Genomic DNA, 57,671 nt, shown 5'->3' with positions numbered 1-57,671 from the left:
GGCCAGGGTCAGGGCCAGGGCGACTCCGGCGCCTTTGAGGGGGCCCACCAGGAGGGCCGCCAGGCCCATGTTTACGGCGAAGGAGATGATCCCCGCCAGGGTGGGGGATTTGGAATCGCTCTGGGCGTAGAAGGCCGGCGCCAGGATGCGGTTCAGGGCGATAAAGAAAAGGCCGGGCATGTGGAAACGAAAGGCGGACAGGGTGAGGGCCACGGATCGCTCATCAAAACTGCGGCTTTGGAAGAGGAGCCGTATCATGGTTTCCCCCTGGGAGAGGGAAAAGAAGGTGATAGGGATGGAGATCAGGGCGATGATATCCATGGCGGATACCAGCCGGCCATTGTAGAGTTCCCAGCGGGAGGATTTGGCGTACTCCGACAGATCCGGCAGTAATACTGTGCCGATGGATACGGCGAAGACCCCCAGGATCAGTTCCTGGAGCCGCAGAGAATACTGGAGGCTTGAAACTACCCCTTCCCCGGCATTACCCGCCAGGGCGGTGGATACCAGATCGTTGAGCTGGTAGGCCGCCATACCGACGATGGTGGGCCCGATAAGCCGCAGTACCTTTCGGGTACCGGGGTGTTTGATCGCCCGTTTCAGGCCGGTAAAAAAGAACGGGAAGCCCCGCTTAAGGACGAAGGGGAGCTGGATGGCGGCTTCCAAAAAGCCCCCGATGATGACGCCCATAGCCATGGCCCGGGCGGGGTTTGCGGTAAGGCCGCCGAGGCCGTAGGCGCAGAGTATGATTACCAGGTTGAGCAGTATCGGCGCCAACCCCGATGGGGCGAAAACCCGGACGCTGTTCAGGATACCCTGAAAAAGGGCGGCTATGGAGATAAAGCCCAGGAAGGGGAACATCAGCCGGGTTAGAAAGACTGTTTCGTCAAATTCCTCCATGCCGAAGACGGACACCACCCAAGGGGTTACCAGGATGCCGGCGATCACCGCCAGGGTTACGAAGAATGTTAAAAAGGTAAAAATACAGGAAAGGAAGTCCCGGATTTTTTCTCGATTGTCCTCCAGGAGATATTCTTTGAAGGTAGGGATAAAGGCCACCGCGATGGAACCTTCCGCAAAGAGCCGCCGGAAGAGGTTGGGGATCATGAAGGCCACCGAGAAGGCGTCGGACAAGGCGCTGGTCCCCAAGAGGCTTGCCTTGGTCATTTCCCGGAGCAGCCCCAGAATACGGGAACCCAGGGTGAGGATGGACAGGGCCGAACCGTGGCGTAAAAGCGCCCGGGACTCCCCCTCTTTCGTTTTTTGCAGCGAATCTTTCTGCGCACCGGGCTGTTTCATGGCAGAAGGTCCTTCATATCCTGGGGCCGGTTCGTAATAATCCCTTGGCAGCCCAGGTTCAGCAGATGCCCGGCGAGGGCGGGATCGTCTATGGTCCAGGGTACAATAGGCAGGCCTTCCAGTTTATCCATTTGGAAATAGCGCAGGGGGTTAACCTGGGTGTGAACCGGTTTAACATAGTCGCAGTGGGCAAAGAAACGTCCCAAGCCATGGCGCAGTATAAGTGGTACCTCGAAACTGGCGCTCCAGATGAGGGCGGTGGGGAATTGGGGACAGAGCCGTTTGAAGGCGGCAAGGCAGAAGGGGTTAAAGGACGACAGGGTTACTGCGCCCTTGACCCGGTCCCCAAGGGATTTGAGTTTTGCCGCTACCAGACCGGGAAGCAGATCGTTCCGGGTTCTCCGGCTCTTGAGTTCTATATCGATATACATATCGGGGCAAAATTCTTCCAGCACTTCCTCTAAAAGGGGCGGGTGTTCCCCCGAAAAAGCGGGGTCGAAGAAGGACCCCACATCGATACGGCGAATCTCTGCCAGGGTAAGCGCTTCGATATCCTTGCCCTCGCCGTTATGCTCCGGGGAGGCGGTTCGTTCAAAGGTATCATCGTGGGCCACCACCAATTCGCCAAAGGAGCTTACTCCGGAGCTTCCCGCGCCGCAGGCATGGACATCCAGTTCCAAGCCCGGCGCGCCCAGCTCACGGGCCTTTCGGAAGGAGGCCATGGTATTTTCCGGCGCCAGGGAAGAACAGCCGCGGTGGGCAAAGACCAGGGGACGCGGCCTTTCGGGAAGCAGGGGGACGCGGCGTCCGGCGCTCATGGCTGCCCTTCGCCGTTCATCTTAGCTTTCAGGGCTTCCAGGGCGGCGTCGGCTTCCGCTATCTGAAATTGGCGTTCCGTATCCGGCTTGATTTCTTCCCCCGGTGTCCCGCCCAGGGCAATCAGCAATTCCTGTTCAAGGAGATCCGGGTCGATACTCCGCTCCCGGGCCGCTAATCCGGGAAGCTGCTCCCGCATACGCCCTATTTGGCTCCTTAGGTCCGTAATTTCCGCTTCTATGGCGGATAGTTCTTCCTGCGCCTTGTCCGCTTCAGTCTGAGCCGCCAGGATTAGATCCTCTGCGCCCCTGGATTGGGCCAAGCTAAGGCGGGACAGCCATTTTTCATGCTCCCCCTTCAATTCCGCATGTTTTTTTTCGGTAAGTTTTAGTGTGGTTATATAATGGAAGATATATTCTTTGGCGTCCGCGGCTCCCATGCCGCTTAGATCTTCGCTTGGTTTCTCCATAAAAATCATTGTATCCCTGCCCGGTTCCGGTTTCAATGTTCCGGAGACGGTTTTTCTCTAAAAGTCGTTATTTTTACCGGTAAAATTGCCGTGATTATACGTATGAGGAAAATAGAGCCCAGGGATTATATATTGTTGATGACCCTCCTTCTCATTCCTCTCCTGCCTGTCTCCCCGCAGGAGGCCGGCGCTGCGGTGCGGCTGTCCCAGGGAACCCAGGGTCCCTATTCCATTGTTGAACGATCCGATTGGTCCCGTTACGACAATGGAAAATATATCGGCCATGTATACCGGGAAGTCCGGGCCTCTATTATTCCCCAGAATCGGGGCGGAACGGGATATCAATACCGGGGTAACTTTTTTGTTATGGAGGAAACCCTCCGGGATATGCGTCAGAGCGCCCGGGCGGTGGATGATGTAATCCCCGTTAGTTTTCGTGTTGAGGGTGAAAAGGGGCTTGTTATTGATAATGACCGGGGCTTCCCGGCGTTCCGGAATTTCCCGGCCTTTCCCCCGGACGCGATACGCCCCGGCGAAAAATGGGTTGCCCGGGGCAAACGGGCGGTGGACCCCCTGAACGAAGGAAAGCCTGTGGTGGTGCCCCTGATTGCGGAGTATGAGTACCGGGGAATCGAAGACTACCGGAATATCCCGGTACACCGGATCTTTGCAAAATATGCTTCCCGTTATGAAGGATCGAATTCCTTCGAGGGATCATCTCAAACCCAGGATTTTCGGCTTGAAGGTACCCATAATGTGGATATCCTGCTCCGGGTTTCCGATGGTATCCCCCTGATGATGCGGGACAACCTGGACGAGACCTATTCCTGGCCGAGGGGTTCCGCCCGGGGCGGAGACTCCGGTTCCACCATCCGTTTCCGGGGCTTTACCCTGACCTTTGGCGATGGGCTTGTCCCCCTGGACCGGGAAGCCCTGATTACCGCCGTGACCGCCAAAGAACGAGCCCGGCCTGCCGATTCGGGTGGTGACAGGACTGTCGCTCCGGGTGATAATAGGACCACCGATTCGGGTACTAATAAGACCACTGATTCAGGTGGTGGTAGAACCACCGATTCAGGCGGTGATCGGATCACCGAATCGGGCATCGATATGGCCGCCGTCCCCGAAGGGGTTAAGCTAACGATTAAGGATATCCGCTTTCAACCGGATTCGGACGAAATGCTTCCCGCCGAACGTCCCCGGCTGGACATGATAGCCCGGGTATTAAAAGAAACCCCGGACCGGATGTTCCTGGTGGAAGGACATACCGCCGCAATAGGAAGGCCCACCGGCGAAATGGAACTTTCGGTCCAGCGGGCCAGGCGTATGGTGAACGAACTAACCAGCCGGGGAATCCCTGCGGAACGGTTTATCTATAAAGGCTGGGGCGGTACAAAGCCTATCGGGGATAACTCAAACGACGAAGGCCGCAGACTCAACCGCCGGGTCGAAATCACTATCCTCGAATGAAAAACCCCGCCGCAAACAGCGTCGGGGTATCTTCGTTCTGAGCTTTTCTGAAAATTATTCTTTAAATTCGCCAATCACCCTGAACTTCTGGTACCGCTTTTCCAACAGGGTAGGGGTATCCAGAGCGGCATACTTCTTCACCGCTTCCAGCAGATAATCGGCAATATTTTTCGCCGTAAGCTTAATATCGCTCCGGGCGCCATCGGCGGGTTCGGCGATCACCCTATCACAAATGCCGAAGGAGTGAAGATCCTCAGCGCAGATCTTCATCAGTTCCGCCGCTTCTTTTTCCCGCTCACCGTCCTTCCACAGTATTGATGCGAACCCCCGTGGGGAGATGACCGAGTAGAGGGAGTTTTCCAGCATGGCCAGATCGTCGCAGACCCCCAATGCCAGGGCGCCGCCGGAACCGCCTTCTCCCAGGACCACCGCGATGATCGGGGTTTTGGTTCCCATAAATTCCTGAAGGTTTCGGGCTATGGCTTCACCCTGTCCCCGTTCCTCCGCGCCGATGCCGCAGAAGGCGCCGGGGGTATCAATAAAGGTGATTACCGGACGGTGGAATTTTTCCGCCTGCTTTACCAGGCGCAGGGCCTTGCGGTAACCCTCGGGATGGGGCATGGAAAAGTTTACCCGTTTGAATTCTTCGATATCCCGGGCCCGGACCTGGCCGATAACCGTTACCGGTTTTCCGTCAAAGTAGGCAAGGCCGCCTACTATGGCCGGGTCATCCGCATAGTAGCGGTCCCCGTGGAGTTCGGTAAACTCCCGGAAGATCAGGGGAATATAATCGTTTACCGTGGGCCGTCCAAGACCCCGGAGTAATTCTAAGCGCCGTACAACCGTAAGGGCCATTATACCGCCTCCTTTCTTTGATGCATCTTCAGGAACCGCGCCAATACTTCCCGCATCTCGTTCCGGGGAACGATGATATCCGTAAACCCGTGTTCCTGCACAAACTCTGCGGTCTGGAACCGTTCGGGGAGCTTCTGGCCTATGGTATCCTGGATAACCCGCTTCCCCGCAAAGCCTATCAGGGCGCCCGGTTCGGCGATGATGATATCCCCCAGGGTGGCGAAGGACGCCGTAACCCCGCCGGTGGTTGGGTCGGTGATCACCGATATGTAGAGCTGCCCCGCTTCGTTATGCCGGGCAACAGCGCCGGAGGTCTTGGCCATCTGCATCAGGGAGTAGATCCCCTCCTGCATACGGGCGCCCCCGGAGGTGGTAAAGATGATTACCGGTAATTTTTTCGCGGTTCCGTATTCTAGGGCTCGGGTGATTTTTTCTCCCACCACGCTGCCCATGCTGCCCATCATAAAATAGCTGTCCATGATGCCTATCACCGCAGGGTAGCCCTGGATGGTACACTCCCCGGTAACCACCGCTTCTTTAGTATTACAACTTTTCTGCAGGGCGCCGATTTTGCTTTCATAGTCGGGAAACCCAATGGGGTTTTTTGACTCCATCCCTGCATCAAGCTCCTTAAAGCTGCCCTCGTCCGCGGTGCATTCAAGCCGTTCCTGCCAGTTCAGACGGGTGTGGTAATTGCACTTCCCGCAAACCCTGTGGGCTTTCCGAAAAGTTTCGATATCCACCACTGTTCCGCAGTGGGGGCAGCTTACGTGACCGGAAGGAGCTTCCGTATTACTTGCCATTATGATCCTCCATACATCTCTACTATAGCAGATTCGGTATAAAAATTTAAGACCTCCGGAATATCAAAGCCCCGTAGTACATAGCCCTGTTTTTCCAGATAGAGAATAAGTTCTTCCACGAATTCGGGTATCCAGCTCCGGTTATAGGTACAGTTGGGGTTACGGGCGAGGTTTTCTTCCATAATAATATGGGAATCCCGGGCGTCGTGGAGTAAAATAAGTCCTCCCCCCTGTTTTTTCAGAGCCCTAAGTATCCTCCGCCGGACTGTAGCTTTTTGGGATTCCTTAAGAACAGCATCGTAGGCGCGGGCGGTCGCCGGTATCATTCGGTACCCCGCATCTTCCCAGAGCCGGAGGTGCTTTGTTGTATAGAAGCCGCCATGGGGACGGTAGAGCAGGGGACGCAGATCTTCTTCCAGCGCCTCGGATATAGCGGATTCCCCCCGGATAAGGTTGTCGGAAAATTTTTTCCGGCTCAAGTTGACCGCCCAGGCATCGCCGTATCCGTGATTGATAAGGTAATGCCCTTCGTCATGGATGCGTTTTGCCAGTTCCGGGTTGTGTTCGACATTCTCTCCCAGCAGGGCAAACATTCCCCGGATATGGTACTTCCCCAATACCTCCAGGAGCCGGGCGGTGGTGTCCGCATGGGCATTGGGTCCATCGTCAAAAGTAAAAATGACCAGCTTGTCGGGCATAGGAATCTGTTTGTTGGTCCGGTTCAAGGTTTGACAGCCGGAGAAGAGGATACACAGGGCTGCTAAAAACCCGGATAAAAGACAGAACATTCTGTATATTTTTGTATCTAATGCGGCATAACACATAACAATATACTCTAATTTCTCATTTAGTTATATTTTTGAATAGTATCATCGATCACTTTGTTCAATTTTCCCTTGATCTGTACCAGTTCCTGAACCATCAGTTCCTTCTCGTGGGGGTCCTTAGCCTTCATTTCCAACGGTTTTTCAAGAAACAACTGAAAAGGAAAGACCTCCAGGGCATCTGAAATAGCCTGAATCACCTCCGGGGAGGGGAAATTTTTCCCATTCTCCACTGCATTGAGGTAATTTGGCGAAATATCTATCATTTCTGAAAACGCAAGCTGGCTTATTCCCTTTTTTTTTCGGAAAAAACGAAGATTTTTGATAAATATCTCCTGAAAATGGGTCATACAGTAAATATAAAGTATCTGCTTTCCCCTAACACTAATACACATTATTTCATTGAAATAACTGTATTACAGTTGACATTTTCTTATTTTTATCCATAAAATGGTCCAAATACAGTTGAATAATTGTAATACAGTTATTTTTGGATTAGGAGTGTATCATGAAAAGGAGCCTTGGATTTTTTGTATTGATTCTTTGTGCAATGACGAATCTTGTGTATGCACAGCAGGCAGTTTCTCTTGATGACGCAATCAAGAGCGGCGCGCAGGATATTGAGAACAAACTGGTCAAAGGGGTAAAAGTTGTGGTACTCAACTTTAAAGCGCCTACAGAACGGTTTTCAAATTACGTGCTTGATGAACTTATGACCGTCCTTGTCAACAACGGGAAAATTACCGTTGTTGACCGGCAAAATCTTTCCCTTATCCAGCAGGAAATGAACTTCCAGATGTCAGGCGAGGTTAGTGACGCTTCCGCCCAGGAAATCGGTATGAAACTCGGCGCCCAGTCAATTATTTCCGGCTCGCTTGAAGATATGGGCAATTCTTATCGCCTCCGGTTCAGAACCATAGAAGTGGTCAGCGCGGCGATTCAGGTACTATCCTCGGCGAATGTACGGAAAGATAATCAGGTCGCAACGCTTATGTCCGGCGCACCGACTAGTCCGGCGGGGAGGGGCAACACATCCGCAACGCAATATCCTCATGGTCTGAATTATTCTACCGGGCGGAAAGTCGGCGCGGGATTCTTAAACTGGATATACGGCCTTGGGTCCTTTACAATGGGCGACTGGGCAGGGGGCTTGATAGTTGGGGGAACAGGACTAGTCGGTGTGGTACTGATGGCAAGCGGAGCAGGAGAGGGGGTTATACTAGAAGTAGCCTCTGTGATCTACGGTCATATCCGCCCCTTCCAGTATGACAAGGCGCGTGCAAAAAAGAACGGTACCTATTACGCATCGGAAAATCCGATAGACCATATCCATATTGCCTTAATACCGGATAATAACGGTGTCCGTGCGGTAAATCTGTCATATTCGCTGCAATTTTAGTTATTTTTTATGGGTGGGCGTGTGAAGCGCCTACCCGGTTACGGTGTTTAGTCAGCTCATCAAATCTGATCAAAAAGAACAGAGCAAATCTCATGGTGAAAATTCCGCACTCCAACGGGGTTGGGCAGATCCCGGTATTTTTCCGGGGATAACTCCTCCAGCATTTGGATCCGGTATACATACCGGTCCCGGTGATTATAGGCTGTCCAGGGGTCCTTTTTCCCCAGGCCGTATTTATCGGTTCCCCCGATATGTACCGGAACAACGCCGCATCCCGATAGGAGGGATATCCGGGCGGCGCCCTTCTTGAGCGCCAGCTTGCCGGACCGTGGAGTCCGGGTCCCTTCGGGGAAGATGATCAGACAGTTCCCCTGGTTCAGAGAATCGACACATTCCTTGAGCAGATCCTGGAAGTTTAGGCTGGTGAGGATATATAGCTGCCGGACTATGCCCCGCACAAGGGTCCGGGTCAGGGTTCCCCGGACTATGCAGTCCGCATTGGGGATCAGGGAGATAAGCATAACCACATCCAGTATGGAAGGGTGGTTGGCCACCACGATTTTGGATGAAAGACGCCGGAACGGTTCGGCTTCTCCGGGATCCATATCAACTACCCTTAGGAAATGCATGAACCGGATAAAGACACGGAAGCATGCGGAGATAAAGCGGCGGGCGCATTTCTGGAATTCTTCCCGGCCATGCAGGGTAAGCCGTAAAACCGGGAGAACAAAAATCATTATCAATACGGAACTGAATCCAAAGATAAAAAAGGAAAGCCATTTCATGAGGACCCGGTATACGTAGAGAGGCCGGTTTTCCACAGGAGGCATTTCATCCATTACCGTTTAGCTCCGACTTGAGATACAGGTATCGGAGGAAGTCCTCGGGGGAGGCGAAGGGCTCTTCCGGCAGGGAGACGCCGCGGCTGTCACGGGAGAACAGTACCGCAAAGGCAAGGGGACGCGCTTCAGGCGGACGGAGCGTACCGTATTCCGCCGGGACCAGTTCGTCGGCGTAGGCCAGGACCGTTTCCCCGGCTGTACCGGTTAAAACCGGGGCAGCGGCGGCCAGGAGGCCGGGGTAAAATTGATCCCCCGAGGGGTAGACCGCGGAATAACCCCCGCCAAGGTTTAAAGCCATAGAGGCCAGAGCCGGTGGAGTATTGAAGACCGAAAGGGAAAAAGCAGCGGGCATTACCGATCCATCCTCGATAATCATCTTATTGATCCGAAACTGTTGGCTTATTTCTCCACGGAAGGAGAGGAAGAAGACTTTCATCCCCTCTCCCAAGGGCAGGAGCTCGTGCAAAACCTGGATACACATCCGTGAGATCTGGCTTAAGCGGCGGCGGAACAACGGCTCCGTATAGTCCAGGGAAGGGGCGTCCTTTGAGAGCGTAATTTCCCGCTTACCCCGGGCCCATTCCATCCAGGCGGCTTGGCTGTCCATGCCGGGAGCCCAGGCGGAAAACCGTGAAACCCGGATTGTATCCATGGTATAGTTTTTTTGTTCCACCTTCTCCCATGATAGGGAGTAAGGTGGTCTTTGTCAATTTGACATTCATCCTGCTTAGCGGTAATATGGGGGAATGGATAATACGGGAATGACGGATACCCATATACCCACGGCTTTTTCTCTGTCCCGGTTTACCCCATCCTCCAGGCCCGGAGATACGGTCCTGTGTTACGAAGGGAGCTGGCAGGGTGGTCCATATAAAACCTGGTCCGACTTCCTTGGAGAAACTGCGGCCATGCGCAGGATCATTGAAGCGGATGCCGCCCCCCAATGGATACTCCACTGCGAAGATCTCTGGTACTTTCTCATTGCCTTTACTGCCCTGCTTCAGTGCAGGAAAACTATTCTGCTTACCGCAAATATTTCGCCCGGCTATATCGCCGAGATCCGCGCCGGGGGAGCCGATGCTTCGCCCATCCCCTTCCTGACGGATCAGGATATTCCCAGTGCCGCAGGCGATCCGGCCGGGCAAACCATCTATGTCCCTGCGCTTTTGGCGGGTCCCTTTGAGGCGAAACTTGCCGCAGAGACGCCGCCTGTGATTATCGCCGATGAAACAGTAATTATGATGTATACATCCGGGACCACCGGCCGGCCCAAGGTGGTGCAGCAGCGGCTCACGGAATTTGAAATCGATAACGTCTTCATCCTTTCCAAGTGGGGGGAGGAATTCCAAAAACGGAAACTTGTTTCCACCGTAAGCCAACACCATATCTACGGTCTCCTTTTTTCAATATTGCTGCCCTTTACCACCGCGGTCCCCTTTAGACGGAATCGTATCGAATACCCCGAAGAATTTGAAACCCTTGCAGGCGGGTCCGGGGGGCCCGAAGATTCCTATATGATTATCACCGTACCGGCCTTCCTGAAGCGTTCGGTGGAAAGGGAAAATGCACCGTCCTTCAATCTCAGGTCCCCCTGGATATTCACCTCCGGGGGAGTGCTTCTGCCGGAGCTTGCCAAGCGGACCGATGAAGTCTTTGGGTTCTGGCCCCTGGAAGTGTACGGCAGTACCGAAACCAGCGGCATTGCCTATAGGCAGTCCCGGGACGGGCTTCAGTGGACCCCCTTTGATAACTGCAAAGTCAGGCTGAACGAAGAGGGCTGCCTGGTGATCCAATCTCCCTACATTAAGGATACTGCGGGGTTCACCACCGGAGATCTGGCGGATATCCTTGAGGATGGCCGGTTCATTCTCAAAGGCCGGGCGGATTCTATCGTAAAGATTGAGGGGAAGCGTATCTCCCTTCCGGAGTTGGAAAGCCGGCTTCTCCAATCCGGCCTGGTGTCGGATGTATGCGTCGTTCCCCTGGAGGATCACCGGCAGTACCTTGGGGCAGCATTGGTGTTTAACCGGGAAGGGCAGGAGAAATTCCGTACCACCGAAAAATATCTTGTAAACCGGTATTTTCACGAATATCTCCGGGGTTTTTTTGAAAACACGGTGATACCCAGAAAGTGGCGCTACCCGGACAGCCTTCCCCTGGATGCCCAGGGAAAAAAGAAGCGGAATGAAATTCAGGCTTTGTTCGCCGGGAAACCCGAATCTATAAAACCGGGGTTTCTCATCCCCGTATATAACCACGGCAGGACCCTGGCGCCCATCGTAGAACAACTATACGCCTTTGGGCTTCCCATAATTCTGATAGATGACGGCAGTGATGGTGAAACAAAAAAGTACCTTGCCAAGCTTACTGGCGACTTTCCCGAAACGGTTCTGCTTACCCTGGAGAAAAACCGGGGCAAGGGGGCGGCTGTTTCCGCGGGCATTGAAAAGGCCCACGAACTGGCGCTGACCCATGTACTCCAGATCGACGCCGACGGTCAGCATGACATAAGCCGGGCCGGGTTTTTTCTGGAACAGTCCCGGCTCCACCCGGAGGCGTTGATCTGCGGCTATCCGGAGTTTGATGAATCCGTCCCGGCGAGCCGGCGTAAGGGCCGGAGGATCGCCAATACCTGGGTAGGAATACTCACCCTTTCGAGGGATATCACCGATGCCATGTGCGGGTTCCGGGTGTACCCTGTAAAGCCCTTTTGGGAAATATGCCGGCGTCATCACCTCGATCAGCGTATGGGCTTTGATATAGAGGTACTTATTCTTTTTTATTGGAAGGGATTTTCCCTGCTGTTCCATCCCGTTACGGTGGGTTACCCCCGGGACGGGGTTTCCAATTTTCATATGGTGCGGGATAATATCCGCATAAGCTGGATGTTTACCCGGCGCTTCTTCGGCATGATCCCCCGGCTCCCCCGCTTAATCCGCCGCCGGAAGGAAGGCCTTGATGGTAAGGGTGAAGGTGTAAAGGTATGAAGATCCAGGATTTAAGCGCGGAACTTGAGTTTTCCGTGGAGTTTTATGATGTGGATCCCATGGAAGTTGTGTGGCATGGTAACTATGTAAAATATTTCGAAAAAGCCCGGCGCGCTCTGCTGAACAAAATAGGGTACGGGTACGTCGAAATGAAGGCGTCCGGTTATGCCTTTCCCGTCACCGATATAGCCCTGAAATTTGTCCGTCCCCTTCGGTTTGGCGACCGGGTACGGGCCAGGGCCTATTTGGAGGAGTACGAAAACCGCCTGCGGATTAAGTACGAGCTTTCCAATGCCCTAACCGGGAAAATTACCACCAAGGGGATGAGTACCCAGATGGCCTACAATATCGCTGCGGCGGATTCCTGTTTCCTTTGTCCGGGGATTTTAATTGAAAAAGTCGAAGCCCTGTTAAAAGCCGGTGACGGGGAAGGGCAGGGGTGAAAAACGGCTCCCGGCATTTTGCCGTCCTTCCGCTATGTTTTGCCCTGCTCCTGTTTTTTTTCCATCCCCAAAGTCCGGGCGCTCAAACCGCAGCGGAGGATGTATTTCGTTTCCCCCTGAATGCGGAAACCCGTCCCCGGTTTGACCGGGTATGTACGACCCTGGCGGAACATCCGGTGATTAAGGGTACCTTTGTTCAGCAAAAAACCATCAGCCGGCTTAACCGTTCTCTGGTATCCTCGGGTAATTTTATTATTACTGCGGATCTGGGCATGGTTTGGGAAACCCTTTCCCCTTTTCCCTCAACCCTGGCGGTGGGCCGGGATTACCTTGTCCAGTCTACCCCCTCCGGGGTGAAGACCAGGCTGGACGCTGCGGGGAATGAAATCTTCCTCCGTTTGTCCGACACCATTAGTGCGGTCTTTTCCGGCAACTCCCGGAAGCTCCTTGATAATTTTGAAAATTATTTTACCGAATCTAACGGCTCGTGGACCCTGGGGCTCATCCCGTCGGAAACTTCCATTAAAACCTTTGCGGTCCGGATAATTATGGAAGGTGATACGGTGATCCGCCGGATCACCCTCCGGGAACGGAACGGTGACAGTATCAGGTATGAACTTTCCAACCACAGCTTTCCCCAGGAGATAGATTCCGGTGAAAAAGCCCTCTTTTCTCTCTGACCGTTTCCTCAAACCCTGGCTCTGGCTTATAGTCCACGGGGGGATTGCCCTGGCCTTGGCGTTTTCGGTGTTTTTACAAAAACCTGTGGGGATAAATCTGGACCTCCTGGGCATACTCCCCGACACCGCTTCCCTTAAACCGGTTTCCGCCGCGGACAGGCTCCTGGGAGACCGCAGTTCACGGGGCTTTTACATCCTTGCGGGGGCCCAGGATTTTGAGCGGGCAAAAGAGGCCGCAGTATTACTGTACCAAGGACTTGAGGGCCCCGCCTTTGAATCCCTGTCCCTGTATGTGGATCAGGGTGTGATGGACCAGGTCCTTCAGTATCTCTACGATTACCGCTACGCCCTGCTGGACGGGGAAAGCCGGGAACTGCTGGAATCCGGCCAGGCCCATATAATTGCCGAAGACGCCCTGGCTTCCGCCTTTGGGGCTTTCAATTTTACCACCCTGGATAATTTGGACACGGACCCATTCCTCCTTACAGACCGGGGGCTGCGGCGCTTTATTTCAACAGCCCTGTCCGCTGGGGGAACCATGTCCCTTAGGGACGATGTCCTTGCGGCCCAACAGGGGGAAACCTGGTATGTCATGCTCCGGGGCGTATTAAGCCCCCGGGGTGCGGCGATCACCAATGCCGATAGCGGGGTGCAGAAAATCTACGCCATCGCTTCCGATATAGAAGCGGAAAATCCTGATCTGCGCTTTGTATATTCCGGCATTCCCTTCCACAGCTACGAAAGTTCCTCCTCCGCCCAGCGGGAAATATCCCTCATCTCCACGGTTACCCTGGTTTTGGTGGCGTTGCTTTTTCTCTTTGTGTTCCGTTCCCCCCTGCCGGTACTGGCATCCCTGGCCGCCATAGGGATCTCGATACTTCTGGCGCTCATGACAGCCCTGCTGTTTTTCCGGGAGATCCATGTTCTCACCTTTGTGTTCGGTACTACCCTGATTGGGATCTGCGTGGACTATTCGATCCACTACCTTGTCCAGCGTAACGGCATACTCCGGGGAATTGCCATGAGCCTGGTTTCTTCGGAGATCTGTTTTATCGCCCTGCTCTTTGCCCCCTTTGGTATCCTGAGGCAGTTTGCGGTTTTTTCCGCCGCCGGCCTGCTGAGTTCCTTTTTAACCGTAAGCTGTTTGTTTCCCCGTTTCGGCAGTATTACTGCGAAAGAAAACCGGATCATGAAACTGCCGGCTCTCCCCAAGCCGGGCCGCTTTTCCGGTATCATCAGAAAAACTATTCTCGTGGTCATTCTCTGCGTATCTCTGGCTGTCCTTTTCTTTAACCGGAGCATGATCCGGGTGGAAAATAATATCACCGGGCTTTATACCATATCCCCATCCCTTTTGGAATCCGAGCGTATCGCCTCGTCGGTGCTGAACATCGGTTCCCCGGGCTGGTACTTCATCGTATCCGGGGATACCCCCGGGGAGCTTTTGGAGCATGAGGAGCTGCTGCGGAACCGGCTGGACCGTGAAATCACCCGGGGCAGCCTGAAATCCTATATGGCCTCTTCCCTCTTTGTACCTTCCGTAAAAACCCAGGAGCAAAACTACGAAGCCGCCAAGTCCTTGCTCCCCCTGGCGGAGGCCCAGTTTGAGTACCTGGGTTTCCCCCGGTCCGGCGCCATCCTGTTCTGTGAAGACTTCAGACAGAAGACGGGCCGCTACAGTGAAGTAGACGGGCTTCCCCCGTATCTTGCGGGAATACTGGAAAATCTCTGGATAGGTGAAGTCGGGGGCCGGTACTATTCCTGTGTGCTGCCCCTCCATGTTTCGGTTGAGGAACCCTTCCGCGCCCTTGGGGGTGAGTTTGATTTTGTGTTTTTTGTAAACAAGGTGAAGGATATCGGAACCGGCCTTGATACCCTTACGGGGATCATGCTGGTCCTCCTTATCATCGCCTATGGTGTTATCGCCGTAACGGTACTCATCCTCTATCCCCGCCGGGACGCCCTGCGGATCATCGCGGCGCCTTTGTTGCCGGTTCTGGTGACCGGGAGCGTCCTTGCTGCGGCGGGCATACCGCTGGGCTTTTTTTCGGTGGTAGGGATTGTGTTGGTATTCGGTCTGGGGCTGGATTATATGTTCTACCGGACCGAAAGCCGGAACAGTAATACCGGGACCCTCACGGTTTGGGCTATCGTCCTTTCGTACCTTACCACCGCACTGTCCTTCGGCGCCCTGGTATTAAGCTCCTTTCCCCCGGTTCATATCTTTGGGCTTACGGTGTTTTCCGGGCTCACCACCGCTTTTATCTCCGCCATGCTGATGCAGGGCAGGGTTTCTTCCGAAAACCACCGTACCTGAACCACCTCGTCCCCAGGGGCCTTCTCCCTTGCAAGGGCAAGCATATACTGTTCACCTTCGGTTTTCCCGAATTGCCAGAGCCGGAATTCAAGGGGCGCTTGCCCGGGGGGATTCGGATCATCAATAACAAACTCCGGTGTTTTCAGCATATTGAAAACCGAAAGCCCCCGGAGTTTCAGAAAAGATTCTTTCAATACCCAGAGGCTGCAGAAACGCCGGGCCCTTTCCGCAGTATCCGCAGCAGCGGCGATGTACTCCAGTTCCCGGGGGAAGAAGAATTTTTTTGCTACCCCGAGGTGATCCTGCCGGGGATTGATGTATTGAATGTCACAACCAATGCGGCGTTGGGACACCAGGGACACCGCCACGGCCCGGTTGGAATGGGATATGTTGAAGTCCCCCGGGCGGTCGGTAAAATAAGGCCGGCCTCCGGTTTCCTGCCCTATCGATTCCGGGTCAAGCTCCCGTCCGGAGAGGAGTCCCAGGATACGCCGGGCTTCACGGCTTTGCAGTTCTCTTTTCGTATTTGACAGAAGGGATAATCCCAAGTAAAATGCCATGGTACGGTTATTATATAGTATATTGAGGTTAAAAATTCAAAAAAAATACCGGGGCGCTTTTTTTCTGGCCATTTTCTTCTGGCTGGTTTCCTGTGCGACAACACAAAAGCCTAATCAGAATTTTTCTCCGGTGTATGTAACCAATAGGGTAACCTATACCCTGCTTTCCCCGGATCATATTGAAGCGCCCCTGGATATGGCCCAGCAAATTTCCGGCGTCTACGGCGGGAAGGAGATGCTGCTGGACGCCTGGGTTCAGGCGGACCGGGGGGGGATATCCATAGCCCTGATCAACAGTTTCGGTGTCAGCATGGGGGATCTGTCCTTTACCGGAGACGCCGTTTCCTTTTCGTCCTCCATGTTCCCCCCTTCCTTGAAGGCGGAATACGTTGTTGCGGATTTTCAGTTTTGCTTTTACCGCATCGACGCCCTGGTTTCGGCTTTGCGGGGGCTCAGTCTGGTGGTTGAGATACGGGATAGCATGGATGGTTCCGTGGAGGTCCGTCGAATTTTTGATCAAAAGAAACTGATCATCGAAATTGAAAAGAAACCGGGCGAAGTGCGGTATACCAATTTATTGCGGGGCTATACCTATACCCTGCGGGGGGACTTTAGTTGATCCCGGTTCAGAACCGCTGTCGCATCTACCTATCCCCGCCGGGGGTTCTTTGCTGCGCCGGTGCGGACCGGCAGACCCTGTTTGACGCGGCGCTTCGGGGGGATAGCTCCGGCATCGGTGTGGTGACCATTGATGCGGCGCCTCCCGCATTGGAACAGCGTTTTCTCGTGGGCAGGGTTCCCGAAGACCGCCTGAGTTCCGCCGCCGCAGTAGCCGCCTGTCTCGGGCTGGAACCGGATACGGCATTCCCGGCCCCCCGTATTTTCCGGCTCGCCGATGCAGCCCTGGAACAGATCCGCCCCCATGTGGAGCAGGCCCTGGCCGCCTATGGTCCCGGGCGCATCGGGGTCTGTGTAGGGTCCTGTGACAATGGTACAGAATGGTCACTCAAAGCCCACCGGTCGTTTTTTGCCAACGGAGGTTTCCCAGAAGGGTATGATCTGCGCTTTCAGGGAGCCGCGGGACCTTCGGAATATGTCTCCCGGAAATTCGGCCTTTCCGGGCCTTCCCTGGCCTTTGCCACCGCCTGCGCTTCCTCCGCCACGGCCATCATCCGGGGGGCGGAGCTTATCCGCCTGAATGTCTGTGACGCCGTTATAGCCGGCGGGGTTGATATCGCCTCGGAAACCGTACTCCTGGGTTTCAATTCCCTGGAGGCGGTTTCCGGCAGCCTCTGTAACCCCTTCAGCAGAAACCGGAAGGGTATTACCCTGGGGGAAGGGGCCGGGTTTTTTGTGCTCTCCCGGGAAGCTTTGGAGGGAGACATTGAACTCCTGGGGGCCGGAGAAAGCGCCGACGCCTATCATATGACCGCTCCCCGTCCGGACGGCCAGGGGGCGATCCGGGCAATGGAAGCTGCCATCTCTGATGCGGGGATAGAAAAGGGGGAACTGGGGTACCTCAACCTCCACGGAACCGGTACTATTCAGAATGATCAAATGGAAGCCCGGGCGCTTGCTTCGGTGTTTCCCGGGGCTAGTCCCCCGGCAAGTTCCACCAAGCCCCTTACCGGGCATACCCTGGGCGCTGCGGGGGCCCTGGAATTGGCCCTGTGCTGGATGACCTTGGCTTCACCCCTGGACCCGGCGCCTTTACCGGTTCATGTCTGGGATGGGGAATACGATCCGGCGCTGCCCCCCCTGCATCTGGCTGCCCCGGGCGACAGGGTTTCGAATTTAGGTGTCTGTATGAGTAATTCCTTTGCCTTCGGGGGCTGTAATGTCAGCCTGATTTTGGCAAAATCGGAGGGAGATGGTGAGTGAGAAACAGGTTCTGGTTACCGGCGCAAGCAGGGGTATAGGACGGGCTATTGCCCTGGCCGCTGCGGAAGCGGGGTATAGGGTGATAGCCCATTACAACCGGGGGGAGGATGAAGCCCGGTCCCTGCGGGAGGAGATCCTTTCCCGGGGCGGAGATGCGGAGATCCTTGGCTTTGATATTGCAAACCGGGAGGATTGCCGGGAAAAGCTGGAGTCCCTTACCGAATCCGGGGGCGCCCTTTGGGGCATAGTTTGTAACGCCGGAATCCATGCGGATAACGCCTTCCCGGCCCTCTCGGATGAAAACTGGGATTCGGTGATCCATACCAACCTGGATGGGTTTTACAATGTGCTTCATCCCCTGGTAATGCCCCTCTGCCGGAAAAAGCAGGGCCGGATCATCACCATCGCTTCGGTTTCGGGCATCATGGGAAACCGGGGACAGGTAAACTACAGCGCCTCCAAGGCGGGGATCATCGGGGCCACCAAAGCCCTCGCAGTAGAACTGGCCAGCCGGTCTATCACCGTAAACTGTATAGCCCCGGGAATTATCGATACCGAGATGATACGGGATGCGCCTCTGGATAGGATCCTCCCCACCATTCCCATGGGCCGTGTTGGACAACCCGGAGAGGTGGCGGCCCTGGCGGTGTTCCTCCTTTCCGATGCAGCTTCCTATATTACCCGGCAAGTTATCTCGGTAAACGGGGGCTTGATATAATGCCGAAACGGGTTGTGGTTACCGGCGGCGGGATAGTGAGCGTCCTTGGATCAGGATGGAAGGAAGTACTGGAAAGCTTGCGGGCCGGAAAAAACTTTGTCCGTGTAATGGATGAGTGGGAAAAATATCAACCCATGAATACCCGTCTCGCAGCGCCCGTGGATTTTGCGGCGCCGGATCTTCCGCGGAAGAAACTCCGGGGCATGGGCCGGGTCTGTCTCCTCGCTCTGGTCGCCACGGATCAGGCTTTAAAATTGGCGGGTCTTGCGGAAAAGGGTGAAGCGGTGGCGCAGACGGCCAATCTTCCTGATGGGCGCTGCGGGGTGGCCTATGGTTCTTCCATGGGCAGCATAGATTCTCTGTTGGATTTTTATAGTATGCTCATGTTGAATACCACCCTTAAGATGGGAGCCACCACCTATGTCCGGGCCATGCCCCAGACCTGCGCCGCTAATATCGAGGTATACTACGGCTTAACCGGCAGGCTGATCACCACCAATACTGCCTGTACCTCAGGCTCCATGGCCATAGGCCAGGCCTATGAGCTGATTCAGCAGGGCAAGCAGGATATTATGATCGCCGGCGGAGCGGAGGAACTTACCGCGGCGGATGCTGCGGTTTTTGATACCCTCTTTGCGGCGAGTACCAAAAACGATACCCCGGAATGTACCCCTGCGGCCTACGATAAAAACCGGGACGGTCTGGTTGTAGGGGAAGGCGCCGGGACCCTCATCCTGGAGGAGTACGAACACGCCAAAAACCGGGGCGCCGCCATCTATGCGGAACTTGTCGGTTTTGGTTCCAACAGCGATGGAACCCATATCACCCAGCCCAACCGGGTCACCATGGGCGCCTCCCTGTCCCTGGCTTTGGCTGACGCCGGTATAAAAAGCGATAGTATCGGTTATGTGAACACCCACGGTACAGCTACCAAAGCCGGGGATATAGCCGAAACTTGGGCCACCCATGATGTGTTTAAACGGCCAATCCCCGTGAGTACCCTGAAAAATTATACCGGCCATACCCTGGGGGCCTGCGGCGCCATTGAGGCCTGGGTTTCGATTAACATGATGAACCATGGCTGGTTCTGTCCTAACATCAACCTGCAGAACCCGGACCCCCAATGCGCCCCCCTGGATTACATTATGGGCGATGGCCGGGAAATCAATACCGGATATATTATGTCCAATAATTTTGCCTTTGGGGGAATCAACACTTCTTTGATTTTTAAAAAAGTTTAATAGTATTGTTCCGGAAGTTTCTGCATTGACAGCATTATTGATTTTGGACATAGTAAAAAGATGAGAAGAGATATCGTTCACCCCGGCGCCGGAAAGCTGAAATATGAAATCCGTGAAATTGTCGCCTTTGCCCGGAGCTTAAGCCGGTGGAATATCCCTGTCCAGTGGGAGAACATCGGAGACCCGGTGAAGAAGGGCGAGCCCATTGTCCAGTGGATCAAGGACATAGTTCGGGAAAAAGCCGGTGATGATCTTTCCTACGCCTATTCGGAAACCGAGGGCGCCCGGGAAGCCCGGGAATTTTTGTCTGCCCAGGCAAGCCGGCGGCCAAAGCTTTCAGGAGGGGACGGCTACCCCGAACCGGTAAAAATCGAGGCTGATGATATTCTCTTTTTTAACGGTCTGGGGGATGCGGTGGGCAAGGTTTTTGGCTTCCTCCGCCGGGAAGCCCGGGTCCTGGGGCCTTCCCCGGCCTATTCCACCCTATCCTCCGCCGAGGCTGCCCATTCGGGGTATGAACACCTGACCTACAGGCTGGACCCCAACCGGGATTGGATGCCCGACATGGAGGACGTAGAGCTAAAGGTTAAGTACAACGATTCCGTGGCGGGGCTCCTGTTAATCAACCCCGATAATCCCACCGGAGCGGTGTATCCCGTGGAAATTTTGCAGGAATTTGTCCGTATTGCCCGGACCTATGGTCTCTTTATCGTCTGCGACGAAACCTACGCCAATATCGTTTATGGGGGCGCTAAAACCGCCGCCCTTTCCCAGCTCATCGACGACGTTCCCGGCCTGGCCCTGCGTTCGCTGTCCAAGGAAGTCCCCTGGCCAGGGGCCCGCTGCGGTTGGATTGAGGTGTACAACCGTCAGTCGGATAAACGTTTTGACGCCTATGTAAGAAGTTTGCTGGACGCCAAGCGTCTTGAGGTCTGTTCCACCAGCCTGCCCCAGCTTTGTATCCCCGCCATCATGGGGGACAGCCGCTACCCGAACCATCTGATCCGCCGGGCCGCCATGTTTGAACAGCGTGCCGAAGAAGCCTACCAAGCCTTCCAGGGCATCAAAGGGGTAAGCTTAAAAAAGCCCCGGGGCGCCCTCTATGCCACTGCGGTCTTTGACCCCGGTATCCTGGAGGAGCCCACCCCCCGTACCCTCCCGGTTTCCGACCCCTCCCTGGGGGAATATATCCGGGAACAAACCGCCGGTGTAGCGCCGGACAAAAGTTTTGTGTACTGGCTTTTAGCTTCCACCGGTATCTGCGTGGTCCCCCTCTCCGGGTTCGCCAGCGACCTCCCGGGTTTCCGTTTCACCCTCTTGGAATACGATGATGAAAAGCGGCGCCGGATCTACACGGTCATGGGGAAAGCGGTACGGCAGTACTTGGGAACCTAGGAAGGGTGGTTCGTAGGTAGTATCTTTCTTTTTTTGTAAGGTTTCCGCTAAATCGTAGGTAGTTTTGTACTTAAAAAAGATAGTTATTACAAAAAGATAGTTACCGCCTTGACAATATTTGAATATTCGGTATTATTACTCCATAGGCATAAAATTTTGTGGTTTTGGTGTGTAGCATTGAATCCCGGTTAGTGTCTCTTCTTATATAATGCGATTATACTATTTTAAAAGGGAGTTTAAAAATGGCAAAGAAAGGATTTTTGAAAACGGCGTTTTTTCTGTCGCTTTTCGTTGGGTTGACGGTGGGTGTTTCCGCCCAGGTTACTTTCAGCGCCGGGTTCGCACTATCGGATATGACTACGGACTTCGGCGGGAAAACTTTCGATGGTGAAACCGGTGTAGGGGTCAATATTTATTTCGATTATCTGCTCCCCGTTGGCATTCCGCTATCCCTCGGTTTCGAAATTGGTTTTGATGCGGCATCGGCAACGGGCGACTTCGAAGAATACGTTTCATATGGCTATGGCTATGGCTATGGTGGATACTATGAGACCTATTCAGTTGAACTTTCGGGCGTTGTAGTTCCGATCCTCCTTCGCGCTGCCTATCATTTTGATCTTATGCCGAGACTCGATCTCTATTTGGTCGGTAAACTTGGCTATTGCGTTGGTACTGTTGATATAGATTCAGTTGAGCAGGGCGCCTTTAGCGGTATTGGATATGGCTTTGACGTCGGCGCAGCCTTCTATCTTAATTCCCGTTTTGGATTCTTTATCGAAGCTGGTTTTGATCAGTACAATCTCGAAAGAGACGATGTAGAGGATTATGGTGCCATTACAGTAGGTCTCCCATTCTCCAGATTCCTTACGTTTGGTATCAGTACTAAGTTCTAATATACAGATAAAATCTGTACTGCCCATGATCATGGGAAGGGTGCAGTTTTTATACAATACGGTGTATGCCGTATTATAATATACTGTTTTAAAATGGAGTTTTAAAATGGCAAAAAGTAGATTTTTAAAAGTAGCGGTTTTTCTGTTGCTTATCGGGGTAACCGCCAGCGTTTCCGCCCAGGTTACTATCAGCGCCGGATTCGCACTGTCGAGTATGGAGGCGAAATATGGGAGTACCAGTTTCTCCGGTGAAACCGGTGTAGGTGGCAACGTCTATGTCGATTATCTGCTCCCCATTGGCGTTCCGCTGTCCCTCGGCGTTGAGTTTGGTGTTGATGCTGCAAGTGTAGAGGATACTACAGGCGGTGTTACCACCAAAGTTGAAGGTACCGCAATTCCGCTCCTCGTCCGCGCCGCCTATCATTTTGACCTTTTCCCGAGCCTCGACCTCTATGCGGTCGGCAAGATTGGCTATGTTTTGGGTTCCGCTGAAGCATATGGCACGACTGAGTCTGGTTATAACGGCGTCGGATTTGGTATAGACCTTGGCGCAGCCTACTACATTTCTTCAAATTTCGGATTCTTTCTCGAGGCTGGTTTTGATCAGTATAATGCCGAAAAGGAGTTTACAGCGTATGATGGTACTACCTTCACGGTAGAAGTCCCGTTCACCAGATTTCTTACATTTGGTATCAGTGCGAAGTTCTAATTCTAATATGAAGAGGGCATTGACAGATGCGGTAACGCTTGTCTCTGCCCATTTATGGGGTATTTTATGAAGCGAAAATTTACGATGTTATTTGCGGTCACGTTTATGTTGGGCGCCGGTTTCGTGTTTGGGGATACCGAGTTAAAAATAGAACGTGTTGATAGCAGAATAAATTCAGGCTTCAGGGAACGTGTCTATATTGACGGAAGAAGCAAATTGAACTTGGCCAATGGCGCATCCGGCACCGTAACGGTTCCCAATGGCCCGCATAAGATGTATGCGGAACTGTACACGATGAAAACAGAGGAATTATCCTTTACCGCATCGGGCGGAACCCTTACTATCCGTATTTTTGCGAACGCGATTAACGACTTTGCTATTGCGTTGATCGGGGCCGATCCTTCCCGTGATTCAGGCGCCGCCGCTGCCGTTGCCGCCGTCCGTAATACCAATATTCCGGCTCCGGCTCCAGCTGCCCCGGTGGATGATAATGGGGTTGAAGGCTCCCTGTCACGGGCTGCCAACAAGATCATGGAAAAACTCACCCCGCGAACCCGGATAGCAATCGTGTATGTTACTGCGAGGGATGCGGAGGTTGGAGAATATATAGCCGAGGAACTGGAGTTTATTATGGTCGAACAGAATTTTACCCTGATTGACCGCAGCCAGTTGGACCGTATTCGTAAGGAACAGCAATTCCAGATTTCCGGCGAAGTTAATGATGATCAGGCGGTTTCGGTTGGTAAACTGGCCGGCGCGGATATCATCATTACCGGGGCCGTAACCGGATCGGGAGACCTGCGGCGTTTACGCCTGCGGGCATTGGCAACACAAACAGCCCAGGTGGTGGTTGCCGCGTCCGAGAAGTATTAATAAGGGTTTTGGTTTTTAGAGATTCATATAGTTCTAAATTTGATAGAACAAAAAAATTTTGTAAGGAGTTTTGTATGAAAAAGTGCTATTTTTTGTTTTTAGTCGTAGCCCTTGCAGCCCTGGTTGGCTGTGCGGGCGCTCCCCCTGCCCCAGCTGCGCCGTATCAGGATCCCAATTCCCCGGAATGGCTCAATGACTTCCCCCCGGAAGATCTGCTTTGGGGAGTAGGAATCGCCAAACAGTCCTCCGACGCGCTGTCCATGTCCACTGCGGAAGCCCGTGGCCGGACCGCCCTCGCCCGGCAGCTTAGTACCAAGGTTGAAGCTATGCTTACCGACTATTTACGGGACGCAGGAACCGTTGGCAATCAGACCGCCCTTGCCCTTCAGGAAGATGTCAGCCGTCAGATAACCTCCCTCCAGCTTAACGGCGCCCGGCCCACCAAGCGTTGGAAGGCTCCGGATGGCTCCTGGTGGATTCTGGTTGAATATAAGTTGTCCGATGCTAAATCGGCTCTCACCAATGTGATTGACAGCGAAGGCGCCCGCTTTGCTGAATTCAAAGCCGAGGATGCCCTGAAGATGCTTGACGCACAGTTAGCTAAGAGTGAAAAACCGTTAAAGGTAGATAACTAAGCAGCATTGAATTAAAATTTTATTCGTAACGAACCCCGCGCTTCTGCGTGGGGTTCGTTAAAAGGCAACACTATTTTGAAATATTTTTTTGGTATGGTAGCAATTTTTTTTTCGTTAGTAGTGTTATCATGCGCAAGCCTGCCTTCTAAATCTTCTTCCCCTGCTGTTAACCCCGCCAAAAAGGGAGCTGTTCAAAACAGCGAAACTGCGGAATCCCGCTTTTGGCATTCTCTCCCTGCCCGGGATGGGTTGGTTTTTATAGGATCCGCGGGGGTACGCAGTAACCGGGATGATTCGATCAAACTGGCCCTCCAGGACATCGCCCGGAAAGTGTCAATCTTTAGTTCCGTGGAAGGGGAGTTCGTAGCGCATCATAAAACGGGTTCCGGTTTTTTTGATTTTACGGCGGACACCAAAACTTCTCTGGCTTTTAATGAAGATTATCAGGGGTATGTAGAGAGCCTGGATTTTGATCCCGATACTGATGTTATTCAATATGAAAATTCGATTTTTGTCCGGGCCCGGTATAATGGGTCGGGCTCTATTCCGATAAACTATGAACTTTTTAACGGTACAAACGGTTCAAAGCCGTCATGGATTGATAACCCTCCCAAGGAAATTTCCGGATATACCGTAGGGGTGGGGTTTGCCAGCCGCCGGGCAGTTCACCGGGATACGGTAAATGCATCCTTTGAGGCGGCAATATTTTCCGTAATTAAAGAAATTTCCAGTCAGATTACCGGAGGCGATGTAAACTACCAGGGAAACGGAACCTTTGATTACCGTACTACCAATGAGAATACCATAACGGCCCGGGGAGTTCTGAATAATTTTTATGTTCTGGATACATGGATTGATAAATCAAATAAGGCCGTATGGACCCTGGCTGTAGCCCGGGTTTCAACGCCCTAAAAGCATAAAGGAAGGGTTTGGTAATGATAAGGTCTAAAATACACCTCTTTGTACTTAGTTTTTGTCTTTTGGTATTTTTGTGCAGCTGCGCCAGTGTTCCCCCTCCTTCACCCTCGTCCTCACCTTCTTCCCAGCAGCAGTCTGGGGATAACCGGGGAGTGGATGCGGTAACAGCAGTGAGTAGAAGCTCCACCGACGGCCAACCCGCATGGCTCACTGCCACGGACTCTGTCTTTAGCCGGGACAGCTTTGTTACCGGTGTTGGCACCGGTAACAACCGGAATTTGGCGGAAAAAAATGCCTTGACGGCCCTGTCTTCGGTTTTTCGGAACTCCCTTCAGGCGGATGAGACAATAACCAACTCCTATCAGGAAATGGTCCGGAGCGGTTCCACCGCAGTCTGGACTGAAAATACCTCGGTGGAAAATGCCATAAAGACATCTACATCAATGGAGCTGATTGGCGCGGAAATTCGGGAAGTCTGGAACGATACTAAAACCAACTACTATTATGCCGTGGCGGTTATGGAAATTCCTAAGACTGCCCGGGTATATACCCAAATGATTCAGGACAACCAGCAGATTCTCAGCAATCTGCTTGATATTCCTGCTGATGACCGGAACAGCCTGGACAGCCTTGCCCGGTATCAGTTTGCCATTACCCTTGCGGAGGTAAACCAGGTTTTTGCAAATGTCCTTTCGGTGATAGGTTCCCCTGTCCCGGCGGGTATAAAACGTCCTGAAGAATACCGTACGGAAACTGCTAATATTATGAAGTCGATTCCGGTATCGGTTATCGTGGAGAACGACCGGGGAAACCGTATCCGTGACGCCTTTTCATCGGTGCTTTCCGCTGCGGGTTTCAAAACCGGGGGTAATAATACCCGGTATCAACTGCAAGCCAAGTTCTCCCTTTCCGAAGTTCAGCTGCCAAACCAGACGATCAAATTTTCCCGATATGTAGTGGATGGAAACTTTGTGGATACCTCTACCGGCGCAATTCTATTTCCTTATAATATCAATAACCGGGAAGGACACACCACTCAATCGGAAGCGGACAATCGGGCCCTTGCTGCGGCGGAACGGAAAATCAAGGAAGATTATTCCGGTACTCTGACTGCCTACCTTTCCCAATTGCTGCCCAAAAAATAGCCCTTCCGGCCCTCTTTTGAGGGCTTTTTTTTTACAGTAATTTCAAGGTTCATTCAAAATCCGTATTCCTAAGCAAGTGGCGACGGAGCGTTCTTTTCCGGAGATCCTTCCATGAGTGGGGGTGTTTACCGGACCGATCCTTCCATCGGGATAACGCAGTACCAGGGCTGTGGAGCCTCCGCCGTCAAAGTTTAGGCCGTCATCGGCGCCGAGTCGTTTCAGGATTATGCCGGTTTCTTTTTCTGTTGCGCCTACGCTTTCCGAACGCCTTCCGTCAATGGCGAGCAGGTAGAGCGTTTTGCCATCTGCGGAAAGGCCCGCGGCGCTTCGGGGGTGTCGTACCGGTTGGCCATGTCGAGTCGCTTGGAATCGTTCCGGAATAGCGCCATCCTGTAATATTATGAAAAACCCCCCTACGGCATTGTGGATGGTTTCCAAAGCTTCGGCATCCAGGTCCGCTTGGCTTAGGATGGCGGCGGAACCATCGTTATAGAAGACCAGTGCGTCAAAGCGGGGCTGGGGCGCCGAGACTATGATGCCCCCGCTTATGGTAATCCCCGAAATGACCCGGTCTTCCCCGATCACCGCCGAAGCCGGGTCAAAGGGGGTGGTATTGATCCCTGCGATACAATCGTAGTCCTTAACAAATTTGGTGACGGTGGTACTGGGGATCGGTTCCGGACCATCCCCATTCACTACGAATTCCAGATCCGGATTGCACAGATCCACCCGAAGCGCCCATAGTTCCAGCCGGGGTTTTCCGGTACGTCCTGCGAAGTAATCAATTCCCGGGGCAAAGGTTTCCCACCGGGGCGTCAATTCCTCCGGCGCGGACTGAAGAGAGAGGGAAGCACAGGAAAATAAAAGAGAAAGGAGAAACGGTGATAAAAAAAAGGAATTGAGGGTTTTACCGTGACCGGTTTTTTTCACCCCAACTCCTCCTTTCTAAATGTACGGGCACATTAATATTCTGACTTACCCTTCCGGGATTTTTTAAGCAGCTTCCGTTGAATAGCCTTTTTCTTCCGGTTAAGGATTGTAGAAGGTTTTTCATAATATTCCCGCTTTTTATACTCCCGAATGATGCCTTCTTTTTCCACCATACGTTTGAATCGTTTAATAGCTTTTTCCAGCATCTCGTTATCATCTACGATGATATGAGCCAAATAAATCACCTCCATTCCTACCGGTAAAAATAAACCTGTTACAGATTTCCTAGTTCCCCTAGTTTACTTAAAATTGCCGCTTTGTCAAGGACAGGCCGGGCAGTGAAGGCGTCGGGGTCGGTATTTTCTCCGGAAACCCGGATTTCCCAGTGGAGATGAGGGCCGGTAGCAAGGCCGGTGGACCCCGATTCCCCCAAAAGGTCCCCGGAACTGACCATAGCTCCTTCGGTGACCTGAATACTATCCATGTGGTAATAGATGGAATAAACCCCCGGCAGGTGTTCGAGTATGACCGAATTGCCCGTGGAAATCCGGAACCGGGCCAGAACCACACGGCCTTCGGCGCAGGCGGAGACCGGAGTGCCCGTGGGAACTCCATAGTCAACTCCGGCATGGATAGCGGTGTCGGTTTTCCCGGTTACATAGCGGTAAACCCGGCGGTCCCCATAGGAACTGGTCCTGCGGGTAGAATTGACCGGCGGGACAAAGGCGCCGGCCGTAAAGATCTCCGTCCCCGTAGAATTAATGATGCCCCAGAGCTGCTCGGATTCCGTAGTTTTTTGGGGGTCCGGTACGGTACGTATATTAGTATTCTGCTGGTTCAGCTCAATTTCTTCGGCGGCAAATTCCCGGTCTGCGATATGAAAGGAGATTTCCCCCAGGGTTACCCCGTCCTTTTCTACCCGTATAAGGGCTTCTCCCGGCAGCGCAGTGGAGGGAACCGCTATTGTTGCTGCCAGCACTCCGGCCCCGTCTTCCTCCAGGCTGAAAGCCGCCGCCTTGGCGAGCCGTTCTTCCCGGCTGTTAAGCAGCGCCACCCGGAAGTTCCGGGCCGCCCCATCTCCGCCCGCCATAAAGGCCACGGTAAGCGGTTCCCCGGGCCGGAGCTCTTCGGGAATAAGGACGATAGGCATGGCCGGAGCGGCTTCCGGGGGCGCCTCGACCGGCGTTTCCACAAGCTCTGTCTCCGCAGGCCCTATCTCCACGGACATTTCTCCCGTCTGCTCCGCTGTAGAAACCGCTTCCCGGGCGGCTTCTTTTTTAGCCGTGGAACAGTCGGCAAGGAGAAGCAAAAAAATGAGGATGGACAGTTTGTGTTTAAGCCCGGTCATGGCTTTCATTATCTGTATTTAATCATGAGAAAGATAAATAGGGAATCACTAAAGCAAAATTCAGCGCTATTACATCTTGTAGGTAATAAGACCCCACTAAGGAAGGTAGTAATGAAAAAGAATGATTTTCCTATTGACAATGTAGATAAATCGATCTACATTAAATTATGTAGCAAATATTCCGGGGGAAGTTTATGACTTTCACCTGGGATACATGGAAAAACCGGAAGAATATCAGAAAACATGGGATAAGCTTTCAGGAAGCGGCTCTTGTTTTTGAGGATAGGTGTTTATGGAATCGGTACGATCCTTCCCATAGCATCAATGAGGACCGGTACATTGTTGTTGGTAATGCCCGGGGCCGTATCCTGTATGTGGTTTTCACCGAACCGGATCAGGTACCCTCGGATACAATCAGAATCATATCGGCCAGAAGGGCCAATAAACGGGAAAAGGAGGATTATTATGGCAATGGTACGGTATACCCCGGAAACCCTTCCTGAACCTACAGAGAAGGACTGGGCACGGGTAGATAGTATTAAAGATCAGGATATTGATTTTTCAGATATCCCTGAAATAACGGATCTTTCTACTTTCCACCCCTGGTCGGAATGGAAGGACAGGCATCTATATAAGCCGGTCAAGGCAAAGGTAAACTGCACCCTGGACGCAGATGTGGTGGCATGGCTTAAAAGGGACGGCAGGGGTTACCAGACCCGGATGAACGCCATCCTCCGTAAGGTCATGCTCAGCAGCTTGGCCGCTTCAAATCCGCCGCAATAGCCACCCTCCGCTGGGCTTCACTGGCTCGTGGACGAATGGCAAGTGGTTCCAGGTCTCTGGGACAGGCTGGGATGCCTATGGCCGGTGATCTATTGCCAAAAGCAAGCCGAATACCGCCTTGAGGTTAGTGGAGGACGCGCTGAACTTCATGGCGGCTATTTCGTAGTTCGCCTGTTGGGGCGGGATGAAATCCGGGCCGACTGCCTGGGCAACCCGGTCGGGGAAATTACCCTTTGTCCCGGCAAACCGGCGCCGTATGGCGGCAAGGTCAAGTTCCTGTTTGGCGTAGAGTACCACCAGATAATCCGACCCTGCGGTGTTGTCCATCTGAATCCAGGAGAATTCCTCGGGGAAGGCGACAAGGTTTTCCCCGTAGTCCAACACCGGCGAGATATTGCTCCCTTCGGGCGGGAAAATCTGGGTGGTGTTGACGGTAGCCTCATCGGCGGCAAAGGCGTACACGTATGCGGGCTTGGTATTTCCCAGAAGATAGCGGAACTGGGTTCCCGATGGATAGGATGAGACCGTTCGATAGCAGCCATCCCGGAAACGCACCGGCATCCCCTGGGCGTTGCCCCGCAGCTCAATCGTCACGGCGCCGGCATACTCCGCTGTTTGGTAGGATGACAGGTTCTCGATGATTTCGTAGGCTTCATAGGCAAAACGGCCAAAGACCTCGTAGGGAATCCAGATGTATCCGCCGTTTCCCCAGGTTTCGCCCCAACTGTTCTGTACCTCAAAGGCCCCGCCGTACAGGGTGTCGTCATAGCCCACCACACACATGGCATGACCGCCATAGCTCTGATCGGGACTTTCGGCGGGCTGCCACGCCTCTTTTGCCTTGAAAAACGAAGGGGGACAGTTCATACCGATGATAACCGGCTTACGCTCCGCAAGGCTTTTCCTGACCATTTTAACCCGGTCCGCAACAGTATCACCGCTTGTTCCCGCATAGGAGCGGTACAGGGCCGTATACCCGGCTATAGGATGGCGCCGGCTGCCTGAATACATCGCCAGGGACAGCTCCATGAAGTCCAGGGACTGTTCCCGGTCTAGCTGCTTTACAACCCCCTGTTTTTGCATAAAGTCCAGAGCATAGGAGATAACCATCCCCCGCTCTCCGCTGGGGTCGCCGGAGGCGCTCTTGTACAGAAATACCGGGGAGAAGACCTCATCCGTGGTACGGCGGCGGTCGGTACGGCTGAGGGCCAGGGATTCGAGTATGGTCCTGGCGGCGTAGGCGCTAGACCATCCGACGCAGGTGCCGTACTTCCCCTGGTGCCCCGGAAGGGGGGCGTAGGATTTCAGGGAAACAACCCCGGGGATGGCGGTATAGGCACGGGAAACCTGCACGGCCTTTTGGGGCAGGCTATTGTACCGGGCCGCATCAAGGATGGCCCCGGTAGGAAAGGTCTGGGCGAACAGAAGCGCCGGGGCCAGCAGCAGGGCTAAGACAATCGGCTTTTTCATAAAAGACAGTGTACTTTTTTTGCAGGAATCCGTCAAAGCCTTTGCAGGTCCGCGGCGTTTCTGGTAGTATAGGATATCATTGGTTTGGGAGGTGTTATGTACCGGGTTATACAAAAACAGGCGGTCCTGGCTATCCTGCTCTTTCTTGCCGCTATTCTGGCAGGCGCCCAGTCGAACCAACGCTTTGCACTGGTGATAGGGAACGGCAATTACCAGTATTTGGACAGGCTGAGCAACCCGCCGAATGACGCCACCGACATAGCCGCGGCCCTTACCGCCCTGGGCTATCGGACTGAACTGAAGCTGAACCTGGGGAACGCCGACATGGGCCGGGCTATTACGGACTACATAGGGCGTCTGGGGACAAACCCCTCCAATGAGGGCTTTTTCTGGTACGCCGGCCACGGGGTGCAGATAGATGGGGAAAACTACCTCCTGCCGGTGGACATAAACGCCAAGGATAATGTGGACATTGAGTACGGCTCCTTCTCCGTAAACCGGCTGATCCGGACCCTGGACCAGAACGCCCGGAACAAGGTGAACGTGGTGGTCCTGGACGCCTGCCGGAACAACCCCTTCCGCAACATGAGCGGTTCCAGCCGGGGCCTTTCCCGGGGCCTGGCCACGGTGAGGGAACTGCCCTCGGACCTGTTCATGATCTTTTCCACCAGCGCCGGGGACATAGCCGCCGATGGCGAAAGCGGCCAGCGGAACAGCCCCTTTGCCCGGGCCTTCCTGAAACATATAAACAGCAGCGATGACCTAAGTATCGTGGTCCGTAGCATTACCCGGGAAACCCTGGCCCTGACCGATAACCACCAATCCCCCTACCACGAGGGGCGCATCATCAACCTGGACTACTATTCCCTGAACCCCCGGAATTCGCCGCCTGCGCCTGCCTCAACGCCCCAGCCGGTGGCGCCCGCAACGGGGGACGCTAAAGCCAGCTACGACAGGGGCAACGCCGCCCGTACCCGGAGGGACTTTGATACCGCCATAAGGGAGTATACCGAGGCTATCAGGATCAATCCCAATTATGCGGAGGCGTATATTGTCCGCGGTAATGCGTATAACGACAAACGCGACTATGAACGCGCCATTGCAGACTGTACCGAGGCTATCCGGATCGATCCCACTTTAGGATCAGCGTATATTATCCGTGGTGTTGTGTATAACAACAAACGGGACTATGACCAAGCCATTAAGGATTTTACCGATGGTATCAGACTCAATCCTAATTATTCATTTGCGTATGTATACCGCGGCAGGGCATATTACAACCGGAGTGAATATGATCGTGCCATAGCGGACTATACCGAGGCTATCAGGCTGAACCCCAATGAGGCGGAGGCGTATACTGGCCGGGGGAACGCCTACAAGGCCAAGGGCGCCCAGACCCGTGCGGATACGGATTATGCCGCCGCCAGGCGGCTTGCCCCGTAGGGCCGGGGAAAGGAAAATCCAACCGAGGGCTAAAATATTTATTCAGCCAATATTAGCCGGAAACCGCCCGCTTTAAATCCGTAACAATAAGCTGGGGCGTTTCGGTTCCGTTGAACCAATTCCGGTTCAGGGTAAACACCAGATCCACCGTATCGTTTTTGTCGAAGTCCCGTTTGATCTTATCCACCGCCTGCCAGTATACCGCGGGCCATTTTACCTTCCCCGTATCCAGGGTGAGTTTGACATGCTTAGCTTCCGGTTTTCCCATGAGGCTGATATCCGTAACCTTAAGACCCCGGGCCAGGAAGCTAAGGGGGCCGTTCTCCTCACCATAGGGTTCAAAGCGGTCCACCAGCGCAAAAAGGTCGGTGGTAAGAAACTGGGGGGTTCTGGCGGCGGTGAATTCCGCATCCACCGCCACCGTTTCTTCGTCGGTCTCTTCCCCCAGCTCAATATTTTCGGTGATGTATTTAAGCCGCTCCAGGAAAGGCTCCCAGTTGGATCGGACCATACTGAACCCCGCAGCAAAGTTGTGGCCCCCCCAGTCGAGGAACAAATCGGCGCAGCCCTCCAGAAGGGGACGAAGTTCGTAGCCCCGGGCTGAACGGAGGGAACCCGTGGCGGTTTCTTCTGCGAATGAAACTACCAGGGCGGGTACCTTGAACCGGTTCACCAGACGGTTTGCCATGATCCCCGTGACTCCCCGGTAAATACCTTCGGCGGCGGCGAGAACGAATTTCCCTCCGTAGGCTTCCATGCTTTCCAGGGCTAAGGGCTCCACCACGGTCCAGTTATCGCTGCCCAGCTTTTTCCGGTCCTCGTTCAGGGCGATTATTTCGGCGGCCAGGGTTTCCCGTTCCTTAGGGTCATCCGCCAACAGTAATGCTGCGGCCTTGTCGGGGCAGCCCATGCGGCCCGCCGCGTTGATGGCGGGGCAGAGCTGCCAGGACAGCTCGGTGGTCCCGAAGCGCCGGCCCGAAAGGCCCAGTTTGAAGAGCAGGTCCGAAAGTCCGCTCCGGGGCTTTTCCATAAGGGCGGAGAGACCCCGCCGGACGATGATGCGGTTTTCGTCCCGCAGTGGCATGAGATCCGCCACGGTTCCCAGAGCGGCAAGCTGGAGGTCCGCGCTGTCCTCGGGGGTAAAATGCCCTTCCTTTTTTTGGATAAAGGAGGTGAAAAGATTGATAAAGATATCCAGTTCCCCCGGGGATTTATCCGCATATTTTGCAATCCGGGATATCTCCTTGAGCCGGAGCAGACTCTTTCCCGCAGCCTGGGGAATATGCTTCCCTATTTCCGGGGCTATATCCAGCATATAAATCTCAAAACCCGCGCCGAATATCTTAACCAGGGTTTTCTTTTGCAGGGGCGCATCCCAGACCAGGATCTGCTGGCCCTCCAGGAAGGCGGGGATCCGGGTTTCGCCTATACCCACCATGCCGGGAACCACGGTTTCCGTGAGCCGGTCCATCACCGCAAGGTTTCCAATTTTGACGATTTCAATGATATAGGAATCGTTGGAAGGCTGGGTATTGAGCAGACAGATAGGCTGGTTGTAGAGCTCGCTCTTCAGGGCAAAACGCAGGGCGCTTACCAGCTTATAAGCCACCCCGCAGCCCGCCAGATCCCGGAAGGGATAGGTCGAATTCTTCAGTTTGGGATTAACGATACTGTAGGCCCGTGGAAGTTCATCCTGGGGGTTGTGGTGATCGGTGATGATCACGTCGACGCCAAGTTCCGCCGCCCGGTCAATTTCGGCGAGGTTGGAGATGCCGCAGTCCACGGTGATGATCAGGGTCCCGCTGTCGGCGGCAAATTCTTCCACCGCCTTCATGGAAAGGCCGTAGGGTTCGTCCCCCATGGGAAGCCGCCAGCGGACATCCATACCCTGGGCGCTCAGAAAACCCGTAAGCATGGCGGTGCTGGTGATACCGTCCACATCCCGGTCGCCGAAAACCAGGATACGCTCGCCCTCTTCCTTGGCCCCCAGGACCCGCTCCACCGCAGCATCCATGCCGGGCAGCTCAAAGGGGTTCCGGAGATGCCGGGGATCGTCCTCAAGAAAATACCGTATGTCTTCGCCGCAGGTAAGCCCCCGCCGTACCAGGATGGATGCGGTGAGAAGATCGCAGCCGTATTTGGCAGCCGTTTCAGTTACCAGTTCCGGGGGTATGTCTTTTTTATCCCAAATCATTATCGTTAACCCCTGTTTAAGATTGAATTTCCTTAAGTATGAGCCGCCGTGCCGGCGTTTCTGTTTCGGCATACTCCACCGCATCCCGAAGCTGGGGCAGGGCGGCGGCGAGTCCCGCTTCATCCCGGGCCCAGACGCTCATGATCAGATCCCCCGCAGCAATACTGTGGCCGCCTTTCCGGTGGAACTGTATCCCCGCGGTGGGGCTTACCGCATCCTCGGTACGGTTCCTGCCGACTCCCAGGTCTACCCCGGCATGGCCCACTTTCCAGGCGTCTATCCGGGAAAGGAAACCGGATTTTTCCGCCCGTATTTCCGCGCTAACCGGAGAGCGGTACGTACCGCGCAGGTCCAGGAACTTTTTGACATCCCCCCCCTGGCTGACGATATTGGCCAGGAACAAGTCCCGGGGTTTTCCGCTTGCCAGGGCATCTTCGCAGAGCCGACGTCCCTCCGCCGCATCCTTCGCCTTGCCGCCGAGTACCACCATGCGGGCGGCCAGTTCCAGGGTTACTTCCATTAGATCTGCCGCACCTTTCCCTTCCAGACAGTCCAGGCTTTCCTCCACTTCCAGGAAGTTACCCATCATATTCCCCAAGGGCTCGTTCATATCCGTAAGAAGGGCAATGATCCGTTTCCCCATGGCGGTTCCAGTGTCCACCAGGGACCGGGCAAGCTTCTCCCCATCCGCGGCATCCTTCATAAAAGCGCCGGAACCGAATTTTACGTCAAAGACCAGGGCGTCCGCCCCTTCCGCCACCTTTTTGGAGAGTATGCTGGCGGTGATCAGGGGGACGGACTCCACGGTGCCCGTTACATCCCGAAGGGCGTAGAGGAGCCGGTCCGCAGGAACGATATCCTTGGTCTGACCGGTCATGGCGAAACCATCCTTGGCCAGGATACGCCGGAATTCGGCAATATCCAGGCTGGTACGGTAACCCGGAATGGCATCCAGCTTGTCCAGGGTGCCCCCGGTATGCCCCAGAGCCCGGCCGGACATCATAGGGTCCTTGATACCCAGAGCCGCCACTATGGGCGCCAGGATCAGGCTGGTCTTGTCCCCCACGCCGCCGGTGGAATGTTTGTCCACAAAGGGGCCGCTTATACCGGAAAGGTCCATGGTGTTTCCGGACTTAAGCATAAGCTCCGTTAGTACAGCGGTTTCCGCCGGGCTCATCCCCTGGAAAAAAACCGCCATGGCCCAGGCGGATACCTGATAGTCGGGGATCTCTCCGGCCACATAGCCGCCGATAAGAAACCCAATCTCCTCCCGGGAAAGCTCCTTCCCGGCCCGCTTATTCATGATTATGTCTACTGCACGCATTTTGCTTTACTCCTTCACTAAAAATCCCAGGTTCCCAGCCTTTTTCCCAAAACATCCCCCAGGATATTGGTAACAAAAGCCCTGGCCTGGCGGACTGAAACCCCGTCCAGGGTGTAACGGGTCATCTGCGCTGGGTCCAGATCCCTGACCACCGCAAGCCAGCGCCGGGCGCCCGGGCCCAAGAAGACCGTATCCCAGGATATCCCATTTTCCCGGCCTTCACAAGCATTGGCGTTGGTTTCATCTAAATCGGGCCGTATACCCAAAATTTCCGCCCAGTGCCAGAGAAAATGGATGAAAATTCGGGTGCAGCAGGGTTCATCCGCAGTTTCCAGGGCTCCTAAGGATGCATCCGCCAAATTGAAAGCCTCTTCCCAAGAACCGCCTCCCCCATAACCCGCCAGAACGGTTTCCGCAATGGCGGCGGCGGCAGCGGAACGTTCGTAGCTTTCCCGTATGCCCGGTTTCCAGGATTGGACATCAAAATCGGTAATTTTCCGGGAATCCCGCACCGGATCCCGGTAAATCCAAAGCGTTCCCCGGTGGTAGGGTTCCACGTGGGCCCGGAGCTTGCTCTTTGGACCCCCGAAAACCGTAGCCCGGAGTATCCCCTCCTCGGAGGTGAGTATCCATGCCTCCCGGTTGGATTCCCCGGAAGACCGTACCCGGAGGATAAGGGCTGAATAGGTAAAAAGCCGCATTATATAGCATCATACCACATTGGGGTCATTTTTTTTCACTAGTATTTTTTTTAAATTTTCAATATATTACAATTATTCTGAGGAGAATATTTATGAAAAAGCGGAATCTGGATAATGCCGATGCCCGGCAAGCGATGAAGAAATTTTTAAAGGGAGTATAACATGGAAAATCGACATTACTTTTTCACGTCGGAATCGGTTGGCGAAGGCCATCCCGATAAACTCTGCGATCAAGTTTCTGATGCAATCCTTGACGCATGTTTCGCGAAGGATCCCCAAAGCCGGGTTGCCTGCGAAACCTACGCGTCAACTTCTCTGGTGCTGGTCGGCGGCGAGATAACCACCGAAGCCTTTGTGGATTTCCAGGACGTGGTCCGGAAAGTCGCCGGGGAAATCGGCTACACCGACCCCGCGTATGGGCTGGATTGCCATTCCATGGCGGTGTTGGACATGATCCACAGCCAGTCCCCGGACATCAGCCAGGGAGTTTCCGGCGTTGGTCTTGAGGAATACAAGGGCCAGCAGGGAGCCGGCGACCAGGGGATGATGTTTGGTTTTGCCTGTAACGAGACCGAGGAACTGATGCCCCTGCCCATCACCCTGGCCCACAAGATTCTGCTCCGCGCAACGGAACTGCGGAAAAACAAAACTATCAAATGGCTGCGGCCGGATGCGAAAAGCCAGGTGACCGTGGAATACGAGGGCCATAAGCCGATCCGTATTGACGCGGTGGTAGTTTCCCATCAGCATGACGATGGAATTTCCTACAAGGATATCAAGGATGCGGTAATTGGGGATATTATTAAGCCGATCCTGGAACCCACGGGGCTCCTGGACGGAAATACCAAGTACTATATCAACCCCACCGGCCGCTTTGTGGTGGGCGGTCCCTTCGGTGATACGGGCCTGACCGGCCGGAAGATCATCGTGGACACCTACGGCGGCATGGGCCGTCACGGGGGCGGCGCCTTCTCCGGCAAGGACCCCACCAAGGTGGACCGTTCCGCAGCCTACGTAGCCCGCTATGTGGCCAAGAACATCGTGGCTGCCAAGCTTGCCGAGCGCTGCGAAGTGGAGCTTGCATATGCCATCGGCGTGCCCTTCCCGGTTTCGGTCATGGTGGACACCTTCGGTACCGCCACGGTCCCGGAAGCCAAAATTGAGGAAGCGGTAAAAACCGTCTTCGATCTTACCCCCTCGGGCATCATCAAGACCCTGGATCTCCGCCGCCCCATCTACCGGAAAACCGCCAGCTACGGCCACTTTGGCCGCTCGGAATTTCCCTGGGAAAAAACCAACAAAGCCGAGGAATTGAAAAAAGCGATTAAATAAAGAATTTTGACCGCAAAAAATTCTGACCGCAAAGGCGCAGAAGGCGAATAAGGGGAAGTAAGGAAGAAAAAGAGAGTTTGGAGAAGTTTGCTCAGTAATCTCTTCGTCCTCTCCTTCCCCTTTCCTTTCTGCGCCTTTTTTGCCTTTGCGGTTTTTTCTCTTCTATCCTCCTTCCTCTGATCCCTTCGTGGTTCCTCTTCCTTCTTCAAGGTATTTGGTGATAGTATATGCTATATGCCTAAAATCTCCTTCCAACCTTTTGCCCTAGCGGTACTCCTCGGTCTTTGCGCTGCGCCTCTTTTTGGCCGGGATGTGGTGGTTACCGTCAGTGATGCGGACCTGGGAATCCCCCTGGAGGGCGCCGTGATTCGCTCCTGGGATGGCGAGGAATACGTCTGTGATGAGGATGGCAAGGCGGCGGTGGCTGTCCCCGATGACCGGCAGGTGGTGATCCGCATCGCCTATCCGGGCTATGAAAACGGCAGGCTGCTGATTCCGGTGAGCGGGAACGAGTTTTCCGGCGCCCTGCGTTTGGGCGGGATAATGGAAAACCGCGAATTGGTGATTGAAGCCGCGAGCCCCGAGGCAAGCGAAGCCAGGAGCGGGCGCAGTATTGCTATTTCCGGGGAAACCCTGAGCCGTACAGCGGAAATTGGGTTTATAGAAGATGTGATGACTTCGATTAAACTCCTGCCCGGGGTGGGGTATTCGGGTATGTTTGACGCCCAGCCATCAATCAGAGGGGGGGCTCCCGGGGACCTCATGGCAGCCCTGGACGGGTTCTACATCGACAATCCCTATCACTGGGGGGGGGCGTACTCCATCTTTGTTCCCCAAATGGTGGAAAGCGCCAAGCTTTCCCACGGTGTTTTTTCGAGCCGATATGGGCATACCATCTCCGGCCTCCTGGAAATAGTTTCCCGCAAACCCTCCCCAACGGAAACCCAGTTTGACCTGGGAGTCTCCACCAGTGAGACAAACCTGGGACTGTCATTCCCCCTTGCGGGAAAGGGCGGTGTGGCAGTCATGGGGAAGGTAACCTACTGGGATCCCCTTGTCTGGGGGGCGCAGCAGATCTCTAAGGGGGTTCCGGAACTTGAAATGATCAACAGTGTTACTACCGCGCCCTATATCCGGGATTTTTCCATTACCGGGAATTACCGGTTTTCAACGGATCTGGAATTGACCGCCACGGGATTTCTCGGCAGCGATGGTGTGGGAGCGAATTATCACAATGAATATGAACGGGATGATGAAAAACGGAAGGTGGATCTGATCTTCGACTGGATGAACTACCGGCTCTTTGGGATCGCCGGCATTACCTGGAGCCCCCATCGCGATATGGTGTTCCGGGCAAGCGCCGGCGCAGGTCTGTATGAAACCGATATGATTGCGGACGTCACCCTGGAACTGCCCCGTGAACCCGATTACATGCCGCCGCTTCCTGTTCTGCCCGGGGGCCCGGACGAAGATGAGGAGGGGCCCGTTTTTTGGGATTATCTTAAGTCTATGAACCTTAACGGTACAATGACCAGTAAAACCATTACCTATCAGGGACGCGCCGACTTTGACTGGGGGTTCCGGGAGGGATTTATCTTTGCTGCGGGGGCACAGGAATTGTATTCCCAGTGGATTGAAGCAGAAGATTTCAAGCGGGGGTATGAGTGGGTTGTCCGCCCGCCGGACAATAGTGATTTTGATGCTGTACCGTATGATCTAGTCCGGGATGTAAAAAACCAGGGGATCTCTTCATCGGTCTATTCGCTGCTGGAATACCTGGGCCCCGGGCAGAAATTCGGTGCTGAACTGGGATTACGGGTAGATCACTTCTATTTTATCGGCAAGGATTTTACCATCCAGACCATGCCGGTTTTAAACCCCCGGATCAATCTTGATTTTGGCATCCTTAAAAACAGAGGCAGTATTGATGCGCTCACCCTTACTGTCGGAACCGGACTTTTTTCATCCATGAATGACGCTATTAGTTCTATAGATGTAAGCAATAACATTGATAATTTCGATTTGAAACCAAATCGTTCATGGACATCTATCGTTGGGACTAAAATTGATTTTGCCGAAAAGTTCAGCTTTAATATTGAAGCCTACTATAAATACATTTTTAACCGGGCATATACGGTAGACACCACCTACGAAGGCGATTCCGATAATCCTGATGTTAAAACTAAAATCGACTACTGGTTTAACGGCTCAGGGAGGGTGGTCGGTTTTGATTTTATTCTGCAAAAGCTGGAGTCCCGTTACTGGGACGGTTGGCTGTCCTATTCCTTTACCTGGGCTCAGTACCGGAATCAGGACACCATCCCGGATCCTATACCGAATGGTGTGAATCCCGAGAGGTATCCCAAGACGGGTAACGATTGGTTCTATCCTTACTTTCACCGTTACCATAACATCAACCTTGTGCTGAACTTCAAACCCTCGCGATCCTTTAACATAGGGACGCGGTTTGGTTTTGCCAGCGGTACCCCTAAGAATGACGAAAACAGCGAGCGTACCGGTTTCTCCTGGCCGGTGGACGTGAAATTTTCTTTCTTCCGGTTTAATCCCAAGGGGAAGGTAAACACCGAAATATACCTTGGTATCGAAAACCTGCAGGCCCTGGTGTACGATGCAATTTGGATAGCCCGGGTCAACGGCTACACCGGCGAAGAAGAACCGAGCGAATACAAACCGGTCTACGATTTGCCCATACCGATGGTATCCTTCGGCTTTAAGTGGAGATATTAGGGGGAATCTGATGCGGCCTGTGGATCACTTTTTTTCAAAACTAGCTTCCCTGGAAGATTCTCTCCGCGGACCATCCGCAGTCCTGGAAAGCCGGGACCGAAGCAGGCTGGAACAGGATTTTTCCCAGCTTATCGGCCCGGCGCTTGGCAAAACCGCAGCCGCAGATCTGTGTAACCGAACTATAGACCGTGTTGCCCTGCCATTGGCTTTGCAGAAACTTGGGGATATGGCGGCCTTTTTTCTGGGGGAATATGACGGGGAAACCATGCACTTGGATAGGGAGGATTGGCAGGAAATACAGGAGACCCTGGAGGATGCTTCGGGGGAAATGGATATAAATATCCTGACAAGCCTGATGGGGGAATTACTGTCCCGAGGCATACTGGGGTAGCAAATTCAGAAAAAAAGACATCATTAGGAAAAAATTCTCCAATGACGTCTTTTTTGGGCTTTAGTACGGAAGAACCGATCTATATGAAAGCTAAGGATGTCGAAAACTCAGAAGTTAGTATAAACCTGTTTACCAATTGTTGTTGCCGTATCCGCCGCCGCCGCTGCCGCCGCGATCCCTGCGGGGCTTGTCCATGGCTTCGTTGACCCGGAGTTGGCGGCCGTCAAATTCGCGGCCATTGGTACCGGCGATGGCGGAACTCGCCTCTTCGTCAGTGCCCATTTCAATAAATCCAAATCCTTTGGAATTGCCAGTTTCACGATCAAAAACGATCTTAGAAGATGCAACACTTCCAAATTCAGAGAACAGGTTCCGAAGACCATCTTCGGTGGTGTTGTAAGAGAGATTTCCGACATACAGTTTCTTAGCCATTGAGAAAATTCCTTCACCCGGATTTAATGTGTCCAGGCAAACACATATTCACGCCCTATTACACAAGGACGACTCCAATTCTCCTTTCGGAAGAACATGGGATGCAAATTTTTTCACAGGGATTTGAAGAAGTACAGATGGGAAAAGAAAACTTGATAACCGATTCATAACCGGTAGGCCGTTACCAAAACCGCCACAATGCAAAACACTCAAAAATTGATTCCTGTCATATTAAAATTATCCTAGTTTTTGGTAGTCGTCAAGATAAAATTGGATTTTTTTACGAAAAAAGAACCTTTATTGCGGATTTTAAATCCCCAACGGCGCGTAATCCAGTCATTTCCGTTTCCGGTTCAGTTCCTGCGTTAGCCGGCGCCGGACTCAGGAAGTTTTCAAAACCCAGATTTCCGGCAGCCTTAATCCGCGATGCCAGCCGCCGTATGGGACGCAGTTCTCCCGCCAAAGATAGTTCCCCCGCAATGGCGGTGAAGGCCGGCAGTGTCAGACCGGTTCTGGCGGAATAGATGGCCATGGCTAAGGCGAGTTCCACCCCCACTTCGGCGATGCGTATTCCCCCGGCCACGTTTATGTACAGGTCATGGTCCGAAAGCCGCAGGTTCAGATGTTTTTCAAGGGTAGCGGCTACCCGGGAAACCCGGGCGGAATCGATGCGGTCTGAGAAAACCCGGCTCATGGAACCTTTGGCGGGTACCGCTAAGGCCTGGATTTCTACCAAAAGGGGCCGGGACCCTTCCAGAACCGCCGCGATGGCTGTCCCCGGAGGAAGCCCCCCTTCCCGTTGTACCAGAAAGAGTAACGAGGGATCGGCTACTGCCTGAAGGCCCCGTTCCCCCATGGTAAATATCCCGATCTCGTCCACCGAACCGAAGCGGTTTTTCGCAGCCCTGAGGAAACGGCTGTCCCCATCGTTGGCCGCGGATACGGCGCCCTCAAAGTACAACACCGTATCTACCATATGTTCCAGGGTCTTTGGCCCGGAAATGACGCCCTCCTTGGTTACATGGGCGGTGAGAAAAAGGGCGGCGTCATGCTCCTTAACCCAGGAGATGAGCTCCCAGGAACAGTACTTCATCTGATTAACGGTGCCTGGCACCAATCCGGCCTGGTCGGTATGCAGGGTCTGGGCGGAGTCCACCATGACGATCACCGGCTTTACCGCCTCCAGGATGGTTTCGATTTCCTCAAGCCGGCCGGTACAGCAGATTTCAATGCCCTCGCAGCGCAGGCCCAGGCGATCCGCCCGCATCCGTACCTGCCCGGCGGATTCTTCCCCGGAAACATAGAGGATACGGCCCTTTGTTTCCACCGCCGCTGCAGCCTGGAGCAGCAGGGTGGACTTCCCGATACCCGGCTCGCCACCCACCAGTATGGCGGACCGCTTCATGATACCGCCTCCCAGAACCCGGTCCAGTTCGCCGATACCGCTGCTGATGCGGGTCCCCTCCTGGGGGTCCACCGACGACAGGGGAAAGGACTGGGGGGGAGGGTTGTTACGCCCGCCGGACCGGCCGGTGCTTCCGGAGCGGCCCGCGCTTACCGGCGTTTCAATAAGGGTATTCCATTCACCGCACTCGGGACAGCGGCCAAGCCATTTAGGTTCCTCGTGACCGCAGCCGGTACACTTAAAAATAAAATCCCGCTGTCGTTTCATTTTGTAACGTTTAAAGTATTTGTAACGCTTAAAACATAGGCGCTGATATTTATTGGGTCCGAACTGAGGGTGCTTACCTTAATGTAGTAGGTCCCGGGGTTGAGCTCCAGCCAGAGCCGGGCATTCATTGTGATATCCCCGGCCCAGTCATCATTCGCATCAACAAGTTCATCGTCGGCATTGTACAATTCCAGGTAGGTGTCCAGGTTACTGTCCTCCGCCTTAGCATAAATATCGTAGACTCCCCGCTTGATAATCTGCAGCCGTACCCAGTCTTCGTCCGAGGCATCGGTAAAGTTTCGTTCCTGGGAGACATCCAAGCTTATGTCCTTGGCACGCTCCTTGGTGTCGTCATTTTCAAAACGGTCCGGTTTGGCCGGATCATAGAGGTGGGCTTGTAAGGTGTATTTCCCCAGCTGCCCGTCATAGGCGCTTACTCTGATAAACACCGTCCCCGGACTTACCTTAGCGGAAGCGCGGGCATTGTCACTATCGCCGGAGTCATCATCCTCGGCTATGAGATTGTCGGCGGCGTCATAAACGGCGATGATGGTATCAATCATTCCTTCAGTGTAGACCACCAGGGTCCCGGAACTGGGAACCGTATAGCGGTACCAGTCCACATCATCCGGATCGAGAAAGTATGCCGTGCGCGGGCTTCCGGGACTAAAGGGCGTTGCCTGGGAAGGGACATTGTTTGGTTCTCCACTATCCCTGATGGGTTCAAGGGATGCCCGGAAGCGGTAGGGGCCAATTTCCGAATCATCGTATCCTTCCACACAAATTGTATAACCCACACCGGATTGGATGGGATATGCAAGGAGGGCGTTAGTATCGTCCTCGTTGTCATCGTTCTGGGCCACAATCTCGTTCCCCTTATATAGGGAGATAATGGTGTCCCTTTCCCCGCTGGTTTCTGCAATAAGGAGGCCGTCGGAGGCAGGCCGTATACTAAACCAATCCCCGTCACCTGCATGGAGGGCCCGGGACATCCAGGTTCCCAGTTGAACCGGAACCGGCTTTGTTTCGCTGTCCGGTTCGTAGGAATCGCCGGCATAATTCTGTGCATAAAGACTAAAGCTTAGGTTTAGACAACAAAACATCAGGGAATATTTTAAAAAGCAACGCATGTCAGCTCCTTTTTATCGTCATCGGATTTAGTTACCGGACGAGACACTTAGGGTGTAATCATTGGTTTCCAGGGGATCCTTATCGACGGTGCTTACTTTGATATAGTAGGTTCCGGGACTCAGATCAACCTTGAGGAGCGCATTCCAAAAGCCGCCGCTATCATCATCCTTGGCTATTAATTCGCCATCGGCGTCAAATAGTTCAATATAGGTATCCAGGTAATTATCCTCCGCCTTGGCAAGGATTTCGTAGTTTCCTTCTTGGGTAATCTGTAGCCGCACCCAGTCTATATCTCCGGCATCGGTAAAATTCCGCGCCTGGGATGCGCCGGGCTGGATTTCTTTCGCGCCCACGAGGTTGTTATCGTTCTCATAGGGATCGGGTTTTATCGGAGCCCGGAATTGGGTTCTAAGGTAATACCTGCCGGTAGCCCCCTGGTACGCGCTTACCTTGAAGTACACCGGCCCGGCGCTGAGTATGTCCGCCACAACCTTAGCGTTACCCTGATAGCCTGAGTCATCGTCCCGGCCAATCAGTTCTTCCCACTTATCGTAAACCTCAAGGAGGGTATCCAGAGTTCCTTCGGTATTGACCCTAATACGGCCTGCACCTTCTGCGGACGTAGTATACCAGTGGATATCATCGTTATTGAGAAAATACGCCGTGATGGTTTCTCCCATGTTGATACGTTCAGCCTGTTCCAGGGTATTGTTCGCCGAGGCCTTTCCCGTGGGCATGGGTTCCAGGGTGACCCGGAACCGGTAGAGCCCCGTGGCATTTTCCGTCGCTTCGGCCAGACGTACTCCCGAGGCTTTTATAAGGTAGTTAACTCCGGAATTGACAAAATACTCAATTTTGGCGTTGATGTTATTACCGACATCGTCGTTTTCCCGAAGCAGGGTACGGTCCTGGTAGAGTTCCAGAACCGTGTCTGTATCCCCATCGGTTTCCGCAACCAGGAGCCCCGCTGTTTCGGGGGTAAAGGAAAACCAGTCACTATCATTTGCATGGAGGGCCCGGGAAATCCATTCATCCTGTTTGACTTTTACCGGAGAATTCCTGCTGTCCGGTTCATAGGAATCGGGAGAGATCTCCCGCTTATCATCCTGGTCATGCAAACTATCATCAGGGGTCGAAACACAGGCGGTAAGGACACAAAGCATAAGAATCGTTACCAGCAGGGCCGCCTTTTTTAACATGGTCTTCTCCTGTGCCTATTAATTATAACACTACCGAGTTCCGGGGTATAGTCTTATCTATAATATCGGCTGGTCCAGCCCCGGTATTGACGGCAAAGGAGATAAAAGTAAGGCGCTTTAGCCCCGGCGCCTTATTTGACCAGCAAGCGGTTCAGGCGTTTTACGAAGTCCGCCGGATCCTTGATTTTGATACCCTCCACCAGCAAAGCCTGATCCAGGAGGACCCCGGCAACATCGGCGATTCGGTTATCATCCTCCACATCCCGGAGGCCGGCCACGATGGGGTGGTCGCCGTTTACTTCCAGGATGGGCTTTATCTCGGGCATTTCGGCCTGGCCCATGGCCTTGAGCATCTGGGCCATCTGCATGGTGGGATCATTCTCGTCCGCAACGATACAGGAAGGGGAGTCGTGGAGCCGCCGGGAAAGTTTTACATCCTTTACCCGTTCTCCCAGAGCCTTCTTGAGCTTCTCAATGATAGGCTTGCTTTCTTTTTCTGCGGTCTTATCCTTCTTCTCCCCAAGCTCCTCGTCAGCCCCGGCCCGGTTCACCGCCTTAAGTTCAAACTCCTGGGATTCCCCTTCCGCCGCGCCGGGTCTCTTGTAGCGTCCCACCGAGGGGATGACGATATCGTCGATCTCATCATCCATGATGAGGACCTCAATGCCATTGGCGGTATAGGCTTCCAGTAAGGGAGAGGCCTTGAGGGTTTTTTCGTCGCCGCCGGTTATATAGTAAATGTGTTTTTGATCGCTCTTCATCCGGGAAACATAGTCCGCCAGGCTGATCCAGCCGTCTGTGGTGGTGCTCTTAAACCGGACCAGTTCCAGGATCGCCTCCCGGTTGGCATAGTCCTGGTAGAGCCCTTCCTTGAGGGGCCGGTTGTACTGGGCAATAAAGGTTTCCCACTTTTCCTTATTATTATCCGAGAGGGTTTTAAATTCCCCCAGCAGTTTTTTTACCGATCCGTTTTTGATATTAAGGAGTACCTTATTCTGCTGGAGTATTTCCCGGCTCACGTTCAGGGGCAGGTCCTCCGAATCGATGACCCCCCGGACAAAGCGCAGCCAGGTGGGCATGAGCTCCTTGTCGTCATCGGTGATGAAGACCCGTTTTACGTAGAGCTTGACCCCGGGCTTGTAGTCCGCGTTGTACATATCGAAGGGGGCTTTCTTGGGGATATAAAACAGGGTGGAGTATTCCATGGTCCCCTCAGCTTTAGTGTGGACATAGAAGAGGGGTTCGTCGGTGTCGTGTCCCAACTGCTTGTAGAACTCGTTGTAGTCTTCGTCCTTCAACTCCGACTTGGAGCGCCGCCAAATGGCGGTACCCGAATTGATCCGGTCCGTCTTTGTCTTGGAGCCCTTCTCTTTGCCCTTGTCGTCATATTCCTTCTCGTCGTAGGTGAGAAAGATGGGGAAGGCCACATGGTTGGAGTAACGCTTGATAATATCTTCGATGGACCAGCGGTTGGCGTACTCGGTCCCTTCCTCGGTAAGGTGGAGGATCACCGTGGAGCCCTGGGTATCCCGCTGGGCGCTCTCGATGTCATACCCGTCCTTCCCATCGCTGGTCCACTTCCAGGCCGCTTCTTCCCCGGCCTTGCGGCTAATCACTTCAATTTTGTCTGCTACCATGAAGGCGGAGTAGAAGCCCACCCCGAACTGGCCGATGAGGTTGGAGTCTTTTTTCGCATCCGCCGCCAGTTTATCCAGGAAGCTCCGGGTTCCCGACCGGGCTATGGTTCCCAGGGAATCCGCCAAGTCCGCCTCGTTCATGCCGATACCGTTATCCGCGATGGTGAGGGTCGATGCCCCCGCCTTTTCATCTTTATGGAAGGCAATGTCGATCCGGGGGTCAAAACTGATAGATTTATAGGCATCGTCCGCCACGGTGAGGTACTTGAGCTTGTCCAGGGCGTCGGAGGCGTTGGACACGAGCTCCCGGAGGAAAATTTCCCGGTTAGAGTAGAGGGAATGAATGATAAGGTGCAGAAGCCTGCTTACTTCGGTCTGAAATTGGTGTTGGGCCATGGGAGAGACTCCTTTATGTGATATTTAGTTGTAGATGATACTATAAAATACTAAGATAGGACTGGCTAAGGCAAGGAGAATATGGAATCTTGACAAAATAAAGGGTATACTATACATTTGTTAAGAAGGATGGATTATTGTGGCTGAACTTGCAGCAATGAAAGAGACGGAGCCGTGCTATACCTATGCGGATATGCTCCAATGGGACGAGAGTTACCGGGCGGAAATCATTGACGGAGCCCTTTTTGTGGCGGACCCTCCGGCGACGTATCATCAGGGGATCGCCGTTGAATTGGCATACCAGCTAAAGGGTTTTTTGAAAGGGAGACCTGAAAAGGTTTACCCCGGTCCCTTTGGGGTCAGGCTTTTCCCCAAAGATGATCTAAGCGATGACACGGTGGTAGAGCCGGATATTACCGTGATTTGCGACCTCTCCAAACTGGATAAACGGGGCTGTAACGGCGCGCCGGATCTGATAATCGAAATCCTGTCTCCCTCTAACACCCAGCATGATCTGGTGTATAAGTTTAACAAATACCTCAAAGCAGGGGTGAGGGAATACTGGACCGTGGATCCCGAATCCCGGAGCATACAGGTCCATATTCTGGATCAGACCGATAAGCAGAGGTCCCGGTACATCACCAGCCTCTACGATTTGGAAGGGCCGGGAACCGTGCCGGTGTCGGTATTGCCGGGATGCGTTATCGATATTAAGGCTGTGTTTACGGAATAGGGCCCTATTTCGCGCTTAATACATTGATCCCGTTCATTAAATTGGTGGGATTATCATCCACTAGAATGATTAATTCCTGTTCGCTTCCCATATTACAATTCTCCTTTTATTCATTGTCCTTTGTTTCGTTCGGAAGTTCCAATACCTGTTCAATTTGTACAACCGTATCTTTAAGATCCTGACAAAAATTGCCAACCGATTTTTCTATAAGTTCCAGATTCCCCGCTCTACCGGCCGCTTCAAGTTCCGCTGCATTGTTAGACAACTTTTCTGCCCCTATGGCCGCTGCCACACCTTTTAAGGCGTGTACGTGAATTGTAAAAAGCGATATTGTTTCTTCCGTAGGTGTTGTCTCGAACAGGGCAAGCCGTTCCTTTACGTCGCTGCAAAACATGGTTAATATCATCTTATACCCTTCATCTGTACCGCCGGTTGCTTCTATTCCATGTTTGACATCCACACCAATGTTTGTGAGCGGCAAATAATCAGAGCCGGGCTGTATTTGAAGGCTTTCTTCATCCTTTGGAACCTCTTCGTTTTTATATTTTTTCTCCGCTGGTATCCACTTCTCCATAATTTCGTCCAGTTTTGAAATTTCTATGGGCTTTGAAAGATAATCGTTAAACCCCTTTGATAAAAACATCTCCTTCATGCCGGAAACCGCATTTGCGGTCAGAGCGATGATGGGCATATCCCGTACGTAGGGGAGAGGTAGAGCACGGATTGCTGCGGTTGCTTCCAGGCCGTCCATTCCCGGCATCATGTGATCCATAAAAATAATGTCGTATGGCCGCTTCCGCACAGACTTAATCGCCGCCTCCCCGGAGCCGCAACGGTCAACGTTTGCCTGATAGGGCGCCAAAAGCCCCTCTGCTACGATAAGGTTAGTTGAGACATCATCCACCAGCAGTATCTGTGTTTCCGGGGCAGTAAACGTAATGGTTACTTTTTTATGCTGAACTCCGCCGGAACTGTCTATTTCGTCGTTGAGCATCCGGGCAATAGTGAGGGGATGCGGAGGCATAATAATAGTTTTTATGTCCGGTATTGAGACCGCCTCGTCCTGATCCGCCAATAGTACCAGAACCGGCTTTGCGGGCATAACCGTATTCTGTATCAGGTTTTGTAAGTCCCCGAATAGGGGTGACCTTACCATCGCATATTGATACATGTTGTTCTTCAGGGATGAAAGCAATTTCTCCTGACTCTCCGCCAGGGTGCAGGGTACGCCCAGGGTTTCCACGGAATAAACAATAGATTCCGCATATTCTTTAATGGTTTCATAGACCAATACATTTTTTGTTTTTGCTTCCCGCACTTCTGCGAAGGGATCATTATTCATTACCTGTTGAGGTATCGTTGCGGTGAATACGGTACCCTTGCCGTAGGTTGATTTAACCGTAATATCCCCACCCATGAGGCGGCAGAGATTCCGGGCTATGGCAAGCCCCAGGCCGGTCCCCTCAATGCCGCGATTTGCCGTTTGGTCGATCCGGTGAAAATCGCTGAAGAGTTTATCCATATCCTCTTCTTTTATGCCAATCCCGGTATCGGCGATCTCAAAGTTAATGAGTATTGTATCCCCATTCGATGCTTGTACCATGCTTCCATCAGTCTTGTCGGAAACAGTGCCGGTAGTATTACTATTTGTAATAGACAGGGTAATATAGCCATTCTGGGTATACTTAACCGCATTGCTCAGCAGATTCAGCAGCACCTGCCGTATTCTGGATTCATCACCTGCGAAAACGGCGGGCAGGCGACTGTTAATTTTTGTCAGTAAAGCTACGGATTTTCCCGTAAGCCGTGTGCGGACTATACTGATGCAGTCGTTTAGCAAGGAGGCAAAGATATATTCAGCGGGGATGATATCTATCTTACCGGATTCGATTTTTGAAAAGTCCAGAATATCGTTGATGATGGAAAGGAGGTTTCCTCCGGCATGCCTGATACCGCCTAAATATTCCGTTGTTTTTGGGGAATTATCTTCCCGTAAAGCAAGTTCACTGATGCCGATAATGGCGTTCATTGGGGTACGTATCTCATGGCTCATCTGGGCCAGGAACGAGGATTTTGATTTGTTTTCTTCGTCGGACTGTATTTTTGCGCTGGTGATTCGTAAAAGAATAAAGCTTAAAGAAAAAGCCAGGATAATCCCCAATGCCGAAAGGACCGCCATGGTGTAAGAAAGATCACGGTAGAAACGGGCATAGGGGGTAATAAGCCCCAGGTACCATCCATTGAATATTTTCCGGAAAAAAACAATCACCCCGGAACCATCGGTATCCCTGATCCGCCGGGCGCTTATATTTTCCCCTCCCCGGAGCGTTCGGGATATTTCCTGGTAATCGGTTCCTAAGTCCTGTAATTGAAGCTCCCGGGACATAAATTGCCCGTGTTCAACATGCGGATTTGATATCAACATCATACTCTGGCTGACGATCATACCGTATCCTCTCGGCGTCAGATGCATGGATTTGATATAATCCTGGATCCAGGATATATCTACATCCACCACAAGAATCCCGTACATGTCTCCCTGGGAGTTTGCAATATTTTTAACCACAGAAACAATGGTGTTCCCGGTGGATCTGTCCGCATAAGGAACGATATAGGAAATCTTGTTGCCGCTCCGTATCGCTGTCTGATACCAGGGCTGTCTTTGGGGTATATAGGTTTCATCGGGGTTAATATTCATGCCATCTATCAATTTCCCCCGGATATAACCGTAGATCCCGTAAATTTTTAGGAGTCCTCCTTCACGCCGAGACATCCAGGTGGTAGTTTCGTTCAGATAGGCGAGGATTTCCTCCTGGGATGCTCCTCTTCCAATCATATTTACAATTATGAACTGGGAATTGAGGAGTATGGATTCCACTTCGCTCAAGGCTGCATTTATATTCGCCTCGGCGGAAAACAGTATTGCTTCCGTTTCTTCCCGCAGGCGGTTACGAAGAATATTGCCGACAAAAAATCCGCCCGCCAGTGTCATTAATAAAAAAGCTGCGAAAACAAAAACGAACTGGGAATAATTCTTACTGACAGCTTGTTTCAGCGCGGCTTTACTTTTCAATTGCTTTTTCCCTTATGTCTGGCGAATTGCCGTCAGCTTTTCGATTGCTTCCTGAAATTCACTCATCAAAACTGCGTTGGAAACCGCTGTCAGAACTTCCCGTGTTTTCTCGCCAAGCGGCGCAGCCTCCAGTTCCGTCAAGAGGCGGCGCACGGTCCCGATATTTTCCTGTTCCAGCGCTGCCTTGAGCTCCGTAAACAGGGGAAGATATTCGGCGGCCATTCCCACGGGGTCGTCTTGATTCTGTAGGGTATCGTCCCACAAGGCCCGGCCTATACCATCCGCCAGATTTTTGAGATCCCGGTAAAATTCCGATAACCCCATTATAATACGCGCCAGGTCCTCCGACTTTCCCGCAGCCTCCAGTTCCGCAGCTTCTGCGGATACGGCGGCGGCCCCGATGGTGGCGGCGGCGCTTTTGAGGGCGTGAGCATTTGTGGTAAAAAAGGAAAGGGCGGACAGATCGGGAATGTCGGCAAACAGGGGCAGCCTGTCCAAAACGTCCTGATAAAAGACGCTTAATACTTTCCGGTAGGCGGCTTCGGTCCCGCCGGTCATGGCTATACCCTTTGCGGTGTCCACCCCGTCTATTTTTATGTCCGGGACATCCGGCGCCGTTTCATCGCCCAATTCCACCGGAACAGTTTCCATTTCGGCGCTTATCTGTTTTTCTGTGGGTATCCATTTGGCCATTATCCCATCAAGTTTGGCAATTTCGATGGGCTTGGAAAGATAATCGTCAAGACCCTTCTCCAGAAACATTTCTTTCATGCCGGAAATTGCGTTGGCGGTTAAAGCTATGATTGGAATATGCTTCGTATATCTCTCCGACATGGACATTTGCTGTTTGTCTTCCCAGGCCCGGATTAATGTTGTGGCCTCTACGCCGTCTATACCGGGCATCATGTGATCCATGAGTATCAGGTCGTAGTCTTTTTCCGTAACCAGCTTGACCGCTTCTTCTCCACTGGTACAGGTGGTGATATCCATTTGATACGGGGCAAGCAAACCTTGAGCTACATTTAAATTGGTAACAATATCATCCACGATGAGGATTTTTGCGGTGGGCGCCGTAAAGCGGACAAGGCTTTTCCCCGGCTGGTCTATCTCCGCCATGGGTGCGGCATCCACAATCTTCTGGGGTATGGCGGCGGTAAAAACACTGCCTTTGCCGTAAACCGAGCTGACCGTAATATCCCCGCCCATGAGGCGGCAGAGGCTCCGGCTTATGGCAAGCCCCAGACCGGTTCCCTCAATACCCTGGTTCCGCTTAAGGTCTACCTGCTGGAAATCCCCGAACAGCTTATCTATATCCTCGATCTGTATGCCCTGGCCGGTGTCGGCAACCATCATGGTTAATAAAACTGAGTCCGCAGTGTCTGGAATGGGCGGAGCGGTAACCGTCAAGGTGATGGTTCCTTCTTTGGTGTATTTAACCGCATTGGAAAGAAGATTCAAAAGCACCTGCCTGGTGCGGGTGGCGTCACCGAAAAGTGTTTGGGGCAGAATGCTGTCAATATGGGCTGTGAATAAAGCAGGGGATTCTTTAAGGCGGGGGCGGATAATGTTGATACAATCATTGATCATCGAGGTCGGTGTATAATCGTTGCTCACAATATCAAGCTTACCCGATTCTATTTTTGAAAAATCAAGAATATCATTAATGATGGAGAGCAGATTCATCCCCGCCTTTTTAATACTTTCCACATCTTCATGGCTTTCCCGGGACAGTTCCCGGCGCAATAAAATATCCGCCATGCCGATGATCGCATTCATGGGGGTACGGATCTCATGGCTTGTTTTGGCAAGAAATGCGCTTTTCGATTCCGAAGCAGCCTCCGCTTTTCTGCTTAATTCCAGAAGGTTCCGGTTATAAGCCGTCACCCCCTTAAGCAGAAACAGATAGATAAAAAAACCAAGAAGGATTAAGGCCGTAGAAAGGGCAGCCTGTTGTTTGATCCGGGCCAGAATGGCGCTAAAAATCGATTCCGCTTCAAAATCGCATCCGATAATACCGACAATATCCCCGGCGGAATTTAAGATAGGCATATAGGTCCCTACCGTGTAGCCCCACTGGCTCTGTACCTCCAGGGTACCGAACTGGGGCAATTTTGTATCCCAGGCCAACTGAAAGGCGATATCATAGGAGCTGGTATCTTCTTCGGCGCCAAGGGGGGAAAACCCTTCCTCCTCCGGATTTCCGCCGTCAACAATGAATTGGTATATCTTTTCTTTTCCCCGGCCTCGTTCCCCTCCCCACTGTTTCGGCGCCATGGTGTAGAGGTAGAGACATTGGGTTTCTTCTCTAATCGCCAAAAGTTTAAGCCGGGTCTCCTCGTAGAAAGGGTCCCGGGGGTCCAGGGTTTTACAGAGCCTTTCGAAGGCGTCGCCGTCAATCTGTGCGGCGGCCCGCTTTACAATGGGAAACCCCAGCCGGGCGCTGGTCATTTTTGCGGCGTCCCTCATCTGCTGGATGGAGGCGGTAATAATGATCGCGACTACGGCAAGCACAAAAATGATAAAAAAAAGCGTAAAACGCAGGGTTAGTGAAACTTTTTTTGGGTTTTCTTTTATCATTCTGTTTCCCCCAGAAGCATATCCGTCTTTTTGATAGCATCTTCAAACTCGCTCATTAAAACTGCGTTAGAAATTTCGTCAAGGGCTTTCCTGGTTTGGGCGTCAAGGGGATTCTCTTCCAATTCCGCGAGGATACGGTGGATGGTCCCGATTTCTTCCTGTTTTAAGGCTTCTGCGAGTTCTTTAAACAGGGGGAGACAGGAGGTGGAAATTGTTCCGGTTTCTTCCGTCTGCTTTTCAGAGTTCAATATGTCTGTTAACTGATCTGCCAGGCTTTTCAGGTTCCGGTAAAATCTAGACAGCCCCGCTGCGATACGAGTTAAGTCCCCTGCTTTTCCTGCGGCCTCCAACTCCGCCGCCTCATGTGATACCCCGACGGCTCCGATGGTGGCGGCGGCGCTCTTGAGGGCATGTACGTTGGTGGTAAAAAGGGAAAGTTCCTGTTCCTTGGGAAGGCGCTCCAGTGAAGGCAGCCGTTCCAAGACATCTTTGCGGAAGGAGACCAGCACTTTACGATAGGCCGCTTTGCTGCCGCCGGTCATGGTTAAACCCCTGGCGGTATCCACCCCGTCAATTTTTATATCCGTGGTTTCCTCAGTTCTTTCCGGAGAAGTTCCCACTTTGGCATCTACCCGCTTTTCAACAGGTATCCACTTGTTCATCATCCCGTCAAGTTTTGAAATTTCTATGGGCTTGGAAAGGTAATCGTTAAAGTCCTTGGATAAAAACATTTCCTTCATCCCCGTTACTGCATTCGCGGTCAGGGCTATGATTGGAACATGCTTCGCATATTCCTTGGAACTTTGTTCCTTGGGAGTTTGCTGTTCATCTTCCCAGGCACGGATGGCTGCGGTCGCTTCAATACCGTCCATTTCGGGCATCATGTGGTCCATGAAGACAATATCGTAGTGGTTTTTCTTTATCAGTTCTATTGCTTCTTTTCCGCTTGTAGCAGTGGTGATATCCGTCTGATATAAACTCAGGAGACCTTTGGCTACATTCAGGTTGGTAACAATATCGTCAACGATGAGGAGCCGGGCGTCCGGAGCGGTAAACCGTACACCGGGTTTTTGTCCTTTGTTGTATTTGTACGTATAATCGCCCAGCTCACCCAGGGGGGTACGGTCGATTATCACCTGGGGGAAGGATGCCGTAAAAACACTGCCCTCGCCGTAGACGCTGGAAACCGTCACATCCCCGCCCATGACCTGGCACAGCCGTTTGGTGATAGCAAGTCCCAGCCCCGTACCTTCCACACTTTTATTAACATGGCTGTCAAACTGGGTGAATTCTCCAAAGAGCCGCCCCATATCTTCTTCCCTGATACCAATGCCGGTGTCCGCCGCCTCAAAGCTTAGAAGGATCCTGCCGTCCTCTTCCTCTGATCCGAAAACCGAGAAGGTGACGCTCCCTTCTTTTGTATATTTCACCGCATTGGAAAGCAAATTCAGAAGTACCTGCCTGACACGGGTTTCATCGCCCTTTAGTCTGCCCGGCAGGGCGCTGTTTATGTTTACCGTAAAAGTGATTGGTTTATCGGTCAGGCGCATACGGATGATATTGGTTACATCGTGGAGCAGGGAAGCCAGCCAATATTCTTCGGACAGGATCTCCATTTTACCCGATTCGATTTTGGAAAAGTCCAGGATGTCGTTGATGATGGACAAAAGGTTCATCCCGGCCTGCTTCACATTCCCGGCGTTTTCACTCACCGAAGGGGAAGTGTCCTCCCGCAGTATCAGTTCCGACATCCCGATGATCGCATTCATGGGGGTGCGTATTTCATGGCTCATCTTTGCAAGAAAATCGCTTTTGGCCTGAGAGGCCGCCTCCGCTTCATATCTTGCCTGTACAATAGGCGTAATATCGCTGATGTCAATAAATTTGCCAAGGGAAGTCCCCCGCAGCTTGTCGGCTACGATTTTAAAATAATGGGATTCGCCGTTTATTTTGAGTTCCTTCATGTCGGTATAAAAACCTTCGGTAGTTAAAACATCGCGGATCATGAGCTTGATATCCATTTCGCGGAACAGATCCATCAGAGGGCGTCCTCTGGCCATTTCATAATTCTCAATATGGGCCATCACTGCCAGGGGACGGCTGATATAGGTCACCCGGTTCATTTCGTCCACCAGGGCTATGAGGTTCGGAGTTGTCGCCATCAGGGTATTGAAAGAGTCCAGGGCCTTTGCTGATCCGTTTCTTTTATTCATGGAGTAGCGCCATCCTCTCGTATACCGAACCGCCGGGGGCAGCGATTTTTACCGCTCGGGGGATAATTTTGGCCGTGATGTTCGTATCCAGGAATATCTCGCCGTCCAATTGCAATACCAGCGGTTCCTCTGACCGGACAGTAACTTCGGTCGCCCTTTTGTAGGTGATGTATGAAGGATACTTCCGGTATTTTCCGTATAGATAATCGGCGCCTATCCGTATGACATTCAGGCTGTTGGTACTGTTGAAAAGCAGCGCATCAAGCAGCCCGTCATCCGGCATAGCGGCGATGGCGGCATTTTTGTCACCCCCATAACAGGGACCATTTGCAATGTTGATTGTCGCGTAATTCCCGCTGAATTCTTCACCGTCAATAGTAATCGTATATTTTTGCTTGATGATACTCGGGGTAAACGCCGAGATGACCCCTGCCCAAAAAAATGTGAAATCATATAGAGCTTTGCGTATGGGGAGAGAAAATTTTGTCAGGTATGGTGTATACAGGGCATGTAATTCCGCAGCCTTGTGAACCGCATAGGCTTCCATGCCGATAGTACAGGTATTCAAGGCGTAATTGTTCCCGCAGAATATCACATCCGTGGGAATGACCGGCGACACTGCCTGCTTTTTGATGTCCCTGAACAGGGCTTCCTTCCCTTCGCCAAAGGCGCGGACAAAATCGTTGCTGTTTCCGTAAGGAATTGCAGCAAGTTCCGCATTTTCCAGCCCGATAACGCCGTTCAGGCAGTCAAACAGAATGCCGTCTCCGCCAACGGCATATATACGGATTGTTTTTTTCTTTCCCGCTTCCCCGGCGAATCTTCTGATTTCGCCGATGGCGTCTCTCGGAAAACGCGAGACAAAGAAAGCGTAATCCAGCATGCCCAGCTCGGCAAAACAGTTTTCGATATCGAGCATAACAGCGTCCATATCAGTCCGGCGTCCAAAAGAAACCGGGTTTATAATGAACAAATGCCTCGTATTCAGGAAACCATTCACTGCTCTGTTCATTCCGATAATATCCTTTTAACGGCCTTGATTGCATCTTTAAAGTCGATCATTAAAACTGCGTTGGAAACCGCAGCAAGACTATCCCGGGTTTTTCCGTCAAGCGCCGCCGCCTCCAGTTCCGCAAGGAGCCGGTGCACAGTCCCGATCTCTTCCTGTTCCAGTGATTCTGCGAGTTCTGTAAACAGGGGCAGGTATTCGGCGGCACTTCCCGCAGTGTCACTATCCTGATTCTGCAGGGCGCCGTCATCCAGGACCCGACCTATACCGTCCGCCAGATTTTGAAGGTCCCGGTAAAATCCTGACAGTAAATCTGTGACAAGCCCCAAATCCCCCGCCTTTCCCGCAGCCTCCAGTTCCTCCGCTTCCTGAGATACGGCGGCGGCCCCGATGGTTCCGGCGGCGCTTTTGAGGGCATGAACGTTGGTGGTAAACAGGGAAAGTTCCTGTTCGCCGGGGACACGCGCAAACAGGGGCAGCCGTTCCAGGGCGTCAATGCGGAAAGAGGCCAGCACTTTCCGGTAGGTCGCTTCCGTACCGCCGGTCATGGCTAAGCCCCGGGCGGTATCCACCCCCGGAATGGCGCCCGGCACCGCAACCGGCGCCGTTTTCGGGGAAACTGCGGAGAGGGATGCGGCCTTCTTCTTTTTTGCCTCGGGAATCCATTTCTGCAGAATTTCATCCAGCTGGTTGAGTGCTATGGGCTTGGAAATATAATCATTGAAGCCCTTTTCCAGGAACATTTCCCGCATCCCCGATATGG

General features: G+C 52.9%; 51 protein-coding genes (1 of these 51 running past the window's edge). 24 read left to right on the top strand and 27 right to left on the bottom strand.

Going from position 1 to position 57,671, the window contains the following annotated elements; genetic code table 11:
• The 3 genes in view from murJ to LQZ19_RS13980 are tightly spaced (each overlapping or abutting the next) and all read right to left on the bottom strand, a layout consistent with a single transcriptional unit that may run on beyond the window.
• Nucleotides 1-1,299, bottom strand: the 5' portion of a protein-coding gene (gene murJ / locus LQZ19_RS13990) for a murein biosynthesis integral membrane protein MurJ (RefSeq protein ID WP_411048298.1). It extends 318 nt beyond the left edge of the window; 1,299 of the gene's 1,617 nt are visible here — the first part of the coding sequence; the start codon lies at nt 1,297-1,299; its stop codon lies beyond the left edge, outside the window.
• Nucleotides 1,296-2,117, bottom strand: a complete 822-nt coding sequence (locus tag LQZ19_RS13985; protein WP_411048297.1) for a glycerophosphodiester phosphodiesterase — start codon at nt 2,115-2,117, stop codon at nt 1,296-1,298. The genes murJ and LQZ19_RS13985 overlap by 4 nt, the downstream gene beginning before the upstream one ends.
• Nucleotides 2,114-2,584, bottom strand: a complete 471-nt coding sequence (locus tag LQZ19_RS13980) for a PspA/IM30 family protein (protein WP_411048296.1) — start codon at nt 2,582-2,584, stop codon at nt 2,114-2,116. The genes LQZ19_RS13985 and LQZ19_RS13980 overlap by 4 nt, the downstream gene beginning before the upstream one ends.
• A gap of 138 nt (nt 2,585-2,722) precedes the next feature.
• On the opposite strand from LQZ19_RS13980, the gene LQZ19_RS13975 reads away from it, so the two are divergent.
• Entirely contained in the window at nt 2,723-4,054 is a 1,332-nt protein-coding gene (locus LQZ19_RS13975) for an OmpA family protein (protein WP_411048295.1), read from the top strand.
• 54 nt (nt 4,055-4,108) lie between these two features.
• Here LQZ19_RS13975 and LQZ19_RS13970 read toward each other — a convergent pair whose 3' ends face one another.
• The 4 genes from LQZ19_RS13970 to LQZ19_RS13955 are packed head-to-tail and all read right to left on the bottom strand — an operon-like array spanning nt 4,109 to nt 6,886.
• On the bottom strand, nt 4,109-4,909 hold the full coding sequence (locus tag LQZ19_RS13970) for an acetyl-CoA carboxylase carboxyltransferase subunit alpha (protein WP_411048294.1): 801 nt from the start codon (nt 4,907-4,909) through the stop codon (nt 4,109-4,111).
• On the bottom strand, nt 4,909-5,712 hold the full coding sequence (gene accD / locus LQZ19_RS13965) for an acetyl-CoA carboxylase, carboxyltransferase subunit beta (protein WP_411048293.1): 804 nt from the start codon (nt 5,710-5,712) through the stop codon (nt 4,909-4,911). The genes LQZ19_RS13970 and accD overlap by 1 nt, the downstream gene beginning before the upstream one ends.
• A complete protein-coding gene (locus tag LQZ19_RS13960; RefSeq protein WP_411048292.1) occupies nt 5,712-6,500 on the bottom strand; it encodes a polysaccharide deacetylase family protein in 789 nt (262 codons plus the stop codon). The genes accD and LQZ19_RS13960 overlap by 1 nt, the downstream gene beginning before the upstream one ends.
• A 59-nt stretch (nt 6,501-6,559) precedes the next feature.
• Nucleotides 6,560-6,886 (bottom strand): helix-turn-helix domain-containing protein, encoded by a 327-nt coding sequence (locus LQZ19_RS13955; RefSeq protein ID WP_411048291.1) that lies wholly within the window; start codon nt 6,884-6,886, stop codon nt 6,560-6,562.
• A 158-nt stretch (nt 6,887-7,044) separates the two neighbouring features.
• On the opposite strand from LQZ19_RS13955, the gene LQZ19_RS13950 reads away from it, so the two are divergent.
• The gene (locus LQZ19_RS13950) at nt 7,045-7,935 is read left to right on the top strand and encodes a CsgG/HfaB family protein (RefSeq protein ID WP_411048290.1); all 891 of its coding nucleotides are present in this window, start codon (nt 7,045-7,047) and stop codon (nt 7,933-7,935) included.
• A 59-nt stretch (nt 7,936-7,994) separates the two neighbouring features.
• On the opposite strand, the gene LQZ19_RS13945 is transcribed toward LQZ19_RS13950, so the two are convergent.
• Together LQZ19_RS13945 and LQZ19_RS13940 are read right to left on the bottom strand one after the other, a co-directional pair.
• Nucleotides 7,995-8,774, bottom strand: a complete 780-nt coding sequence (locus tag LQZ19_RS13945; RefSeq protein ID WP_411048289.1) for a lysophospholipid acyltransferase family protein — start codon at nt 8,772-8,774, stop codon at nt 7,995-7,997.
• Nucleotides 8,767-9,450 carry a beta-ketoacyl synthase chain length factor gene (locus LQZ19_RS13940; RefSeq protein ID WP_411048288.1) on the bottom strand — a complete coding sequence of 228 codons (684 nt, stop codon included), beginning with the start codon at nt 9,448-9,450 and terminating at the stop codon, nt 8,767-8,769. Before LQZ19_RS13940 ends, LQZ19_RS13945 begins: the two co-directional genes overlap by 8 nt.
• Before the next feature lie 88 nt (nt 9,451-9,538).
• On the opposite strand from LQZ19_RS13940, the gene LQZ19_RS13935 reads away from it, so the two are divergent.
• The 4 genes from LQZ19_RS13935 to LQZ19_RS13920 are packed head-to-tail and all read left to right on the top strand — an operon-like array spanning nt 9,539 to nt 15,204.
• Complete coding sequence (locus tag LQZ19_RS13935; RefSeq protein ID WP_411048287.1) at nt 9,539-11,764, top strand: AMP-binding protein; 2,226 nt, start codon at nt 9,539-9,541, stop codon at nt 11,762-11,764.
• Nucleotides 11,761-12,207 carry an acyl-CoA thioesterase gene (locus LQZ19_RS13930; protein WP_411048286.1) on the top strand — a complete coding sequence of 149 codons (447 nt, stop codon included), beginning with the start codon at nt 11,761-11,763 and terminating at the stop codon, nt 12,205-12,207. The genes LQZ19_RS13935 and LQZ19_RS13930 overlap by 4 nt, the downstream gene beginning before the upstream one ends.
• The gene (locus LQZ19_RS13925; RefSeq protein WP_411048285.1) at nt 12,204-12,887 is read left to right on the top strand and encodes an outer membrane lipoprotein carrier protein LolA; all 684 of its coding nucleotides are present in this window, start codon (nt 12,204-12,206) and stop codon (nt 12,885-12,887) included. The genes LQZ19_RS13930 and LQZ19_RS13925 overlap by 4 nt, the downstream gene beginning before the upstream one ends.
• Nucleotides 12,862-15,204, top strand: coding sequence for an MMPL family transporter (locus LQZ19_RS13920; protein WP_411048284.1), 2,343 nt, complete (start codon nt 12,862-12,864; stop codon nt 15,202-15,204). The genes LQZ19_RS13925 and LQZ19_RS13920 overlap by 26 nt, the downstream gene beginning before the upstream one ends.
• On the opposite strand, the gene LQZ19_RS13915 is transcribed toward LQZ19_RS13920, so the two are convergent.
• Nucleotides 15,105-15,764, bottom strand: a complete 660-nt coding sequence (locus tag LQZ19_RS13915; protein WP_411048283.1) for a 4'-phosphopantetheinyl transferase family protein — start codon at nt 15,762-15,764, stop codon at nt 15,105-15,107. The two genes, LQZ19_RS13920 and LQZ19_RS13915, sit on opposite strands and share 100 nt — an antisense overlap.
• Nucleotides 15,765-15,786: 22 nt before the next feature.
• Between LQZ19_RS13915 and LQZ19_RS13910 the strand changes: the two genes are divergently transcribed.
• From LQZ19_RS13910 to LQZ19_RS13860, 11 genes are all read left to right on the top strand, one after another.
• Nucleotides 15,787-16,383 carry a DUF3261 domain-containing protein gene (locus LQZ19_RS13910; protein ID WP_411048282.1) on the top strand — a complete coding sequence of 199 codons (597 nt, stop codon included), beginning with the start codon at nt 15,787-15,789 and terminating at the stop codon, nt 16,381-16,383.
• Nucleotides 16,380-17,645, top strand: a complete 1,266-nt coding sequence (locus tag LQZ19_RS13905; RefSeq protein WP_411048281.1) for a beta-ketoacyl synthase N-terminal-like domain-containing protein — start codon at nt 16,380-16,382, stop codon at nt 17,643-17,645. The genes LQZ19_RS13910 and LQZ19_RS13905 overlap by 4 nt, the downstream gene beginning before the upstream one ends.
• Entirely contained in the window at nt 17,635-18,363 is a 729-nt protein-coding gene (gene fabG, locus LQZ19_RS13900; RefSeq protein ID WP_411048280.1) for a 3-oxoacyl-ACP reductase FabG, read from the top strand. The genes LQZ19_RS13905 and fabG overlap by 11 nt, the downstream gene beginning before the upstream one ends.
• On the top strand, nt 18,363-19,604 hold the full coding sequence (locus tag LQZ19_RS13895) for a beta-ketoacyl-ACP synthase (protein WP_411048279.1): 1,242 nt from the start codon (nt 18,363-18,365) through the stop codon (nt 19,602-19,604). The genes fabG and LQZ19_RS13895 overlap by 1 nt, the downstream gene beginning before the upstream one ends.
• A gap of 60 nt (nt 19,605-19,664) precedes the next feature.
• Nucleotides 19,665-20,999, top strand: a complete 1,335-nt coding sequence (locus LQZ19_RS13890) for a pyridoxal phosphate-dependent aminotransferase (protein WP_411048278.1) — start codon at nt 19,665-19,667, stop codon at nt 20,997-20,999.
• 242 nt (nt 21,000-21,241) lie between these two features.
• Nucleotides 21,242-21,892, top strand: coding sequence for a hypothetical protein (locus LQZ19_RS13885; RefSeq protein WP_411048277.1), 651 nt, complete (start codon nt 21,242-21,244; stop codon nt 21,890-21,892).
• Between the two features lie 106 nt (nt 21,893-21,998).
• Entirely contained in the window at nt 21,999-22,601 is a 603-nt protein-coding gene (locus tag LQZ19_RS13880) for an outer membrane beta-barrel protein (protein ID WP_411048276.1), read from the top strand.
• 66 nt (nt 22,602-22,667) lie between these two features.
• Nucleotides 22,668-23,474, top strand: a complete 807-nt coding sequence (locus tag LQZ19_RS13875) for a CsgG/HfaB family protein (RefSeq protein ID WP_411048275.1) — start codon at nt 22,668-22,670, stop codon at nt 23,472-23,474.
• Nucleotides 23,475-23,548: 74 nt separating this feature from the next.
• The gene (locus tag LQZ19_RS13870) at nt 23,549-24,109 is read left to right on the top strand and encodes an LPP20 family lipoprotein (RefSeq protein WP_411048274.1); all 561 of its coding nucleotides are present in this window, start codon (nt 23,549-23,551) and stop codon (nt 24,107-24,109) included.
• A 93-nt stretch (nt 24,110-24,202) separates the two neighbouring features.
• Nucleotides 24,203-25,021, top strand: a complete 819-nt coding sequence (locus LQZ19_RS13865) for a hypothetical protein (RefSeq protein WP_411048273.1) — start codon at nt 24,203-24,205, stop codon at nt 25,019-25,021.
• A gap of 23 nt (nt 25,022-25,044) precedes the next feature.
• Nucleotides 25,045-26,172 carry an LPP20 family lipoprotein gene (locus tag LQZ19_RS13860; protein ID WP_411048272.1) on the top strand — a complete coding sequence of 376 codons (1,128 nt, stop codon included), beginning with the start codon at nt 25,045-25,047 and terminating at the stop codon, nt 26,170-26,172.
• 42 nt (nt 26,173-26,214) lie between these two features.
• On the opposite strand, the gene LQZ19_RS13855 is transcribed toward LQZ19_RS13860, so the two are convergent.
• From LQZ19_RS13855 to LQZ19_RS13845, 3 genes are read right to left on the bottom strand one after another with little or no spacing between them, the layout of a single operon-like run.
• On the bottom strand, nt 26,215-27,102 hold the full coding sequence (locus tag LQZ19_RS13855) for a phosphodiester glycosidase family protein (RefSeq protein ID WP_411048271.1): 888 nt from the start codon (nt 27,100-27,102) through the stop codon (nt 26,215-26,217).
• Nucleotides 27,103-27,134: 32 nt separating this feature from the next.
• On the bottom strand, nt 27,135-27,338 hold the full coding sequence (gene rpsU, locus LQZ19_RS13850) for a 30S ribosomal protein S21 (RefSeq protein WP_010253082.1): 204 nt from the start codon (nt 27,336-27,338) through the stop codon (nt 27,135-27,137).
• A 38-nt stretch (nt 27,339-27,376) separates the two neighbouring features.
• Complete coding sequence (locus LQZ19_RS13845) at nt 27,377-28,450, bottom strand: M23 family metallopeptidase (RefSeq protein ID WP_411048270.1); 1,074 nt, start codon at nt 28,448-28,450, stop codon at nt 27,377-27,379.
• A 194-nt stretch (nt 28,451-28,644) separates the two neighbouring features.
• Here LQZ19_RS13845 and LQZ19_RS13840 point away from each other — a divergent pair, with 194 nt between their 5' ends.
• Nucleotides 28,645-28,953 carry a BrnT family toxin gene (locus LQZ19_RS13840; RefSeq protein WP_411048269.1) on the top strand — a complete coding sequence of 103 codons (309 nt, stop codon included), beginning with the start codon at nt 28,645-28,647 and terminating at the stop codon, nt 28,951-28,953.
• Nucleotides 28,916-29,233: a BrnA antitoxin family protein gene (locus tag LQZ19_RS13835; protein ID WP_411048268.1), complete on the top strand. Its 318-nt coding sequence runs from the start codon at nt 28,916-28,918 to the stop codon at nt 29,231-29,233. The genes LQZ19_RS13840 and LQZ19_RS13835 overlap by 38 nt, the downstream gene beginning before the upstream one ends.
• A gap of 75 nt (nt 29,234-29,308) precedes the next feature.
• Here LQZ19_RS13835 and LQZ19_RS13830 read toward each other — a convergent pair whose 3' ends face one another.
• Complete coding sequence (locus tag LQZ19_RS13830; protein WP_411048267.1) at nt 29,309-30,703, bottom strand: C1 family peptidase; 1,395 nt, start codon at nt 30,701-30,703, stop codon at nt 29,309-29,311.
• Between the two features lie 96 nt (nt 30,704-30,799).
• Between LQZ19_RS13830 and LQZ19_RS13825 the strand changes: the two genes are divergently transcribed.
• Nucleotides 30,800-32,146 carry a caspase family protein gene (locus LQZ19_RS13825; RefSeq protein ID WP_411048266.1) on the top strand — a complete coding sequence of 449 codons (1,347 nt, stop codon included), beginning with the start codon at nt 30,800-30,802 and terminating at the stop codon, nt 32,144-32,146.
• 52 nt (nt 32,147-32,198) lie between these two features.
• Here LQZ19_RS13825 and recJ read toward each other — a convergent pair whose 3' ends face one another.
• Genes recJ through recO form a run of 3 tightly spaced genes read right to left on the bottom strand, consistent with a single transcriptional unit; the run spans nt 32,199 to nt 36,365 of the window.
• Nucleotides 32,199-34,340: a single-stranded-DNA-specific exonuclease RecJ gene (gene recJ, locus LQZ19_RS13820; RefSeq protein WP_411048264.1), complete on the bottom strand. Its 2,142-nt coding sequence runs from the start codon at nt 34,338-34,340 to the stop codon at nt 32,199-32,201.
• A gap of 16 nt (nt 34,341-34,356) precedes the next feature.
• Complete coding sequence (locus LQZ19_RS13815) at nt 34,357-35,664, bottom strand: thymidine phosphorylase (RefSeq protein WP_411048263.1); 1,308 nt, start codon at nt 35,662-35,664, stop codon at nt 34,357-34,359.
• A 17-nt stretch (nt 35,665-35,681) separates the two neighbouring features.
• Nucleotides 35,682-36,365 (bottom strand): DNA repair protein RecO, encoded by a 684-nt coding sequence (gene recO, locus LQZ19_RS13810; protein WP_411048262.1) that lies wholly within the window; start codon nt 36,363-36,365, stop codon nt 35,682-35,684.
• Nucleotides 36,366-36,527: 162 nt separating this feature from the next.
• Between recO and metK the strand changes: the two genes are divergently transcribed.
• The 3 genes from metK to LQZ19_RS13795 all read left to right on the top strand — a co-directional run bounded on the left by metK (nt 36,528) and on the right by LQZ19_RS13795 (nt 40,836).
• A complete protein-coding gene (gene metK / locus LQZ19_RS13805) occupies nt 36,528-37,697 on the top strand; it encodes a methionine adenosyltransferase (RefSeq protein ID WP_411048261.1) in 1,170 nt (389 codons plus the stop codon).
• A gap of 234 nt (nt 37,698-37,931) precedes the next feature.
• The gene (locus LQZ19_RS13800; RefSeq protein WP_411048260.1) at nt 37,932-40,445 is read left to right on the top strand and encodes a TonB-dependent receptor plug domain-containing protein; all 2,514 of its coding nucleotides are present in this window, start codon (nt 37,932-37,934) and stop codon (nt 40,443-40,445) included.
• A 10-nt stretch (nt 40,446-40,455) separates the two neighbouring features.
• On the top strand, nt 40,456-40,836 hold the full coding sequence (locus LQZ19_RS13795) for a hypothetical protein (protein ID WP_411048259.1): 381 nt from the start codon (nt 40,456-40,458) through the stop codon (nt 40,834-40,836).
• Between the two features lie 129 nt (nt 40,837-40,965).
• Here LQZ19_RS13795 and LQZ19_RS13790 read toward each other — a convergent pair whose 3' ends face one another.
• The 5 genes from LQZ19_RS13790 to htpG all read right to left on the bottom strand — a co-directional run bounded on the left by LQZ19_RS13790 (nt 40,966) and on the right by htpG (nt 47,303).
• Entirely contained in the window at nt 40,966-41,268 is a 303-nt protein-coding gene (locus tag LQZ19_RS13790; RefSeq protein ID WP_411048258.1) for an RNA-binding regulator, read from the bottom strand.
• 280 nt (nt 41,269-41,548) lie between these two features.
• On the bottom strand, nt 41,549-42,940 hold the full coding sequence (gene radA, locus LQZ19_RS13785; protein ID WP_411048257.1) for a DNA repair protein RadA: 1,392 nt from the start codon (nt 42,938-42,940) through the stop codon (nt 41,549-41,551).
• Entirely contained in the window at nt 42,937-44,070 is a 1,134-nt protein-coding gene (locus LQZ19_RS13780; RefSeq protein WP_411048256.1) for a PPC domain-containing protein, read from the bottom strand. Before LQZ19_RS13780 ends, radA begins: the two co-directional genes overlap by 4 nt.
• Before the next feature lie 27 nt (nt 44,071-44,097).
• A complete protein-coding gene (locus tag LQZ19_RS13775; RefSeq protein ID WP_411048255.1) occupies nt 44,098-45,270 on the bottom strand; it encodes a DVUA0089 family protein in 1,173 nt (390 codons plus the stop codon).
• Nucleotides 45,271-45,401: 131 nt separating this feature from the next.
• Nucleotides 45,402-47,303 carry a molecular chaperone HtpG gene (gene htpG, locus LQZ19_RS13770; RefSeq protein WP_411048254.1) on the bottom strand — a complete coding sequence of 634 codons (1,902 nt, stop codon included), beginning with the start codon at nt 47,301-47,303 and terminating at the stop codon, nt 45,402-45,404.
• A 139-nt stretch (nt 47,304-47,442) separates the two neighbouring features.
• Between htpG and LQZ19_RS13765 the strand changes: the two genes are divergently transcribed.
• Nucleotides 47,443-48,036 (top strand): Uma2 family endonuclease, encoded by a 594-nt coding sequence (locus tag LQZ19_RS13765; protein ID WP_411048253.1) that lies wholly within the window; start codon nt 47,443-47,445, stop codon nt 48,034-48,036.
• A 106-nt stretch (nt 48,037-48,142) separates the two neighbouring features.
• Here the strand turns inward: LQZ19_RS13765 and LQZ19_RS13760 are convergent, their stop codons facing one another.
• From LQZ19_RS13760 to LQZ19_RS13740, 5 genes are all read right to left on the bottom strand, one after another.
• The gene (locus LQZ19_RS13760) at nt 48,143-51,109 is read right to left on the bottom strand and encodes an ATP-binding protein (RefSeq protein ID WP_411048252.1); all 2,967 of its coding nucleotides are present in this window, start codon (nt 51,107-51,109) and stop codon (nt 48,143-48,145) included.
• Between the two features lie 12 nt (nt 51,110-51,121).
• Entirely contained in the window at nt 51,122-53,686 is a 2,565-nt protein-coding gene (locus LQZ19_RS13755; protein ID WP_411048251.1) for an ATP-binding protein, read from the bottom strand.
• The gene (locus LQZ19_RS13750) at nt 53,683-55,899 is read right to left on the bottom strand and encodes an ATP-binding protein (RefSeq protein ID WP_411048250.1); all 2,217 of its coding nucleotides are present in this window, start codon (nt 55,897-55,899) and stop codon (nt 53,683-53,685) included. The genes LQZ19_RS13755 and LQZ19_RS13750 overlap by 4 nt, the downstream gene beginning before the upstream one ends.
• The gene (locus LQZ19_RS13745) at nt 55,892-56,911 is read right to left on the bottom strand and encodes a diacylglycerol/lipid kinase family protein (RefSeq protein ID WP_411048249.1); all 1,020 of its coding nucleotides are present in this window, start codon (nt 56,909-56,911) and stop codon (nt 55,892-55,894) included. Before LQZ19_RS13745 ends, LQZ19_RS13750 begins: the two co-directional genes overlap by 8 nt.
• On the bottom strand, nt 56,908-57,671 hold a 764-nt coding region (locus tag LQZ19_RS13740), incomplete at its 5' end, for an Hpt domain-containing protein (protein WP_411048248.1). The genes LQZ19_RS13740 and LQZ19_RS13745, both read right to left, overlap by 4 nt.

The sequence above is a fragment of the Treponema primitia genome (genome assembly GCF_046533075.1).
Classification (GTDB): domain Bacteria; phylum Spirochaetota; class Spirochaetia; order Treponematales; family Breznakiellaceae; genus Termitinema; species Termitinema primitia_B.
The sequence above is the reverse complement of the archived record's forward strand: the minus strand, read 5'-3'. Positions and strand labels throughout refer to the sequence as shown.

Coding starts and splice junctions, on each gene's coding strand:
- LQZ19_RS13970 (WP_411048294.1), bottom strand. CDS start 4,909: ATGGCCCTTACGGTTGTACGGCGCTTAGAATTACTCCGGGGTCTTGGA.
- LQZ19_RS13745 (WP_411048249.1), bottom strand. CDS start 56,911: ATGAACAGAGCAGTGAATGGTTTCCTGAATACGAGGCATTTGTTCATT.
- LQZ19_RS13860 (WP_411048272.1), top strand. CDS start 25,045: ATGATAAGGTCTAAAATACACCTCTTTGTACTTAGTTTTTGTCTTTTG.
- LQZ19_RS13835 (WP_411048268.1), top strand. CDS start 28,916: ATGGCAATGGTACGGTATACCCCGGAAACCCTTCCTGAACCTACAGAG.
- LQZ19_RS13780 (WP_411048256.1), bottom strand. CDS start 44,070: ATGCGTTGCTTTTTAAAATATTCCCTGATGTTTTGTTGTCTAAACCTA.
- LQZ19_RS13775 (WP_411048255.1), bottom strand. CDS start 45,270: ATGTTAAAAAAGGCGGCCCTGCTGGTAACGATTCTTATGCTTTGTGTC.
- LQZ19_RS13790 (WP_411048258.1), bottom strand. CDS start 41,268: ATGGCTAAGAAACTGTATGTCGGAAATCTCTCTTACAACACCACCGAA.
- LQZ19_RS13755 (WP_411048251.1), bottom strand. CDS start 53,686: ATGATAAAAGAAAACCCAAAAAAAGTTTCACTAACCCTGCGTTTTACG.
- metK (WP_411048261.1), top strand. CDS start 36,528: ATGGAAAATCGACATTACTTTTTCACGTCGGAATCGGTTGGCGAAGGC.
- LQZ19_RS13890 (WP_411048278.1), top strand. CDS start 19,665: ATGAGAAGAGATATCGTTCACCCCGGCGCCGGAAAGCTGAAATATGAA.
- LQZ19_RS13885 (WP_411048277.1), top strand. CDS start 21,242: ATGGCAAAGAAAGGATTTTTGAAAACGGCGTTTTTTCTGTCGCTTTTC.
- LQZ19_RS13895 (WP_411048279.1), top strand. CDS start 18,363: ATGCCGAAACGGGTTGTGGTTACCGGCGGCGGGATAGTGAGCGTCCTT.
- radA (WP_411048257.1), bottom strand. CDS start 42,940: ATGAAACGACAGCGGGATTTTATTTTTAAGTGTACCGGCTGCGGTCAC.
- LQZ19_RS13800 (WP_411048260.1), top strand. CDS start 37,932: ATGCCTAAAATCTCCTTCCAACCTTTTGCCCTAGCGGTACTCCTCGGT.
- LQZ19_RS13815 (WP_411048263.1), bottom strand. CDS start 35,664: ATGCGTGCAGTAGACATAATCATGAATAAGCGGGCCGGGAAGGAGCTT.
- LQZ19_RS13750 (WP_411048250.1), bottom strand. CDS start 55,899: ATGAATAAAAGAAACGGATCAGCAAAGGCCCTGGACTCTTTCAATACC.
- fabG (WP_411048280.1), top strand. CDS start 17,635: ATGGTGAGTGAGAAACAGGTTCTGGTTACCGGCGCAAGCAGGGGTATA.
- LQZ19_RS13955 (WP_411048291.1), bottom strand. CDS start 6,886: ATGACCCATTTTCAGGAGATATTTATCAAAAATCTTCGTTTTTTCCGA.
- LQZ19_RS13870 (WP_411048274.1), top strand. CDS start 23,549: ATGAAAAAGTGCTATTTTTTGTTTTTAGTCGTAGCCCTTGCAGCCCTG.
- LQZ19_RS13985 (WP_411048297.1), bottom strand. CDS start 2,117: ATGAGCGCCGGACGCCGCGTCCCCCTGCTTCCCGAAAGGCCGCGTCCC.
- LQZ19_RS13880 (WP_411048276.1), top strand. CDS start 21,999: ATGGCAAAAAGTAGATTTTTAAAAGTAGCGGTTTTTCTGTTGCTTATC.
- LQZ19_RS13945 (WP_411048289.1), bottom strand. CDS start 8,774: ATGGATGAAATGCCTCCTGTGGAAAACCGGCCTCTCTACGTATACCGG.
- LQZ19_RS13930 (WP_411048286.1), top strand. CDS start 11,761: ATGAAGATCCAGGATTTAAGCGCGGAACTTGAGTTTTCCGTGGAGTTT.
- LQZ19_RS13950 (WP_411048290.1), top strand. CDS start 7,045: ATGAAAAGGAGCCTTGGATTTTTTGTATTGATTCTTTGTGCAATGACG.
- LQZ19_RS13795 (WP_411048259.1), top strand. CDS start 40,456: ATGCGGCCTGTGGATCACTTTTTTTCAAAACTAGCTTCCCTGGAAGAT.
- LQZ19_RS13825 (WP_411048266.1), top strand. CDS start 30,800: ATGTACCGGGTTATACAAAAACAGGCGGTCCTGGCTATCCTGCTCTTT.
- LQZ19_RS13865 (WP_411048273.1), top strand. CDS start 24,203: ATGGTAGCAATTTTTTTTTCGTTAGTAGTGTTATCATGCGCAAGCCTG.
- recO (WP_411048262.1), bottom strand. CDS start 36,365: ATGCGGCTTTTTACCTATTCAGCCCTTATCCTCCGGGTACGGTCTTCC.
- LQZ19_RS13915 (WP_411048283.1), bottom strand. CDS start 15,764: ATGGCATTTTACTTGGGATTATCCCTTCTGTCAAATACGAAAAGAGAA.
- accD (WP_411048293.1), bottom strand. CDS start 5,712: ATGGCAAGTAATACGGAAGCTCCTTCCGGTCACGTAAGCTGCCCCCAC.
- htpG (WP_411048254.1), bottom strand. CDS start 47,303: ATGGCCCAACACCAATTTCAGACCGAAGTAAGCAGGCTTCTGCACCTT.
- LQZ19_RS13845 (WP_411048270.1), bottom strand. CDS start 28,450: ATGACCGGGCTTAAACACAAACTGTCCATCCTCATTTTTTTGCTTCTC.
- LQZ19_RS13840 (WP_411048269.1), top strand. CDS start 28,645: ATGACTTTCACCTGGGATACATGGAAAAACCGGAAGAATATCAGAAAA.
- LQZ19_RS13875 (WP_411048275.1), top strand. CDS start 22,668: ATGAAGCGAAAATTTACGATGTTATTTGCGGTCACGTTTATGTTGGGC.
- recJ (WP_411048264.1), bottom strand. CDS start 34,340: ATGATTTGGGATAAAAAAGACATACCCCCGGAACTGGTAACTGAAACG.
- LQZ19_RS13960 (WP_411048292.1), bottom strand. CDS start 6,500: ATGTTCTGTCTTTTATCCGGGTTTTTAGCAGCCCTGTGTATCCTCTTC.
- LQZ19_RS13935 (WP_411048287.1), top strand. CDS start 9,539: ATGACGGATACCCATATACCCACGGCTTTTTCTCTGTCCCGGTTTACC.
- LQZ19_RS13980 (WP_411048296.1), bottom strand. CDS start 2,584: ATGGAGAAACCAAGCGAAGATCTAAGCGGCATGGGAGCCGCGGACGCC.
- LQZ19_RS13830 (WP_411048267.1), bottom strand. CDS start 30,703: ATGAAAAAGCCGATTGTCTTAGCCCTGCTGCTGGCCCCGGCGCTTCTG.
- LQZ19_RS13975 (WP_411048295.1), top strand. CDS start 2,723: ATGACCCTCCTTCTCATTCCTCTCCTGCCTGTCTCCCCGCAGGAGGCC.